The organism is Mesorhizobium sp. BR1-1-13, assembly GCF_020165515.1.
Classification (GTDB): Bacteria; Pseudomonadota; Alphaproteobacteria; order Rhizobiales; family Rhizobiaceae; genus Mesorhizobium.
In genome coordinates this window covers 57672-113485 of record NZ_JAIUIH010000014.1, presented here as the reverse complement: position 1 = coordinate 113485, position 55814 = coordinate 57672, and the positions used below count along the sequence as shown (strand labels likewise).

The window sequence follows — 55814 nt, the reverse complement described above, 5'->3', positions numbered from 1 at the left end:
TGGGCGGTTCGCTCGGCATGGCCGCGGGCGACGCCATCGTTCATGCCTTCGAGGTGGCCGTGCAGCGCAAGCGGCCGCTGATCCTGTTTGCCGCTTCCGGCGGCGCGCGCATGCAGGAAGGCATCCTGTCGCTCATGCAATTGCCCCGCACCACGGTCGGCGTCGACCGGCTGAAGGAAGCCGGCCTTCCCTACATCGTCGTGCTGACCAATCCGACCACCGGCGGCGTCACTGCCTCCTACGCCATGCTGGGCGACGTGCACATCGCCGAACCAGGCGCGCTGATCGGCTTCGCCGGACCGCGCGTCATCGAGCAGACCATCCGGGAAAAACTGCCGGACGGCTTCCAGCGCTCCGAATATCTGATGGAGCACGGCATGGTCGACATGGTGGTGTCGCGACTGGAGATGCGCCAGACCATCGCGCGGCTCTTGAAGATGCTGCTCAAGATGCCGGAAGAGCACAAGCCCCTGGAACCGGAAATCCTGCCGCCGGCGGTGGTCGCGACGGAAACACGGCCGCAGGCCTGACGCGACACTCTTTGCCGCGAACCGCGATTGCGCGCGATCTACCGCGCGCTTAGGACTCTTACATGACCACGCTTGCCGCCGACCGTGAAATCGAAGCGCTGATGGCGCTTCACCCGAAAGGCTTCGACCTTTCGCTCGACCGCATTTCACGGCTGCTGGAGCGGCTGGGCAATCCTCAGGCCTTGCTGCCGCCGGTGATCCATATCGCCGGCACCAACGGCAAGGGCTCCTGCGCCGCCTTTTCGCGGGCGCTTCTGGAAGCGTCCGGCCGGCTCGTGCACGTGCACACCTCGCCGCATCTGGTCAGTTGGCACGAGCGCTACCGGCTGGCGGCTGATGGCGGCGGCAGGCTGGTCGAGGACGATATCTTCGCCGAGGCCATCGCCCGCGTCGCCAAGGCCAATGGCGGCGAGAAGATCACCGTTTTCGAGATCCTCACCGCCGTCACCTTCATCCTGTTTTCGGAGCATCCGGCCGATGCCGCCATCATCGAGGTCGGTCTCGGCGGCCGCTTCGACGCCACCAATGTCATCGCCAGGCCGGCTGTCTCGGTGATCATGCCGGTGTCGATGGACCACGAAGCCTATCTCGGCGACCGCGTCGAACTGATCGCCGCCGAGAAGGCCGGCATCATCAAGCGCGGCTGCCCGGTGGTCATCGGGGCGCAGGAAACCGAGGCGGCGCAGCAGGTGCTGATCGAAACCGCCGAGCGGCTCGGCTGTCCGACCCTGGTCTATGGACAGGATTTCCTAGCCTTCGAGGAGAACGGCCGCATGGTCTATCAGGACGATGACGGCTTGATGGATCTGCCGCCGCCGCGGCTGCCCGGGCGCCACCAGTTCGCCAATGCGGCCGCCGCGATCGCCGCCGTCAAGGCAGCCGGCTTCGAGATCAGCCACCGTGCCGCCGAGAAGGCGATGACCACTGTCGCCTGGCCGGGGCGGATGCAGAAGCTGTCGCAAGGCAGGCTGACGGAACTGGCGCCCAAGGGCGCCGACATCTGGCTCGACGGCGGCCACAATCCGGGCGCCGGCGTGGTCGTCGCCGAGGCGCTCGCCGAACAGGAAGAGAAGAACCCCAGGCCGCTTTTTCTCATCTCCGGTATGATCAACACCAAGGACCAGAGCGGCTATTTCCGCGCCTTCAATGGCCTCGCCCGGCACGTCTATACGGTGCCGGTGAGCCTGAGTGACGCCAGCGTGCCGAACGACGAACTGGCGGCCCGCGCCACGGAGGCCGGGCTGACGGCCGAGCCGGTGAGTTCCGTCGCCAGCGCGCTGATGTTGCTGCGCGACACCTGGGACGGCCCGCCGCCGCGCATCCTGATCGGCGGCTCGCTCTATCTGGCCGGCGCGGTATTGGCGGAGAACGGCACACCCCCGACGTGACGCATCCAGTACCTGCGCCCGGAAAGACCGATCATTTCAGCTCGATCTCGATGAAGGCATATTCGCCCTCATTGGCGCTGATGACGTCGTGCTCGACGCCTTCCCTGCGGAAATAGGGCGCGCCTTTCTTCATTTCGGCGAAGGATTCGCCGTCCTTGGTCAGAAGCTTCACCTTGCCGTCCATCAACGGCACGACCACACAGTCGTGGCCATGGCGATGCCAGCCGGTATTGTCGCCCGGCTGGAAGCGGTATTCCGTGACGATGACGCGCTCGTTGTCGATGAAGACGGTGGCCTTGGCGGATCCGGTCATTTTTTCTCTCCCTGCTTCTGCTGTCAGCAGAAAACATCGAGGCTCCGCATGTCAGGGCCAGAGCGGGCGACCGATGACGCCAACAAAAAGCCCGGCGCGATTGGCCGGGCTTGATGTCAGGAATTTTGAATGGATCAGGCGAGATTGCCGTTGATCCAGTGCGACAGCGCGGTCTTGGGCGCGGCGCCGACCTTAACATCGGCTCTTTCGCCGCCCTTGAAGATCATCAGCGTCGGGATCGAGCGCACGCCGAATTCCGCTGCGAGTTCGGGATTCTCGTCGATGTTGAGCTTGGCGATCTTCACCTTGCTGCCGAGTTCATTGGCGATGTCTTCCAGCGCCGGCGCGATCATCTTGCAGGGACCGCACCATTCCGCCCAGAAATCCACCACGACCGGCTCCTTGGCGTCGAGTACAGCGGTCTGGAAATTGTTCTTGTCGACCTTGACGGTAGCCATGCGGAAGTCCTTTCGAAATTTTTCGTCGCACCAAATGTGGTGGTTGCCGCGCCCTTCTTCAAGCAGTTCTTGTGTCACGCTCGCGTGAGTCGGGCAAGTGCGTCATCCATGGCCCGAGCCGGCAGCTCGATCAGCCGTGGCGCCTCCGTGAACAGCAAGGCCGCCGTGACTTCGCGGCCGGGATAGAGCGGCCGCAGCAAGGCGCGATAGAGCGCGAGCTGCAGCAGATAGGCGGGCGGAACCTCGCCCAGCGAGGCGGGTGCCGGACGGTTGGTCTTGTAGTCGACGATGAATACGCGGTCCGGCGTCACCGCCAACCTGTCGATCTTGCCGGAAATCGAGCGTTTCGTGCCCTTGACGTCGAGGCTGCCCATGACCGCCACTTCGGCGCGCGAAGAAGGTGCGAAAAGCGGCGCGAAGCGCTGGTCGGCAAGGATCGCCATCACCGAGGCGACGGCCTTTTCGCGCTCTCCACCCGGCCATTGCGCGCCGGCGCGGGCGAGATAAATTTCGGCCGCGCCCTGGCGTTCGTCTTGCGCCACGCCGGGCAGCATCTGCAGCAGCTTGTGCAGCGCCAGGCCTCGCATGACGGCGAAGCCGGGTTCGGCGTCGCCATCCAGCACCGGCGAGCCGGTGTCGATGACGCTTTCCTTGCCCTCGTCGATCAGGGCCGAGGCTCCGGATGGCGACAGCGGGCGCGGCAGGTCCTCGTATGGCGGCAGCGGCCTGAACAAGGTTTCGGGCGGCGGCCCGAAGTCCCGCGTCTGCCTGGCCTCGCTTTCGGCGACCGGCGCAAAGGGCGGCAGTCCGGTCACCTGGAAGCGATGCACTGAAACGCCGCCGGCCGGATGCAGGTACTCGGCGCTCTCCGGCGCCCCGACCAGAGCACGGCTGACAAGCGAATGCCAGGTGCCGGCGTTCGGCGCGCGCTTGCCGTGATAGCCGCAGACGATCAGCCTGTCCTCGGCCCGGGTCATGCCGACATAGAGCAGCCGCCGGTACTCGTCATCGGCGAGATCGCGCGCCCTGGCCGCGGCAGCCTTCGAAATGCCGTTGGCGACGTCGCTGGCCGAGCGCCAGAGAAAGCCCTTGCCGCTCCAGTTCAGCCCCGAACCCTCGAACGGCATCAGGCGCGGCAGGTGCTGATCGCTGAACGGAGCCGAACCGCCATCGACCAGGAAGACGACAGGCGCTTCGAGCCCCTTGGCTGCATGCACGGTCATGACGCGGACCTCGTCGCGGGTCTGGTCCATCTCGCGCTTGATTTCTGGGCCGGCGCTCTCCAGCGTCGACAGGAAGGCTTCCAGCCCGGGCAGGCCGGTCCGCTCCTCGGCAAGGCAGAAACTCAGGAATTCGTCGAGAATGTCGCCGGCTTCCGGCCCGAGCCGCGCAACCATCTTGCGGCGCACACCACCGCGTGCCAGCAAGCCGGCATAGAATTCGAACACCGGCTTGAAGACGGCCTCGTTGGCCCAGATGTCGAGTTGAGCGGCGACCGCCGCGAGCGCTTCGCTTTGGCTGGCATGCTGGCGCAGGGACGCGGCCAGCGACAGGCCGGACGGTCTTTGCGCGGCCAGTGTGAAAAGCGTCTCTTCCGACAGATCGAAGATCGGGCTCCGCAGCACGGCGGCGAGCGACAGATCGTCCTGCGGCTGGATCAGGAAATGGCCGAGCGCGATCAGGTCCTTGACCGCGATGTGGCCGGGCAGGCTCAAGCGGTCGGCGCCGGCGACCGGAATGTCGCGACGCTTCAAGGCACGCGTCAGCGCATGGACGAAGCGATCGCGCTTGCGCACCAGCACCAGCACGTCGCCAGGGCGCAGCCTCTTGCCGCGGCCTTCGATGACCTCGCCATTGCCGATCCAGCCGGCAATGGTGGCGGCGACGTTTTCGGCAACCCGAACCGCCGGCGCGCGGGCATGGTCGACTGCCTGCGTCCAGTCGTCCGGCTCGTCGACGACGTCGGCGCCGATGGATGGCCAGACCTCGACATAGCCCGGCGCATCGGTGCGTATCGCCTTGTGGCTCAGCGGGTCGGGGTCATGGCTGATGCCACGCCGCACGACCGGATCGGCGAAGACACGGTCGACGGCGGCCAGAACATCGTCGGTCGAGCGGAACGACCAGGTGAGCTTCAGATCGGCGAAGGGCGCATCGGCGTCGCGCACCTTGCTTGCAAACAGGAGCCTGCTGTCGGCGAAGGAATCCGGCGCCGCGCCCTGGAAGGAATAGATCGACTGTTTTTCGTCGCCGACAGCGAAGATCGTCCGATGCGCGGTGTCGCGGGCGCCGATGCCGGCGAAGAATTCCTCGGCCAGCCGCTTCACCACCTCCCATTGGTCGGGGCTGGTGTCCTGCGCCTCGTCGAGCAGGATGTGGTCGATGCCCTGGTCGAGCTTGTACTGCACCCACGGGCCGGCATCGGGCCTGGCCAGGAGACTGACGGTGCGGGTGATCAGGTCGTTGAAGTCGAGGAACCCGCGGCCACGCTTCAACTGCTCGTAGCGGGCGATCAGCCAGTCGGCCAGCGTCAGCGCGGCGCGCGTGCCCTCCAGCATCCGGAACAGGGCGAGCCGGTCGACCGTCTCGACGATTGCGGCGGTCGCCGAGAGATAGCGCTCCGCCAGGTCCGGCAGCCGGTCGAGCAGCGCCTTTTTGAAGGCCTTGGCTGGATCGTAGACGTCGCCGTCGGCCTTCAGGAAAGCCCGCGAAAGCAGTTGCAGGCGCCGCACGGGGTCGGTTTCCGCGAAAGCCAGGCGCGCATGAGGCAAGATGTTGTTGAGCACCGTCCTGGCGTCGGCGGCTTCCGCCGCCTGGGCGAAGCCGGCAAAATAATCCGGCAGGAAGCCGGGCAGCGGCCAGATGGCGGCCGCTATGCCTTCGGCGGTCTGGCCGGGGCGGAATTGGAATTCGTCGAACAGCGTCTGGAAGTTCGGGCCGCCTCGATCGATTTCACCGATGAAGGCGCCCAGTTCGTCGCGCTTGCGGACGATCTCGGCGAGCAGGGCGTCGAGCCCTGCCTCGCCACCGCGCTCGAGCACGGCGGCGAAGGCATCGGCGAGGTCCGGCCGATCCGCCGCGCTGCCCGAAATCATCTCACGGCGCGCGGCGGCGAACAACGAGGCCTCCATCTGCGGGTCGAGCATCTCGAAATGCGCGGGGATGTTGGCTTCCAGCGGGAACTGGTGCAGCACCGATTCGCAGAAGGCATGGATGGTCTGGATCTTCAGCCCGCCGGGCGTTTCCAGCGCCTCGGCAAACAGGCGGCGGGCGCGGCGCATGGTTTCGCGGTCGGGCCGGCGGCCATCGAGCGCCTCCACCCTCACCGCCAGCTCGGCATCGCCGAGCGCGGTCCATTCCGACAGGGTCGAGAACACCCGGTTCGACATATTGGCGGCGGCGGCACGCGTATAGGTCAGGCACAGTATCTTCGACGGGTCGGTGCCGCGCAGCAGGAGCCGGATGACGCGCTGGGCCAGCACATGGGTCTTGCCGGACCCGGCATTGGCCGACACCCAGGCGGAATTCCGCGGATCCGAGGCGCTGGCCTGCCTGGAGGCGGTTTCACCGGGGATGGGATAGGCCTTCTTCATGCCTCCCCTCCCTCCTCATCCGCATCGCCGCCCGCCGACCATTCGAGCACGCGGGCGAGATGGTCGTAGTCGCCGTCGGTCTCGCCTTCGCGGAACGGCAGTGCCCGCGACAGGTAGCCGGCCGCCGGATCGGCATAGTGGATGAGCAATTTCTCCAGCCGCGCCCAGGCCTCCTCGGCGAGGTCCGTGGCGGTGCGCGGCTGCCGGTTGTATTCGAGAATCGATTCCTCGAAGACCTCGCCATTCGGCTTCAGCCTGACGAAGGCCAATTGCGAGGGCTCGCGCGCGCCGAGTTCCTGGAAAGCGCCGCGCCTGAGCAACGCGCCCTCCAGCGCCAGTTGCGGCGACAGCAGCGTGTGCGCCTGCGCCTTGGAAGGCGAAGAGCCGGTCTTGTAGTCCAATATGTCGGCCATGCCGCCCTGGAGAAGATCGACCCGGTCGGCATAGCCCGACAGGGTGATCCCGGATTGGCCGACCATGGTCTTGCCCGCTCGCGCCTCGGCGTGGCGCCGGGCCACGGCCCCAGCGCGGCCGCGTTCCCATTCGATGATGCTCGCGGCGAGCTTTTCGAAACGCGGCCACCAGACCGCCTCTACATCGGCGGGAAGTGCTGCCTCGGCAAAGCAGGTCCGGCCGGCGGCGAGCAGGCCGGCCAGCGCATCGGGAGCACGCGGATCGGCCACGCTGCCCGAGAACAGATGCAGGATGGCATGGAACAGCGTGCCGCGCTCGGCCGCACCCGGGTCGCGGATCACCGGGTCGAGCGGCAGCAGGCCGAGGATGCGCCTGGCATAGATGGCGTAGGGATCGCGACGCAGCGTCTCGATCTCGGTGACAGAGAAATGGGTTGGACGCAGCGCGACCGGCGGCTTCGGCTGCGGGCGCGGCGCGAAGTCCCGCCGCGGGCTGGTATCGAGCGCGCGCGCCCAGGCGATGAGTTCCTCGCCACGTTCGGCAAGCCTGGCTGCCTGGTCCTTCCCGATATAAGTGAGCATGCGCTGCAGCCAGCGCGAGGGCACGGCGGGCGCGTCGCCGGCGCGTGCGGAGCGCGACAGCACCACCTTCGCCGCCCCCATGGCCATCTGGAAATCATGTGCGGCAAGCCCAATGCGCCGTTCGGGCGGCTCCAGGTCGATGCCGGTCTTCATCAGCCGCGACATGAAACGGTCGCTTTCGGGTTTGCGCGGCCACACGCCTTCGTTCATGCCGCCGATGACCAGCGTGTCGACATTCTGCAACCGGGCTTCCAGCGCCCCCCAGATGGCAATGTTCCTGTCTGTGCCTTGCGCCGGCTTGACCGTCTCGGGCGCGATCAGCGCCGCCATGACGTCTGGCCATTCGTCGGCAGCAAACGACAGCGGCACCGACGCCGCGACCAGTCTACGCAACAGGTCGGCCAGTTTCTCGCCGGCATCGCCAGCATAGAGTGCGCCGAGCCCGCCATAGGTCGCACGGCCGAGATTTTCCAGCACCACGACGCTGGCCCCGACGAGCGCCACAAGACCGGCGTCGGCCCGACCGCGAAAGGCGGCAAGCGGCGCCACGGCTTCCACCAGCCGCCGCAGCAGATCGCGCGCGTCCTCGATAGCGCGCACGGTCAGCCGGGCAAACCAGAAAGGCCGCCTGCTGTCGCCGCCGAGGTCAACCAGGCGGGCTTCGAACAGGTCCGGCAGCGACGCGATGTCGGGGCGGCCGGTGCCGCCGCGCAGCGCCACCAGCTCGATCAGTTCCGCCGCATGGCGAACGCTCGTCCGGTCCAGGCCAAGGGCAAGCAGGGGATGCTTGAGCAGCGACAACAGGCCGACCGGGTCACCGGGACGGAACACCGCCTGCAACGCCAGCCCGAGCAGGCCGGCGGCGGGCGTGTTGGAAAGCGGCACACCGCCTGAATCGTCGGCGACGACGCCGAAGCGCCCGAGTTCGACCGAGACGCGGCGCGCCAGCGCACGGTCACCGGTAACGAGGGCCGCTCTTTGGCCGGGCTGCTCGACCGCGCGCTTGAGCGCGACGGCGATCGCCACGGCCTCATCGCGTTCGCTGGCCGCTTCCAGCAGGCTCACGCCGGCGAAGGCCTGCTCGATGTCGAAGACGGAAAAGCCGCTGCGCGTCTCGGCCCACAATTCGGTGGTCTCGGCCGGCCGCAGCGCTTCGCCGACGAGGGCGGCGCGAAGCGCGAGTTCATGTCCGGCCGCGCCGATCTCCTCGACATCGCCCCGCAGCACACCCATGGTGCCGATCAGCTTGGCGAGGCCGTATTGCGGATGGCCGAGCACGGCCGGACGTGCGCCCGGCGCCGTGATGGCCTGGAAGGACGGCTCATCCATCGTCCGGTCGAGGCCTGGCAGCACGATGGCGCCGCCCGCCAAACGGGCGATGGCGGCCAGCAGCTCTGCCGTGGCGGGGATGGAGCCGGTGGAACCGGCGGCGATAACCGGCCCGGCGGGCGGATTGCGCCGCAACCGCGCCGCTTCCAGCCGGATCAGGGCGCTGCGATGCGCGGCCGGGTTGGAGAGGTTCCGTTCCCCAAGGAATTTCGGCCAAGCGTCGGTGACGATGCCAAGGAAATCGAGCGTGACCTGCCACCATCCCGCGAGATTGCCGCTCACCAGATCGGCGAGCCGCGTCCAGTCCGTGCCTTCCGTCTCGATCTCATCCATAAGCCGGGCGAGGTCGCGCGCCAGCCAGATCGCATCGGCGGCGGAGGCCGGAATGACGATCTCCTCGTCGAAAAGCGCCGCCACATGCGCCGGCAGCCGGCGTTTCCAGGCACGCACCAGCGGCGCCAGCAGCAACAGGCGTTCGGTTGCCGCGATCGGCGGCGCGAGGTCGATGGCGGCCGACGCTTCCGTCTCGAACGCGGCCTCGTCCTCATCGAACTCGCCGAGCGGTCGGATGACCGGCAGAATCGCCGAACCGCCGCCGCCTCTCGCCGCAAGACTGTCGACGAAGACGCCACGCAAGGCGCGCGCGGCGCGGCGCGTCGGCACATAGATGATGACATCGGCCAAGGCGAGCGGGTCGCCATCGAAGCGGAAGCCCGGAACAAGACGCCCGGCCAGCAGCGCCTCGGCAAGCGTCGGCAGAAACGGCGCACCGGGGGGAATGGAGAAAACGCGGCCCGGGCCGCTCATTGCGACTCGGCTAGCGCGTCGGCGACCGCCGCTTCCGCGCTCGCAATGGCGTCGGGGGTGCCGACGGTGATCCAATGGCCGTGCATTGGCATGCCGAACAGCCGGCCGGCGGCGATCGCCTTGTCGAAGTAGGCGTTAAGCGAATGCGGTTCCGGCAAGGCACCCTTGAAGATGCGCGGATGGGCGATCGCCGCGCCGGCATAGATCAGGCCCGCCGGATCGCCCTTGGAACGCCGCAGGGTGCCGTCCGGCGCGACCAGGAAATCGGTGCTGCCGCAGTGTCCGGTCGCCTGATGGAGATCCGCCAGCATCAGCAGAATATCCATTTTCGCGGCATCCCATGCAAGGGCGAGGCGATTGAGATTGAGCGTCCCGTGGTCGATCCAGAAAGTGTCGGCGTTGAGGATGTAGAAGGGCTGTTGGCCGAGCTCCGGCAGCGCCTTGACGATACCGCCGGCGGAATCGAGCAACCGCTCGCTCTCGTCCGAAATGACGATCCGTGGCGCATGGCGCGCGCCGAGATGGGCGACGATCTGTTCGGGAAGATAGTGCACGTTGACGACCGCCCTATCGATGCCGGCCGCGACAAGGCTGTCGAGACCCCAGTCGAGCAGCGTCTTGCCGGCGATCCTGACCAGCGGCTTGGGGATCGTGTCGGTGATCGGCCGCATGCGCTTGCCGAGCCCTGCGGCGAGCACGATCGCAGTTTTGGGCACGCTCGCTGTGTCCGGTATCGTTGTCACGGCGTTTGCTCCTCCAGCAGACCGTGAGCGGTATAGAACTCGCGAAGGCCGGCCAAGGCAGGATGAGACAGCGCCCGGCGCAGATAGTCGCGGATACGCGGCAGGTGTTTCAGATAATAGGGCTTGCCGTCGCGTTTTTCGAGCCGGACGAAGATGCCGAGGATCTTGGAATTGCGCTGCGCCGCCATGATCGCATAGGCCTCGAGGAACGCCGCCTCGTCAAATGGGCCGGCCGCGTGGCGGGCGGCGACATAGGCATCGAGCGTGCGTTTCTCGATGCCTGGCGGGATGGTGACGCGCGCGTCCATGGCCAGAGAGGCGACGTCGTAAGCGGCGGGGCCGATCAGCGCGTCCTGGATATCGACGATGCCGAGCCGGTCATGGCCGGAGCGCTCAGCGCGCCAGATGATGTTCGGCGAATGAAAGTCACGCAGCATCAGCGTGTATTGGCTGTCCGCGAGCCGGTCGAGAACCCCGTTCCACTCCTTGTGGTAGCCGACGCGCAAGGCATCGCCCGCCGGCGCGCCCGTCAGCATCGGCACGTACCAATCGACCAGCAGGTCCGCCTCGATCAGCATGGCGTCGCGATCGAAGGGCGGCACATCGTGAAACACGCCGGGCGCGGCCTCCATCCGGTGGGGCCAGGTCTTGTCATGCATCATGGCGAGCAGTTCGGCCGCCGCTTCATAACGCCCAGCGACCGGCCTGCCATGCCCGTCCAGGAACCCTTCGGAGCCCAGATGTTCGAGCAGCAGGAATCCCTGGTCGAGATCCTGCGCATGGATTTTGGGGACGCTGACCCCGGCGGCGAGCAGCGCGCGGTCGATGGCGGCGAAGGCGGACACCGACTGGGCGGTGTGAGCGATGACGCCATAGGGCTTGCCGTCGCGCACCGGGGGACCCAGCACCAGCCGCGGCGAGTTCATCAGCACCCTCGCGGCATGGCCTGGAAGCGAGACAATTTCGTAGGAGCGCGCAGAGGCATCGCCGATGAAATGGCGGCGGCTGGCCTCGCCCCATCCAGCGCTTTCGAGGAAATCGCGCATGGCGAGCGAGCGCGCCACGCGATCGTAGGCAGCGCCCTGCCCGGACAGTCTCGCCAATCGGCCATCGCCATGCTGGACCAATTCGATCAGCACGGCGGTCCCAGGCAAATAACCCTCGGCCCGTTCCGGCCACTCGACAAGGGCCGCGCCTTGCGCCAACGCCTCGTCGAAGCCCAGTTCATCGAGCTCGGCTGCCGAGGACAGGCGGTAGAGGTCGAAATGATGGACCGGGATGCGCGTGTCGTAGCTTTGCACCAGGGTAAAGGTCGGGCTCGGCACGTCGAGGCCGGCATCGTCGGCCAAGGCCCTGATCAGCGCCCGCGCCAGCGTCGATTTGCCGGCGCCGAGATCGCCCTTCAGCGCCAGGACATCGCCAGCGCGCAACGCCAGCGCCAGATCCTCACCCAGCCGCGCCGTCTGTGTTTCGTCGGCGAGTAAACGCTCGAGCATCAATGCGGCCATCGAGTGCGCTACTCGGCCGCGGCGCGGATGCCCGGCATGTCGGGAAAGGTGCAGATGACGGTCGTGCCCTTGTCCTTGCCGGTTTCGATGCGGACGCTGCCGCCATGCAGCTCGACGAAGCTCTTGACGATCGAGAGGCCGAGCCCGGCGCCGCGCCGACGGCCGCCATTGGCGCGCGGCTCGAAGCGGCGGAACACTGAATCAAGCACGTCGGGCGGCATGCCGGGTCCATCGTCGTGGACCGAGAATTCCACACCGTCCGCCAACTGACGGCAGGCGAGCCGGATGGCGCTGGCCTCCGGCGCGTAGTTGGCGGCGTTGCTGAGCAGGTTATAGAGGATCTGGCGGATGCGGATTTCGTCGCCGTGGAAGGTCTTCGGCGCCGCCGCGGCATCAACCTCAAGCCTGATTGAATGCTCTTCCAGCCGGTCGGCAACCAGCTCGGCGGCGGCGGCGATGGTGCGGTCGACATGGACCTCGGAAATGTCGAGCTGCATGATGCCGGCATCGACCGTGGCTAAGTCGAGTATGTCGTTGACGATGGTCAAAAGCACCGAGGACGACGAGCCGACATGCTCGACATATTCGCGCTGCTTCTGCGTCAGCGGACCGGTGGCCGGCAGCGACAGCAGTTCGGTGAATCCGATGATGTTGGTCAGCGGCGAGCGCAGTTCGTAGGACACGTGCTGGACGAATTCGTTCTTGAGCTGGTCGGATTTCTCCAGCGCCTCGTTCTTGTCCTTGAGCGCGCGTTCGACACGGACGCTGTCGGTGACGTCGACGAAGGTCATCATCACCTGCCCGTTGGGCAGGGGGATCACGGCGTAGCGCAGCACGGTGCCGCTGTTGAGCTCGGTCTGCCCGTGGCGGTCGCGGCGCTCGTCGTCGAAGCCGGTGATGGCGGCGACGAAGCCGCCCCACGGGCTGTCGATCGCTTGCCGGTCGCAAAGCTCACGGATTGCGGAAACATGGACATTGGGCCTGGCGGTTTCGGCGTCCAGGCCCCACAAAGTAGCAAATGCCGGGTTCGACAGGCGCAGCCTGCCGTCGGGGCCGAACACCGCCACGCCTTCGGCGAGGTTGTCGAGTGTCTCGCCCTGGACCCGCACCGCGGTGCGGTAGCGGCTTTCGAGGTCCATCTTCTCGGTCAGGTTCTCGAACACCCAGGTGACGCCGCCCTTGGGCTGCGGGTTGGCGACGACGCGGATGGTCTTGCCGTCGGGCAGGTGCCACCAATGCTCCTGCGATTCCACCGCGCGGTAGGCGCCGAGCAGGCCTTCCTTCCAGCGGCGCCACTCGGGCTGCTCGGCGATCTTGCCCTCGCTGCGCAGCCGATCCAGCAGCAAAGCGTTATCGGGCGCGCTGTGCAGGAAGCCTGCATCGAGGCCCCAGAGCTTCTGGAAAGCCTGGTTGAAGAAGCGCAGCTTCTCGTCGGTGTCGAAGATCGCGACCGCCGTGTTGAGCTGGTCGAGGGTGTCGGCGTGGCTGCGCACGGTGCGCTCATATTCGCTGCGGATGGTTTCGATTGCGCTGGTGTCGCAGGCAAGTCCCGCCGAACCGTCGACGCCGGCGAAATCGGTCACCGCGAAAACGCGGCGGTCGCCTTCGATCACCGTGGAAAGCGTCTGTTCGAAGACAGGATGGGACTTGTGCTGGGCAGCGATCGCTTCGCGCGCCTGGCCGCCGAGGAATTCCTTGGCGTCGCGGACAGCCATCTCCGCGCTTTCGGCCTCGACCGCTTCGGCATAGGCCCGGTTCACCCATCTCAGGCGGCCGTCCTCGCCGCGCAGCCATGCCGGCATCTTCAGCGCCTCGAGCAGGCCGATCATCGTATCGTGGTCGGCGGCCAGCCGCTGGTTCTCGATCTTCAGCCGGGCCTGACTGCGTTGCGTCTCGGAAAGGGAAACGAACCGCACAAGCACATGCGCCGCACTCTTGCGGCCATGCACTTCCAGCGGAGCGCCGGTCTGCGTTTCGATGACGAGGTCGAAGGACACGGCCTTTTCGCGCAGCCCCGCGACGGCATGCTCGAGTGCCGCCGCCGAGCGCGGCATCAGCCAACGGCCGAAGGCAAGGAAGGCGGCCCGCTCCTCGGGCGCGCCGCTTTCGACCGGCAGCGTGCCGATGATCTCGGGTTTCTTGTTCTCCGAGGCCCAGACGACGACACGCTGGTCGCGCAGGTTGAGCAGTGCCTCCGAACGGCGCAGCGCCGCGTTGATGTCCGCGATGCGGCTCCTGAGCTCGACATTTTCGGCTGAGGTACGCGCTCTCTCCCGGATCAGAACGATGGCCGACAGGAATGCCGCTCCCATCACTCCGACAAAGACGGCAAGCTGCACGACCTCGACCGTGCTCACCGATAGGCTGGCGGCCTCCGCACCAGCAGCCCGGGCGTGGGCCACCGTGCCTGCCAAAGGCCAGCCAAGTGCGGAGCCGGCAAGGAACAGCCCGGCGCGCGCGCGCAATGAAAGGCGCTCGCCTCGCGTGGCGGTGCCGGTAATCCTCGAATCGTCATGGCCGCCGGAAACGGCCCGTCCCGCGTGAAGCGGGTTATCCCCCGGCATGTCTTGGTCCTCTTCGCCGCCTGAATGCAAGACCGCCCTGATGCGTACGCCGGTCCTCGTCCCCGGACCGCGAATCACAACAATAGCGCCTGCTGGAATCGGCGTGAAGAATCATTCGTCGCAAAAATAAAGCCGGGCGAAAAGTCAATCGCCCGGCGTCAATATCTGGTAGTAAATTCAGCTTTGGTTAATAGCGGTAGTGTTCCGGCTTGAACGGACCTTGCGGGGTCACGCCGATATAGGCTGCCTGTTCGCCCGACAGTTCGGTCAGGCGGGCGCCGAGCTTGTCGAGATGCAGGCGCGCGACCTTCTCGTCGAGATGCTTGGGCAGCACGTAGACCTGGTTCTGGTACTGCTCGCCCTTGGTGAACAGCTCGATCTGCGCCAGCACCTGGTTGGTGAAGGACGCCGACATGACGAAGCTCGGATGGCCTGTGGCGTTGCCGAGGTTGAGCAGGCGGCCTTCCGACAGCAAGATCATGCGCTTGCCATCGGGGAAGGTGATCATGTCGACCTGAGGCTTGACGTTGGTCCATTTCAGGTTGCGCAGCGATGCCACCTGGATCTCGTTGTCGAAGTGACCGATGTTGCCGACGATCACCATGTCCTTCATCGAACGCATGTGGTCGAGGGTGACGACATCCTTGTTGCCGGTGGTGGTGATGACGATGTCGGCGGTGGGTGCGGCATCTTCGAGCGTGACGACCTCGAAGCCGTCCATCGCCGCCTGCAGGGCGCAGATCGGATCGACCTCGGTTACCTTGACGCGGGCGCCAGCGCCCTTCAGCGAGGCGGACGAGCCCTTGCCAACGTCGCCATAGCCGCAGACGACGGCGACCTTGCCGGCCATCATGGTGTCGGTGCCGCGGCGGATGCCGTCGACCAGCGATTCCTTGCAGCCATATTTATTGTCGAATTTCGACTTTGTGACCGAGTCGTTGACGTTGATGGCCGGGAAAGGCAGCAAGCCCTTCTTCTGTAGCTGGTAGAGCCTGTTGACGCCGGTGGTCGTCTCTTCGGTGACGCCCCGGATCGCTTCCTTCTGCTTGGTGAAGAAGCCGGGCGAAGCCTTCATGCGCTTCTTGACCTGGGCATAGAAATATTCCTCCTCCTCGCTGTGCGGATTGGACAGCACGTCCTCGCCGGCCTCGGCGCGCGCGCCGATCAGGATGTACATGGTGGCGTCGCCGCCATCATCGAGGATCATGTTGGAGGTGCCGCCATCGGCCCACTGGAAAATCCTGTCGGTGTAGTCCCAGTACTGCTCCAGAGTCTCGCCTTTGACGGCGAAGACCGGGATGCCGGCCTCGGCGATGGCCGCGGCCGCATGGTCCTGGGTCGAGAAGATGTTGCAGGAAGCCCAACGTATATCGGCCCCGAGCGCCTTCAGCGTCTCGATCAGCACCGCGGTCTGGATGGTCATGTGCAGCGAGCCGGTGATGCGCGCGCCCTTGAGCGGCTTCTTGGAGCCGAATTCCTCGCGGCAGGCCATCAGGCCCGGCATTTCGGTTTCGGCGATCTCGATTTCCTTGCGGCCCCAGCCGGCAAGCGAGATGTCGGCGACCACATAGTCCTTGCTACCCGTCATGGCAGTGCTCCGATGCGAATTGTTACGCTGTTGAATTGGTTGCGGATGCGCCCGCGCCGGCAGGCGCGTCGAAGGGCGCGAATTGCCCGCCTGACTAGCAGATCGGCGTCAACACGACAATGGGATATAAAGAAATCTTTATCCCTGCATGTCTTTCGCATGGAGGTAAGGGATCAGCATTCCTCGCCGAAGCGGGACGCCACCAGCTGTTCCAGCGCATTCATGACCTCAAGCGCTTCGGGACCGCTGGCGGTCACGCGAATCGAATAGCCCGGACTTGCCGCCAGCATCATCAGGCCCATGATCGAGGTGCCGCCGACCTTGACGCCGTCCTTCTCGACATGGACCGACGCGTTGTAGCCGCTGGCGAGCTGCACGAACTTGGCCGAGGCGCGCGCGTGCAGGCCGCGCTGGTTGACGATCGGAAATTCCCTAGTGATCGGATCTTCGGCGATCTGGTCCTTTTCCGACGACATCGTGCTCATTTGCTGCTCAGGAGCTGGCTGGCGACATTGATGTATTTGCGCCCCGCCGCCTGCGCCTCGTCGAGGGCCGCCGCCATGTTGTCGCCCTTGCGGATCGAGGAGAGTTTGATCAGCATCGGCAAGTTCATGCCGGCGATGACTTCGGTGCGGCCGGACTCCATCACGGAAATGGCAAGGTTCGAAGGCGTGCCGCCGAACATGTCGGTCAGCACGATGACGCCCGCCCCGGTGTCGACACGGGCAACGGCGTCGACGATGTCGCGCCGGCGTTGCTCCATATCGTCGTCGGCACCGATCGCCACGGTTTCGAAATTGTCTTGTGGCCCGACGACATGTTCCACGGCATGTCGGAACTCGGTGGCCAGTTGACCGTGCGTTACAAGCACGAGTCCGATCATTCTTTGGTGGCTCCCGTCATCGCCGCTTCACAGGCGCATTTTATGCTCGCCAGCCATTCCAGGCGGCGGGAGCGCTATCTTGTCGACGCGCGGCTCGTTGACAAGCCCAAAATTGCGCCGGCCCATGCCATTTTGACGCATTGCAGCAAAAAACCGCGGGCACATCATAGAAAAGGCGCGATCGACAGCCGCGCCATCACGGCGGGCAAGGCAGCGGCAATGTTGCGCTCCGCAAGGTCGACGCGCGGCACTGGGCAGCCCGCGACCGGCTCGCTGATTTCCTCTTGAAAGCGAGCCATTTCTGTCTTCGCCACCAGCCGCACATGCAGGTCGATCACGCCGCCCGACTCGAATGGCAGCGGGCGCGGCATGAACCCTGGCACCTCGGCGAGACCGGCGATGGTCGCTGGCACGCGGCAGACCAGCCGCCCGGCGTGGGCCGAGGCAAGCAGCCTGTCGTCGCCGATCAGCCGCGAGAACAGGCCGCGCGCCTGGCAATGGTCCAGGAGTGTCAGCGCAAGCGTCGTCTTGCCGGCGCCGGACGGCCCGGTGATAAGGACGCCGCGATCGCCGATCAGGATCGCGGTTCCGTGGATGTTTTCAGGCTGCATGACCGGACCGGGCCATGCCCCCGTTAGCCCCGGGCTTGTCCCGAGGATCTGCCGGCCTTTCGATTGTTTTCACACCACGGTCTCGTTGCGCGGCAGATCCTCGGGACAAGCCCGAGGATGACGACCGTAAAGCTGCGATATCCGGCATCATGCTTTTTAGCACGATTTGATCCGAAAATCGGTTCCCACTTTCGGGATCATGCTTCGGCCGGCAGCGTAACGACGAAGCGGGCGCCCTTGATCTCGCCTGGCTTGGTGCCGGGGATGTTCTCGGCGGTCAGCGTGCCGCCATGGGCCTCGACGATCTGCCTGGATATCGACAGGCCAAGGCCCGAATTTTGGCCGAACGCCTCGCCGGCGGGCCGGTCGGTGTAGAAGCGCTCGAAGATGCGGTCGATGTTGTCGGCGCGGATGCCGGGACCATTGTCGTCGATGGTGAGGATGTTGAACTTGCCGGTGCGCGCCAGCGACAGGATGATGTGGCCGCGCTCCTCTGGCACGAAGGAGCGGGCGTTCTCGATCAGGTTGGTGATGACCTGGCCGATGCGCAGGTCGTGGCCGACGACGAAATAGCCCTTGACGCCCTGCGGCAGCTTGGCGACCCTGAGCTCGATCTCGACCGCCTTCTTGTTGCGCGTCGTTTCACGCGAGACGGCGACGAGATCGGTTATGAACTTCTTCAGGTCCACGGTCCCCGCGTCATCCCGCGCCAGCTCGGCGTCGAGACGGGAGGCGTCCGAAATGTCGGTGATGAGGCGGTCCAGCCGCCTGACGTCGTGCTGGATGATCTCCATCAAACGGCTGCGCGAATTGTCGTTCTTGGCGAGCGGCAAGGTTTCCACCGCGCTGCGCAGCGAGGTCAGCGGGTTCTTCAATTCATGGGAAACATCGGCGGCGAAGCTCTCGATCGCCTCGATGCGGGCATAGAGCGCGTTGGTCATGTCGCGCACGGCGATCGACAGATTGCCGATCTCGTCCTGCCGGTCGGAGAAATCAGGGATTTCCTCGCGGCTCTTGACGCCGCGCCGTACCCGCACGGCCGCCGCAGACAGCCGGCGCAGCGGATTGGCGATGGTGGAGGCCAGAAGCATCGACAGGATGGCGGTGACGAGCGCCGCGATGCCAAAGACGCGCAGGATCGCCTTGCGTTCGGCGGCGACGATCTTGTCGATGTCGCCGCCTTCGGTCGACAGCATCAACACGCCGAGAACGGCGCGGAAGCGCTGGATCGGCACCGCGACGGAAACGATCTGCTCGCCCTGTTCGCTGATCCGGACGATGGTCGACGGGCTGCCGGTCAAGGCCTTGACCACTTCCGGGAAGGCGGCGCCATTGCCGCCCGGCTGCTCGTGATAGACCGGCAGATCGGTGTTGCGGAAGAAGTCGAAGATGAACTTCTGGATGCGTTCGACAAGGTCGGGCTCTTCCTCGTCGACCGGCGGCAGATCGTAGCGAAGGATCTGGCCGCGCGAATAGAGATGGCGCGAATCGAGCAGCAAATTGGCGTCGCGGTCGTAGATGCGGGCGCGGGTGCGGGTCGGCGAGATCAGCCGGCGCAGCACCGGGGCGACGCGTTCAGGATTGATCGGGAAATCCAGATTGTCGAGCTGGTCCGAGCCCGGGCCCAGGCTTTCGCCGGCCTGCAGCTCAAGCAGCTTTTCCGGATCGATGCTGATCGAATCGGTCTCGACCGTCGCCGAGGCGGCGATCGCGCCAGCGATGATCTCGCCCTGGGTCATCAGGCTTTCGACGCGGGCGTCGATCAGCCCGTCGCGGAAGGTGTTGAGATAGAGGATGCCGGTGACCAGGACTGCGAGGCCGGCGAGATTGAGGAAGAGGATACGCCGCGTCAGGCTGGAAAAGATGTGATGGCCGAGGAAGCGGCGCATGGGCACGGTGAGCTTCGACAGGAACGCGGGCATGATCCGCGCCGGCCGCCTTGCAACGCCCGCCGATCTGCTCCGCTGTGCTTCCACTGCCATCGAACAGCAGTTCCCTGCTTAGTAATTAGTGAGTAGCGGGTAGCGAATAGAGAAATGGTTGGCTGAGATCGCGGCGATGCACGGGTGGCCGCTCGCACCATTCAAAACTGACTACCGACTATTCTCTATTGTCTACTGCCTATTCACGCCTCGCGGAACCGGTATCCGACTCCGTAAAGGGTTTCGATCATCTCGAAGTCGTCGTCGACGGCCTTGAACTTCTTGCGCAGCCGCTTGATGTGGCTGTCGATGGTACGGTCGTCAACATAGACCTGCTCATCATAAGCCGAATCCATCAGCGCATCACGACTTTTTACGACGCCAGGGCGCTGTGCCAGCGAATGCAGGATCAGGAATTCGGTGACGGTGAGCGTCACCGGTTCGCCCTTCCAGGTGCAGGTGTGGCGTTCCTGGTCCATAACGAGCTGGCCGCGCTCGAGCGAGCGCGCCTGCTGGCTGGGCGCTTTTGCCGCGGCCTCACGGGCGCTGGCACGGCGCAACACCGCGCGCACACGCTCGACCAGCAGACGCTGCGAGAAGGGTTTGCGGATGAAGTCGTCGGCGCCCATCTTGAGGCCGAACAACTCATCGATCTCGTCGTCCTTGGAGGTCAGGAAGATGACCGGCAGGTCGGACTTCTGGCGCATCCGGCGCAAGAGTTCCATGCCGTCCATGCGCGGCATCTTGATGTCGAGGATGGCGAGATTCGGCGGGCGCGCCGCCAGGCCTTCCAGCGCCGACGCACCATCCGTGTAGGTTTCGACGCGATAGCCTTCCGATTCGAGGGCGATCGACACCGAGGTCAGAATGTTGCGGTCGTCATCGACAAGCGCGATTGTTGCCATTTCAAGCGGCTCCCTCATGAGCTGTCCCTTCTTTCGTAGAGAAGGGGCTTTTGCAGGACAAATTAGGTACAAAATGTGGCATAGGCCTTCACCGCTGTCACGCGCGGCATGCCGGCGGCCACGATCGCACCTCGACATGGATTGGACGAACGAGCATCGCCAATCCTTTGGGCAACCACGAAACTTTTTGCATATATAAACGATTTAAACAACTTTCAAAATATTTAAATCGATTAATGATTTGATATCATTCGGCTTTTCTGGTTCTGACCATCTAAGCTCGCGGAGTGGGCGTGCCGGAAACGCGCCGGCAAAGATGCGGCAAATCGGAGAAGGGTCACCCATGTCGGAAGTCGGCAAACGCAATCCTGCCTGCGCGATCGATCGTATCGGTCTCAGAACCTCTGGCCTGGTGCGCTACAATTTCGGTGCGGCCGCCCTCTACGAGGAATCGATCAGGCGGGGCGAAGCCCGGCTGACCGCGCACGGCGCGCTGGTCGCCGAAACAGGCCAGCACACCGGCCGTTCGCCCAAGGACAAGTTCGTCGTCCGCGACGGCGCAACCGAGCCTGAAGTCTGGTGGGACAACAACAAGGCGATCTCGCCGGAGCAGTTCGAGACGCTGCTCGAAGAGTTCCGGGCGCACGCCGCGGACAAGGATCTTTACGTGCAGGACCTGATCGGCGGCGCAGACCATGAGCTGAAGCTGCCCACCAGGGTCATCACCGAGTTTGCCTGGCATTCGCTGTTCATCCGCAACCTGCTGATCCGTCCGGAAGCCGCGGAGCTCGACCATTTCGTGCCCGAGATGACGATCATCGACCTGCCGTCCTTTCGCGCCGACCCCGCCCGCCACGGCACCCGCACCGAAACCGTGATCGCCGTCGACCTCACCCGCAAGATCGTGCTGATCGGCGGCACCTCCTATGCCGGCGAGATGAAGAAATCGGTGTTCACGATGCTGAACTACCTGCTGCCCGCCAAGGGCGTGATGCCGATGCACTGCTCGGCCAATGAGGGCCCTGGCGGCGACGCCGCGATTTTCTTCGGCCTGTCGGGCACCGGCAAGACGACGCTGTCGGCCGATCCGTCGCGCACGCTGATCGGCGACGACGAGCACGGCTGGGGGCCGCACGGCATCTTCAATTTCGAAGGCGGCTGCTATGCCAAGACCATCAAGCTGTCGGCGGAAGCGGAGCCCGAGATCTTCGCCACCACGCAGCGCTTCGGCACGGTGCTGGAGAACGTCGTTCTCGACGCCCATGGCGTGCCGGATTTCGACGACGGCCGGCTCACCGAGAACACGCGTTGTGCCTACCCGCTCGACTTCATACCGAATGCCAGCAAGACGGGGCGCGCCGGCCACCCTCGGAACATCATCATGCTGACTGCCGACGCTTTCGGCGTGATGCCGCCGATCGCGCGGCTGACCCCGGCGCAGGCGATGTATCATTTCCTGTCCGGCTACACGGCCAAGGTGGCCGGAACCGAGAAGGGCGTGACCGAGCCCGAAGCGACGTTCTCGACCTGCTTCGGCGCGCCGTTCATGCCGCGCCATCCCTCGGAATACGGCAATCTGCTGCGCGAGCTGATCGCGCAGCACGGTGCCGATTGCTGGCTGGTCAACACCGGCTGGACCGGCGGCGCCTACGGCACAGGCAGGCGGATGCCGATCAAGGCGACGCGCGCGCTGCTTGCCGCGGCCCTCGACGGCTCTCTGAAGACAACCGGTTTTCGCACCGACGCCAATTTCGGCTTCGAGGTGCCGGTGGCGGTCCCGGGCGTCGACGGCGCCATCCTCGACCCGCGATCGACCTGGGCCGACAAATCGGCCTATGACCGGCAAGCGGCAAGGCTGGTCGGCATGTTCGCCGTCAACTTCGAGAAGTTCGAAAGCCATGTCGACGCCTCCGTCCTCGGCGCGGCGCCGCACATGCAGGAAGCGGCGGAATAATCGCCCGCCACGCTCAGCCATCCTCGCAAGGCCCGGTCCCGATCGGGCCTTTTCTTTTTTCGTCCGCCGCGCCATGACTGCGGCATGACGAGCGACGATACAATCATCATTGCCGGCGATGCCGTGATCCATCCGGGCGACCTGCACGAGGATTTCATCCGCTCGTCCGGCCCCGGCGGGCAGAACGTCAACAAGGTGGCGACGGCGGTGCAGCTGCGCTTCGATGCACGCAACGCGCCCGGCCTGTCTGAACGCGTGCGCGAACGCACGATCAGGCTTGCCGGCCAGCGCGCCACCAAGGACGGCGTTATCATTATCGAGGCCGGACGCTTCCGCACGCAGGAACAGAACCGGGCAGACGCACGGGCGCGGCTGGCGGCGCTGGTCGCCAAGGCGGCCGAGCCACCACCGCCGCCGCGCAAGAAGACGAGGCCGTCGAAAGGCGCGGTCGAACGGCGGCTGAAGAGCAAGGCCGGACGCGGCACCATCAAGAAACTGCGCGGCCGGGTAGAGAACGATTAAGCAACACACCAGGCGCGTGTATAAAACGGCTTCCCATTTCGGATCGTAGATGCAAGGGTCCGCCATTGCCACAGCAAGGGAGACCAAAGATGGGCATGTTCGATTTCGTCAAGAGCGTCGGCAAAAAGCTCGGCATAGGCGGTGACGAGGAAGCGGCGCCCAACGCCGATACGCTGAAGAAAGAGCTCGATTCGCACAAGCTCGGCACCGACGACGTACAGGTCGTCGTCCAGGGCGACACGGCGGTGCTGAAGGGCGTGGTCAAGGACCAGTCGGTTTTCGAAAAGGCGGTCATCGCCGTCGGCAACACGCTCGGCGTCTCCAAGGTGCAGGCGGACGAGTTGCAGGTGGCACCGGCTTCCGGTTCGGCGGCGGCCGCGGCCAAGGAACCGACCTTCTACACCGTCCAGAAGGGCGACAATCTCTGGAAGATCGCCGAAAAGAGCTATGGCAAGGGCAAGGGTGCCAAGAACACGGTCATCTTCGAGGCCAACAAGCCGATGCTGACCCATCCCGACAAGATCTATCCGGGACAGGTCCTTCGCATCCCAGACCTCACCTGATCAAGGGAAACGCGAATCTGTCGGGGACCGGCGGCTTTCGGGTCGCCGTTTTCGTTTTCAGATGGCATGCTCGAACCGACGAAACGGAGCTAGCGACCGACCTCATGCTCGTTCTGCCCAAGGGCGTCCGCCACATGCCGGCCTATCTGTCCCGCGACGTGCAGGAGGCGCTGGTGGAGGATGTGAGAGGCATCGTCCAGCAGGCGCCGCTATTCGTGCCGGCCATGCCGCGCACCGGCAAGGAAATGAGCGTGCGCATGACCAATTGCGGTCCGCTCGGCTGGGTCACCGACAAGGAACGCGGCTACCGCTACCAGCCGACGCACCCGGTGACAGGGACGCCGTGGCCGCCGATCCCGGATGTGCTGATGCGGCTGTGGCGAGAGGTCTCGGCCTACCCGCATCCGCCGCAGGCATGCCTGGTCAATTTCTACGCGCCGGATGCGAAGATGGGCCTGCATCAGGACCGCGACGAGGAGGATTTCTCAGCACCCGTCGTGTCGGTCTCGCTGGGCGACGACTGTCTGTTCAGGATCGGCCAGACGACGCGCGAGGGGGCGACCCGGTCGTTCAAGCTGAAGAGCGGCGACGTCGTCGTGCTCGGCGGCGAAGGACGCCTCTGCTTCCACGGCGTCGACCGCATCTATCCCTCGACCTCGGCGCTGCTGAAAAATGGCGGCAGGATCAATCTGACGCTGCGGCGGGTGACGAAGGCCGGAGAGCCAAGCATAAGCCGATCTTAACGCCCGGGCGCTATCAAGGCCGGCAAGATCGTGGGTCCGCAGAAATGATCGCAATGGCACCGGCCAATGAGACTGCCCACAGCCGATCCGATCTGCGTTTCGCCGCGCTTGTGGTGTGCACCGGAATCCTGATCGGGCTGCGCTACCATCTTGCCTTGTGGACGTTCGACGCCCACGGCTTTTCCGAGCTTAGCGATAGACTGCCCTATTGGGACTTTACCAATCTGTGGGCCGGCAGCCGCATGGCGCTCGACGGTCATGTGGCATTCCTGTTCGATGTCGATAGCTATCGCGCGGCCCTGCGGCGGATGTTCTCGCCCGATCTTCCCAACCAGGAATGGAGTTATCCGCCAAGCATCCTGGTATTCGGCGCACCGCTCGCCCTGCTGCCCATTTTCCCGGCGTATTTCGTCTGGACGTTCGGCACAATTGTTTGCCTGTGGTTGGCGGTGCGGCCATTGAAGCTGGGGGCGGCTGCCGAGTTGGCCATCCTTGTGTGCCCGGCCGTCTTCATCAACGCGATCTTCGGCCAGAACGGTGCCCTGACAACCGCCTTGCTCATCGGCGGACTGGTCGCGACGCCGAAACGGCCGATCCTGGCCGGATTTTTGTTCGGCCTGCTCACAGTCAAGCCGCATCTCGGCATACTGGTCCCGTTCTGCCTGCTGGCGAGCGGCAACTGGCGCGCCATTGCCGCTGCCGCCGTATCATCGGCCGCGCTGTTCGTTGTGACCGGCGCTTGGCTCGGCTTCGACATCTGGCGGTTGTTCTGGACCGAAACCCGCCCGCTGATGGCAGCGATCCTGGAGGCGCCCTATCCTCAGCCCTACCAGTCCAACGCTGCGACGATGTTCTTCCTGGCGCGCGCATGCGGTTCGGGACTCGCGGCGGCTTACGCAATGCAGGCCGTCGCGACAATCGCCGCCGTCGCCGCCGCCATCTGGATTTGGCTGCCCTGGCGCCGGATCGAGCATCGCGAACGGGTCGTGCTGACCCCCGTACTGGCGACGCTGGCGACGCCCTACGGCTACAGCTACGACACGATCGGCCTGGCGGTTGCCGTTGCCTATCTGTTCTCAACGCGCAGCACCATGCCGCGGATTTTTCTGGCTCTGGTCTGGCTCTACCCGGCCGTCGCCCATCTGATAAACAATGCGGGGCTGGGCATCGGCGTACTAGTGCCGCTGTGCTTGTCGGCATGGATGCTAGCCGACATAAGGCGCCACGAGCGCTATGCCCTTGGTTCGGGCGCGCCGGACAGTGACATACTGTAAAGCCGCGGCTTGCCTAATCGCGCGCGGCCATATCGGCGAGGATGAGGACGGTCACAGATCGGTTCCGATGCAGGAAGCGCGTTGGCCGTTGCCAGCCGCAGCCCTGCCCTGATGTCAAACACGGCCACTGCACACATATTGCGCTCCCAGCGGCAGCTGGGAAAGCCAGCCTTCAACCTTGCGCGCGACGGAATTCGCGAAAGGAAACATCAGAAAATGGCCGCCTTCGATATCTATGAGGCCGGCTGCCTGCAGCAGGCGCCCGGCCTTGCGCTGGCTGATCAGGACGGCGTCTTCGTCGAACGGACAGCGAAGCACGGCCAGTCGCGTTAGCGGATTATAGGGATTGTGCTCGATCACGCAGACGACGCCACCGCGCCGGACGACGCGTCGCATCTCGGCAAAGAAGCCCGGCCACTGTTCGGGAGGCACATGATGGGCAACGCAAACCGCGAAGGCGAGATCGAACGCGCCGTCCGCGTAAGGCAGGCTGGGGCCGGGGTAGGCTGCGTATGTGACCGAGGGGTTTTCCTCACGTGCCCGCGCAATGGATTCGGTCGAGATATCGCAGCCATGGAGCTCGGGAAAGAGCGGCTTCACATAGGGATGTAAAGCTCCGACGCCGCAGCCGACGTCGAGCGCCCGAACGGGGCCTTTGCCGATGCCACGCTCGGCGATCAGTCGGGCAAGCGGCGCCACTTTGGCCTGCAGGAAGAAATCGTGTTTCAGCCCTGAGAAGCTGATCGAGTCGTCGACCGTCCTGTTGTATGTGGCGCGATATTGGTCGAACAGTTCGGCCATCAGCCAAACCTTCGATCGCGCGTCATCTGCAAGGTCGCCTTGGTGTTTCGGCTCTCGGCTTCCGCTTTCAAGGCATCCTCGAAGCCGGTCAGGCGATCGACGACGTAGAGCGGCCTCCGCTTGATCTCCGAGTGGATGCCCCCAACGATGCGCGGGGCAAGCAGCGGAAGGACCGCTTCCTCATTGAAGATCGGAATAACAAGGGAATAAACCAGGGCCTCTCGACCCGCGGTAGTGCTCGCGTTGATCACCGGTTGCTCCCGACACCCGCTGGAATCGCCACGAAAGCTAGCTCGGATAGCCTAAAGCGCCGTTAACCGCGTCGTCACAGCTTCCTGAGCGCCACTTCCTCGACAAGGTGGTCGGCGCCTTTGCGCAGGATCAAGTCGGCGCGGGCGCGTGTCGGCAGGATGTTCTCGCGCAGGTTCTTCAGGTTGATGTTGGTCCACAACCCTTGCGCGATTGCGCGGGCAGAATCCTCTGAAAGCTGCGAATAGCGGTGGAAGAAGGAGTCCGGATTGCGGAAGGCGGTCTCGCGCAGCCGCATGAAGCGGGAAATGTACCAGTCGTGGATCAGCTTCTCGTCGGCATCGATATAGATGGCGAAGTCGAAGAAGTCGGACAGGAAGGGTACGATCTTGCCGTCCTGCGGCAGCTTGCCGGGCTGGAGCACATTGATGCCCTCGAAGATCAGGATGTCGGGCCGGTCGATGGTGACGAACTCGCCGGGGATGACGTCATAGGTCAGGTGCGAATAGACCGGAGCGCGGACATCGGGCAGCGCCGACTTGATGCCCGACAGGAAGCGCAGCAGCGCGCCGACGTCGTAGCTGTCGGGAAAGCCCTTGCGCTCCATCAGGTTTTCGCGGCGCAGCACCTCGTTGGGCAGCAAAAAGCCGTCGGTGGTGATAAGATCGACCTTGGGGCTCGACGGCCAGCGCGCGAGCAGCTCCTTCAGCACGCGCGCCGTGGTCGATTTGCCGACCGCGACCGAACCGGCGATGCCGATGATGAATGGCGTCTTGACCACATCCGAGGCGTTGAAGAAAGCCTGGCGCTGGCGGAACAGCAACTGGCTGGCCTCGACATGCGCCGACAGAAGCCGCGACAGCGACAGATAGATGCGCTTGACCTCTTCGAGATCGATTGGATCGTTCAGCGACCGCAGACGGCGGAATTCATCCTCGCTCAGCGTCAGTGGCGTGTCGGCGCGGAATTGCGACCATTGCTCGGCCGAGAAAAAGCGAAAGGGGGAATATTTCTCGGTCGGTGCGAGCTGATCCATCGAGATTCCTGCCCTCCTCGCGGTCAGCGCTTGGACCGTGACGCCTTCTCGGCGATGCCCGAACGCCCGGTGCGGCTTTCGAGCTCCCTAAGCACGTCGTTCAACGGCACACCCGAAATGCCGAGAACGACGAGCCAATGATATATAAGATCGGCACTTTCCGAAACGAGGGCCCGCTTGTCGCCCTTGACCGCGGCAATCACCGTCTCGACCGCCTCTTCGCCGAGCTTTTGCGCCGCCTTGTCGATGCCGCGCGCGTAAAGCTTGGCGGTCCACGAGTCCGGATCGCCGGAATGGGCGCGTTCGCTGATGATTGTCTCCAGGTCGGAGAGTGAAAACCCAGTCATGGCGCCTTGGCCCTATTTCTTAGCCGCAAGCCTCTAGGGCCGATCACCCGAGGAGTCCAGCCGCATCGGCAGGCCGGCTTGCGCCATATGGGCCTTGGCCTCGGCGATCGTATAGGTGCCGAAATGGAAGATGGAAGCCGCCAGCACCGCGCCCGCATGGCCGTCGCGAATGCCTTCCACCATGTGATCGAGCGTGCCGACGCCGCCCGAAGCGATCACCGGCGCGCGCACCGCGTCCGACACCGCGCGGGTCAGCGCGATGTCGTAACCGGCCTTGGTGCCGTCGCGGTCCATCGAGGTCAGCAGGATCTCCCCGGCACCGCGATCGACCATTTTGCGGGCGAATTCGACCGCATCCATGCCGGTCTTCTCCCGTCCGCCGTGGGTGAAGATCTCCCAGCGGTCGTCCTCGCCGGTGCCCGACACTTTCTTGGCGTCGATGGCGACGACGATGCACTGGTTGCCGAATTTGTCGGCGGCTTCCGCAACGAAATCCGGGTTCTTGACCGCTGCCGTGTTGATCGACACCTTGTCGGCGCCGGCCAGGAGCAACTTCCTGATGTCGGCGACCTGGCGCACGCCGCCGCCGACGGTGAGCGGCATGAAGCATTGCTCGGCGGTGCGGGCGATGACATCGAAGATGGTCTCGCGATTGTCCGATGACGCGGTGATGTCGAGGAAGCAAAGCTCGTCGGCGCCAGCCGCGTCATAGGCCTTGGCAGCCTCCACCGGATCGCCGGCATCGACGAGATCGACGAAGTTGACCCCCTTGACGACGCGGCCGCCCTTGACGTCGAGACAGGGGATGACGCGAGCCTTCAGCATGTCAACGGCCCTCGATCGTGGTCAGGAGATCGTTCAGCAATTCGCCGACGAGCGGCGGCACATTGGCCTGCGCATCGAAGGCCGGATCGTAAGCGGAAATGGTGATGCCCGATATGGGAACGGAAAGCGCCATCGCGCAGACCGCCTGGCGCAACTGTTCCGGGCCAGGGCCGCCCGGCGTGACATAGCGGTTGGCTTGCAGCGCCTCGGGATCGTGCACATCAAGATCAAGATGCATGTGCACCCGTTGAGCGCCCGCAGCCTTCAGTTTCTCGGTCGCCTCTGCCGCTCCGGGACATTCCGTGCGGATCACCGGCAATGTGTCGAGCAGCTGTTTTTCGGCCGGATCGAGATCGCGCGCGTTAATCAGCACGCAGCGCGACGGATCGATCGGCTGGAAACCGGGGACGGCCGCCGCCATCGGGCGCCAGCACAGGCCGAGGACAGTGGCCAGCGCCATGCCGTCGAGAAACCCGTATATGGATGTGTCGGGTGTGTTGAGATCGCCGTGCTGGTCGGCCCAGATGATCGCGTCGGCGCCTTCGCCGGCGACCGCGCCGGCTGATGTCAGGCAGTTTCCGGCCAGCACGATAGGAAAGCGTCCCCTGTCGCGGGCAATGCGGACCTCGCCCGAAACGGCATTGCAGACCGCGAAACCGGTGGCGATCTCACGCTCCTGGACATCGCCGACCTTGCCGATGTCCTCGACCGCGACATCGTGGCCGGCCATGGTCAGGGCTTCGACCAGTCCGCCCGCAATCAGCGCGTCCGGCCCCTGGCCCATGCCGCCATGATAATGGCCGCTGTCATAGGAGGCCAGAATTATCGAGACTTTCAAGATCGCATCTCCACCGGGGGCGCGCCTTTCAGGATCGCCAATGCCTCGGCCGGATCGATACGGCCGTCGTAAAGCGCACGGCCGGAGATCGCGCCTTCGAGCTTTTGTGCATCGGGCATGGTCATGCGCACGATGTCGGCGATCGAAGCCAGCCCGCCCGAGGCGATGACCGGGATCGAGACGGCATCCGCGAGGTTTATGGTGGCGTCCCAGTTGATACCGGTCAGCACGCCGTCGCGGTCGATGTCAGTGTAGATGATGGCGGCGACGCCGGCGCCCTCGAACTTTCTCGCCAGTTCGATGACGCCGAGGCTGGACGCCTCGGCCCAGCCCTCGACCGCCACCTTGCCGCCCTTGGCATCGATGCCGACCGCGATCTTTCCCGGAAAGGTCTTGCAGGCCTGCCTGACCAGGTCGGGGTCGCGCACGGCCACGGTGCCCAGGATGACACGGGCAAGCCCGCGGTCGAGCCAATCCTCGATCTGTTCGAGCGTGCGGATGCCGCCGCCGAGCTGCACCGGGTTCTTCGTCGCCTTGAGGATGGCGCCGACCGCGGCGCTGTTGACGCTCTGACCCTGGAAGGCGCCGTTGAGGTCGACGACATGCAGCCATTCGAAGCCCTGTTCTTCAAATGCCTTTGCCTGGGCGGCCGGGTCGTCGTTGTAGATGGTCGCGGTCGCCATGTCGCCGTGCTTGAGGCGCACGCACTGGCCGTCCTTGAGGTCGATTGCAGGAAACAGGATCATGTTTCTCAAGCGCCTTCGACAATGACGAAATGGCCTGATGAGGCGGCAAGCCGGAATTTCGAGGCCTGCTGATATTCCGGCGAATGATAGCATTCCACCGCCTTGGCGTAGGATTCGAACTCGACCAGGACGTGGCGGTTGCCGGTCGGCCCTTCAGGGCTCTCGTGGCGCCCGGCCCGCACGACGAATTTCGCGCCGTACTTGGCGAAGGCAACGGCATTCGCCTCGATATACCGCTTGTACAGATCGGGATCGCGAACATCGATCATCGCCATCCAATAGCCCTTCTTGCTCATGGCTCCTCAAGGCCTCCAGCGCAGGAAATTGGTGATCAGGGCGAGGCCCAGCGCCTGGCTCTTCTCTGGGTGGAACTGCGTGCCGACGAGATTGTCGCGGGCGACGGTCGCCGTCACCCGGCCGCCATAGTCGGCGACCGCCAGCACCTCGTCGGGCTTGCGCGCATCAAGATGATAGGAATGGACGAAATAGGCGTGCAGGCCGGTTGGCCCGGTTGGAACGCCGGAGAACAGCGGATGCTTGCGCATCAGCTCGATCGTGTTCCAGCCGATCTGCGGGATCTTCAGTGCCGGATCGGCCGGCGTGATCTCCTTTACGTCACCTGATATCCAGCCAAAGCCATCGGTGATTGTCTTTTCGAGGCCGCGCTGCGACATCAGCTGCATGCCGACGCAGATGCCGAGGAATGGACGTCCCTTACGAATAGCGACTTCCTCGACAGCTTCCCACATGCCGGGGACGGCACGCAGGCCGGCCGCGCAGTCGGCATAGGCGCCGACGCCAGGCAGCACGATACGGTCGGCCGTGCGCACCCGCTCGGCGTCGGCTGTCAGGTCGATGCCGGCGGCGATGCCCGCCTCGCGCGCCGCGCGCTCGAAGGCCTTGGTGGCCGAGCGCAGATTGCCCGAGCCATAGTCGATGATCGCAACGCGCATGTCAGGGCCTTCCCGGAATGTGGGTCAGCCCAAGCGCCATGCCGGGCTGCGACGGCCGCGCCAGGGCGGCGTCCGGCACCATGCGCGGCACGGGCTCGGCTTCATCCGCATGCCGCTCGGCCTCCAGGGCAAAGCGCGCATCGGCATCATCGAGCGAACCGGCTTCGACCACCCCCCATTCGCGCCAGCCGCGGCGGCGGAGCGCCGCGATGCGCAGCGCCTGCCCTTCCAGGCCGACATAGAACGAGACCAGCAGGGACAGCAGCGAGCCGGCCCACCCAAGACCGAGCCTTTCGCCAAGCACCGAAAGCACCGCCATGACAATGAAGGTGAGTGCCGCTTCGATCCACAGCCGATGCCAGGCGAACCACAGCGGCGGCACCAGCAGGCCGAGCCAGGTGAAGCCGTCGCGGACAAGGGCCGTCGCATCGGCCTTTTCGCCAAGGCCGGGCGGTTCCATCACGACATAGCTGGCCATGACGCTATCCCTTCAAAGATCCCTTGGTGGAGGGAACAGCGTCCGGCTGGCGCGGATCGCGTTCCAGCGCCGCCCGCAGCGCACGCGCCACCGCCTTGAAACAGGTTTCGGCGATGTGGTGGTTGTTGGCGCCATAGTGATTGGTGACATGCAGCGTGATGCCGGCGTTTTGCGCCAGCGCCTGGAAGAACTCGCGCACGAGTTCGGTGTCGAAGGTGCCGATCTTGGGCGAGGAAAACGAAACGTTCCACACCAGGAAGGGACGGCCGGAGACATCGATCGCCGCGCGCGTCAGCGTCTCGTCCATGGCAAGATCGATCGAGGCATAGCGCATGATGCCGCGCCGCTCGCCCAGCGCCTTGGCCAGCGCCTGGCCGAGCGCGATGCCGGTGTCCTCGACCGTGTGGTGGTCGTCTATGTGCAGGTCGCCCTTGGCCCGAACGGTCATGTCGATCAGCGAATGGCGCGAAAGCTGGTCGAGCATATGGTCGAAGAAGCCGACGCCGGTCACGATGTCCGATTTGCCGGAGCCGTCGACACGGACCGACACGGCAATGTCGGTTTCCCTGGTCTTGCGGCTGATTTCGGCGGAACGGGGCGGCATGACCTTGTCCTTGTCCGTGAGTTTAAGCGCTTCAGGCGTTCGCCTGCTTGAAGACGACAGCCTTCTAGCAGCATGATCCGGCGATTGCCAGTTGCCATCCAGGCCGGTATCGAGCGTTTGCAATCACCGCCCCCATGCATACATATGGGCCGATCAAAGTCACTCGTACCGCGCCAATCGCCTTTTTAGGGATGACGCGAATCGGAGCAGCAAATGTCCAATGAACTGACCATGCACGCCACGACCATCGTGACGGTGCGCAAGGGCAACAAGGTGGTGATCGCCGGCGACGGCCAGGTCAGCCTTGGCCAGACCATCATGAAGGGCAACGCCAGGAAAGTGCGCCGCATCGGCAAGGGCGGCAACGTGATCGCCGGTTTCGCCGGCGCGACCGCCGACGCCTTCACGCTTCTGGAGCGGCTCGAAGCCAAGCTCGAACAATATCCCGACCAGTTGACGCGCGCCTGCGTGGAACTCGCCAAGGACTGGCGCACCGACCGCTATCTGCGCCGGCTGGAAGCGATGATGCTGGTGGCCGACAAGTCGGTCTCGCTGGCGCTGACCGGCACCGGCGACGTGCTCGAGCCCGAGCATGGCGTCATGGCCATCGGTTCAGGCGGCAACTATGCGCTGGCTGCGGCCCGCGCCCTGATGGACACAGACAAGGACGCCGAGGAGATCGCGCGAAAGGCGATGCAGATCGCCTCCGACATCTGCGTCTACACCAACAACAATTTCGTCGTCGAAACGCTCGATGCCGGCTGACCGGCCGGCCATGATCCCGAACCGAAGGGCCGCACAAGCGAAAAGTGGGAACCGGTCTTCGGAAGAGATCATGACCAAACAAGACGATAGCTATGATTTTCGGCCGGTGACCACGAAAGACCTGCCGATGATCGCCGGCTGGCTCGCCGAACCTCATGTCGCTGAGTGGTGGGACGATCCAGAGACGGAAATCGCCGAGATTCGCGATCACATCGATTCGATTTCGGTCGAACCGCTGATCGTGGAACTCGACGGCAAGCCGATCGCCTATCTGCAGAGTTACGATCCGCATCTGGAGGACGACCATCCCTATGCCGACCAGCCGTTCGGGACGCTCGGCATCGACCTGTCGATCGGCCGACCGGAGTTGGTCGGCATCGGCCATGGCTCGGCGATCGTGCGCCAGTTCGTCGAGCAGTTGTTCGAGGAGGGCGTGCCGCGTGTCATCATCGATCCCGACCCATCCAATGGCCGCGCCATCCGCGCCTATGAAAAGGCGGGATTTCGGGCACTCGATCGCCGGCAATCCAGATATGGCGATGTCGTGCTGATGGCTGTCGACGCAACCGACACGCAACATGGCGACGCGCAAGAGAGGTAATGGGGCATGGACGCATCGGGGCACGACAGGCTGGTCTCGGCCTATGAAGACAGCTGGCGCATGGGACTGCTGCTCGTCCTTGGCCTGCTCATCTTCCAGGCCGGAGCCCTCTACGGCATGGGGCACCCGCCGATCTGTACTTGTGGCTATGTGAAGCTCTGGCACGGCGTGGTGAACAGTTCCGAGAATTCCCAGCATATATCGGACTGGTACACGTTCTCGCACATCATCCACGGCTTCCTGTTCTATGCGCTGGCCAGGTTCCTGTTTCCGCGTTCGCCGGTCGGCTTGCGGCTGGCTTTCGCCGTCTTCATCGAGGGCGGCTGGGAGCTGATCGAGAACAGCCCGTTCATCATAGAGCGCTACCGCGCCGGCACCATCTCGCTCGACTATTACGGCGACAGCATCATCAATTCGGTGTCGGACACACTGGCCATGGTGCTGGGATTTGTGATGGCGCGAAGGCTACCTATATGGGTGATCGTCAGCCTCGCCATCCTCTTCGAACTGGGCACCGGCTACCTTATCCGGGACAATCTGACACTCAACGTGATCATGCTGCTGCATCCGTTCGAGGCCATCAAGCAGTGGCAAAGTGGAATTTAGTGATATGAGCACATTTTCTCCCCGCGAAATCGTTTCGGAACTCGACCGTTTCATAATCGGCCAGAAGGACGCCAAGCGCGCCGTGGCCATCGCCTTGCGCAACCGCTGGCGCCGCCAGCAGCTGGAAGGGCAGATGCGCGAAGAAGTGATGCCGAAGAACATCCTGATGATCGGGCCGACCGGCGTCGGCAAGACCGAAATCTCGCGCCGCCTGGCGCGGCTGGCCGGCGCGCCCTTCGTCAAGGTCGAGGCAACCAAATTTACCGAGGTCGGCTATGTCGGCCGCGATGTCGAGCAGATCGTGCGCGACCTCGTCGAGGTCGCCATCGGCCTTGTGCGCGAGAAGATGCGTGAGGACGTCAAGGCGCGCGCCCATGTCAACGCCGAGGAACGCGTGCTGGAGGCGCTGGTCGGCAAGACTGCCAGCCCTGCCACGCGCGATTCCTTCCGCAAGAAGCTGCGCGAGGGCGAACTCGACGACAGGGAGATCGAGATCGAAGTAGCCGATACCGGCAATGGCGGCATGCCCGGCTTCGAGATTCCCGGCATGCCGGGCGCCAATATCGGCGTGCTCAACATCAACGACATGCTGTCGAAGGCGATGGGCGGCAAGAAGACCAAATTGCGCAAGACGACGGTGAAGGAATCCTACGACCTGCTGGTCAACGACGAGTCCGACAAGCTGCTCGACCAGGACGAGGTGGTGCGCCGGGCGCTGGACGCTGCGGAAAATGACGGCATCGTCTTCCTCGACGAGATCGACAAGATCGCGGCCCGGTCGGATATTTCGGGCGGGCCTTCGCGTGAGGGCGTGCAGCGCGACCTGCTGCCGCTGGTCGAAGGCACGACGGTGGCGACCAAATATGGGCCGTTGAAGACGGATCACATCCTGTTCATCGCATCGGGTGCGTTCCACGTCTCGAAGCCGTCCGACCTCTTGCCAGAGCTGCAGGGCCGCCTGCCGATCCGGGTCGAATTGCGCGCCCTGGAAAAGGAGGACTTCGTCCGCATCCTGACCGAGACGGAAGCGAGCCTCATCAAGCAGTATATCGCGCTGATGAAGACCGAGGGCGTGGACCTGACCTTCACCGACGACGCCATCGATTCGCTCGCCGGCATCGCCGTCGATCTCAACGCCAGCGTCGAGAACATCGGCGCAAGGCGGCTGCAGACGGTAATGGAGCGCGTGCTGGACGATATCTCCTACGACGCGCCGGACCGCAACGGCACTGCGGTGACCATCGACGCCGCCTATGTGGAGAAACATGTCGGCGACCTGTCGAGGAACACCGATCTGTCGCGCTTCATTCTTTGAGCGGGCGCGCGCCGGATCGTTCCGGCGCCTGTCGGGCGAATGGATCATGTGTGGCCGGATGGTATCATTCGGCCACCTTTCGTTCTGCCGAGCGCAGGGCCGCTCTCGACTCGACCAAGAGCTTTACCTAGTTTGCGCGGCAATTCTCTAGGCGGCGGGCGCATGAAAAAACTGATCCTGGTCATTCTCGGCTTGACGGTGGCGGCAACGATGTTCGGCGCCGACGCGGCGACCATCGTGCCGCCGGGAAACCGCAATGCCGAGCAACCCGGGATTCCGGGAGCCTCGAGCCGACGCACGCAGGCCACCAACACCACGTTCCAGGCGAAGTACCGCAAGGTCTATGCGCTGCTGCAGAACGACGCCGACCTGCGCGGCAAGATCAAGAAGGCGGCAAGCGTCTACGGCATCGATCCAATGCACATTGTCGGAGCCATCGTCGGCGAGCACACCTACAATGTCGACGCCTACGACCGGCTGCAGACCTACTACGTCAAGGCGATCTCCTATCTCTCCAGCAAGCTGTCCTTCGCCTATGACGGCGAGGACATCACCGATTTCGTGCAGCGGCCGGAATTCAGGAAATGCACTGGGCTGTCCGACAGTTACGATTTGTGGGAATGCCGCGAGCAGGTGTGGAACCGTTCATTTCGCGGCAAGACCGTCGGCAGCGAGGATTTCCCCAACGACCGCTTCGGCGCCACTTTCTTCCAGCCCTACTATGCCGGCCAGACCTTTGGTCTCGGCCAGCTCAATCCGCTGACCGCGCTCCAGATGAGCGACCTCGTGCACAAGGTTTCCGGCCTGCCGAAGCTCGACGTCGGCGATCCCAATGCGGTCTACAAGACCATCATGGATCCCGACCTCACGCTGCCCTACGTTGCCGCGACGATCCGGAAATCGATCGACGCCTACAAGAGCATCGCCGGCTTCGACATTTCGGGCAATCCGGGCCTGACCGCCACGCTCTACAATGTCGGCAATCCCGAGCAACGCGCCTATGCGCTGAAGGCGGAGAACGACAAGCGCAGCGCCGCCGGCGAGCCTGTGAAGCTGCCGGAGGAGAATTATTACGGCTGGCTGGTCAATGACAAACTGCCGGAGCTGAAGGCGCTTTTCTAAGGGCGGACCCGGCGCGCTGACGTTAATTTGCCAAAGCCGCGCCCCCGATAAAAGCGGAGCTCAGGCCGCCAGAAGCGACTTCAATTTGACGGCCTGCGAACCGAGCGCTTCCGGTGCCGGCCTCGTCCGTTTGCCGATCAGCATCTCCGCCAGCCTGATGTCGCGGGCGACCGCATTGCCCGGCCCGATGCCGCTGGCGGCCACCAGCCTGCCGTCCTCGGCAAGGTGAAAGAGGATGAAGGCGTCCTCGCCGAGATCGCGGCGCACCGTGCTGCGGCCCTCATCGGGAAGCCCCGCGATCTGCAGGGACAAGCCATATTGATCCGACCAGAACCACGGCACCGCCCCATGTGCCTCTGCGGCGCCCAGCATGTTCTTTGCCGCCAGCGCGCCCTGCTCCTGCGCATTGCGCCAGGCCTCCAGCCGCACGCGACGGCCGCCATAGACGGCAAGCGGGAACGAACAGCAGTCGCCGGCAGCGAAGATGTCGGGGTCGGTGCTGCGCAGCTCGGCGTCGACTGATATGCCGTTGTCGATGGCCAGTCCCGCTTCGGCGGCCAGTCCGGTCACCGGCACGGCACCGATGCCGATGATGGCGAGATCGGCGACGATTTCGCGCCCTCCGGCAAGCGCGATGCGCACTTGCCTGCCGTCGTCGGCGATCGAGGCAATGCCTTCGCCGCACGTTATGTCGACGCCTTCGACGACGTGGGCATCATGGACGACCTTGGCGATCTCGGCCGGTACGCCGCGCATCAGGATACGCGGCTGCGCCTCGATGACGGTGACCGCAGCACCGAGCTTGCGGGCCGCCGCGGCGAGTTCGAGGCCGATGAAGCCGCCGCCGATGACGGCAATGCGGTTACCCGCGTTTAGGTGGGCGCGGATGGCCAGCGCATCGGCGAAGGTGCGGAGGTAGACGCAGCGCCCGCCAAGGCCAGGCATCGACAGTTTGCGGGGCGTCGAGCCGGTCGCCAGCAGCAGCTTGTCGTAGGGCAGGACCGAACCGTCCGACAGGCGTACGGTATGCGCGGCGCGATCGATCGCTGAAGCCTGAATGGAATGGATATGCCGGATCGACTTTTCGGCCAGGATCTCTTCGGTTGCGATCGCCCTGATCTCGGGCGCGCCGCCGGCCATTGCGTCCTTGGACAGAGGAGGCCGTTCATAGGGCAGATGCGGCTCGTCGCCGACCAGAGTCACCGCTCCCTCATAGCCGAGATCGCGCAATGCAAGCGCCGCGCGGCCGCCGCATTCGCCAGCGCCGATGATGACCATTCCGCGCGTCATGCCGGTTATCCGATCTGAACGAGGATGCTGCCAGCGTCGACCTTGACCGGATAGGTCCTGAGGTTGACGCAGGCCGGCGCGCCTTTGGCCTGGCCTGTCTTGTAGTTGAAGCGGCCATTGTGCTTGGGGCATTCGATGATGTCGTCCATGACAAGCCCGTCGGCGAGATGCACCTTTTCGTGCGTACACAGGCCGTCGGTGGCGAAATACTCGTCATCGGGGCTGCGATAGATGGCGTAGCTGCGGCCGCCGTGATCGAACCGCACCACATCTTCTTCGTCGATGTCTCCCACGGCACAGGCCTCGACCCAGTCGCTCATTCATTTCTCCCGCAAAATTTCCGATGGCGCCTCACGGGCGGGTGTCACTCCGCCGCGGCGTTGAAGGCAGCATTGTCGTTGTACAGATCCTCGCGATACGGCCTGGCCGTCGGCGGCAGCTCGCGCTTGAGGAAATAATCCTCGTTGCGCAACTGGCGCCAGAAGACAGGCAGCATCTCGCGATAGCCGGCCAGGATCGACGGCGTCGGCGCCGGCAAATCGTGCTTGATCAGTTCATGCAGCTTCGGCAGCGCATGGTAGGGCACCATCGGGAACATATGATGCTCGACGTGGTAGTTCATGTTCCAGTAGATGAAACGGCTGATCGGGTTCATGTAGACGGTGCGGCTGTTCAGCCGATGGTCGGTGACGTTGTCGGCAAGACCGCCATGCTGCAGCAGGCCGACCATGACGTGGTGCCAGGCGCCATAGAGCCTGGGCAGGCCGACCAGCATCAAGGGCAGGAACGAGCCGGTATAGAGCGCCAGCGCGATGGTTGCGGCATAGATCGCAGTCCAGATGCGGGCGATGCGGATCGCCTTCGGCTGTTCCTGCTCGGGAATAAAGGTCTTTTCGGCCGCGCTGATGTTGCCGGCGGCGTTGCGCAGCATGTCTGACATCGCATGCCAGGCGTCGAGCACGCCGACAAAGCCGAGGATGGCGCGCACCAGGTCCGGCGGCCGCATCACCGAGATTTCCGGATCGCGGCCGACGATGATGGTGTCGGTGTGATGGCGCGTGTGGCTCCAGCGCCAGGTCACCGGGTTGCGCATGATCATGAAGCAGGCGATCTGATAGACCCAATCATTCATCCACTGCGTGCGGAAGGCCGTACCATGGCCGCATTCGTGCCAGCGGGAATCGGTGGACGAGCCGTAGAGCACGCCATAGGCGAAGAAGAACGGCACGCACCACCAGGTGCCCCAGAACCAGGCACCGCCGGCGCCGCTGACGATGAGCGCGGCGATCCAGATCGCCGTGTCGCGGATCGCGGGCGCGTCGGAGCGCTGCATCAGCTCCTTCATCTGCTTGCGGGGAATGTCGGTGTGATACCATTCGGCCGCCGACAGGCCGGTCTCGACGGCCAGCCTGGCGTCGCGGCCGATCAGGCTGTAGTCACGCCGGGACGGCGCAGCATGCATGGTTGCCTCCGTCGGCAAGGGCATCCGCCACGCGAATGCCCGACATTTCCTAGCTTGGAGGCTGAAAATAACGCTAGCTCGTGATAGACTCAACATCATAAAGATAGTTTCTATCATTTCCTATCATAATGATGTAGGAAAGATGCGCAGTCGAACGAGGGCATAGATGGCGAAACGGCCGACCATATCAGATCTGGCGCGCATCTCCGGCGTCAGCGTCGCCACGGTGGACCGGGTGCTCAACAGCCGCCTGCCTGTGCGCGAGGAAACGGCGCGCCGCGTATATAACGCCGCGACCGAGATCGGCTATCACGCCGCAGGCCTGATCAAGCAGCGCATGCGCCAGGAATTGCCCGAGTATCGGCTGGGTTTCCTGCTGCTCCGGGGCAATGACGTTTTCTATGGCGATTTCGCGCGGGAACTCGAACTCGCGGTCGCACAATCGCAGCGCTTCCGTGGCGTCGCAGCCATCGATTTCGCCACTTCCCTGGCCCCCGATGAGATCGCCGCCCAGATGCGCAGGCTGGCGGCGAAATCGCGGGCGATCGCCGTGGTCGGCCCTGACCATCCGACGCTGACGGCGGTCGTGGAGGCGCTAAAGGCCAGGGGGCAGCCGGTCTTCTCCCTGCTGTCCGACTTCGCCGCCGGCATCCGCGAGGGCTATGTCGGCCTCGACAACCGCAAGGTCGGCCGCACCGCCGCCTGGATGATCTCGAAGGCTGCGAGGAAGCCCGGCAAGGTCGCCCTTTTTGTCGGCAGCCATCGCTTCCATGGCCATGAGCTGCGTGAGATCGGTTTCCGCTCCTTCTTTCGCGAGCATGCGCCGGACTTCAACGTGCTGGAGACGCTGGTCAACCTGGAGGCCAACCAGGTGACCCATGACGCGATGATCGATCTTCTGGCGCGATATCCGGATCTTGTCGGCTGCTACGTCGCCGGCGGCGGCATGGAAGGCGCCGTCTCGGCGCTGCGGACAGCGAAGCCCGCAAGCATGCCGGTGGTCGTCTGCAACGAGATATCAGCCGAATCGCGCGCCGCGCTTGCCGACAACATCCTGACGATGGTGATCTCGACGCCCCTTGCCGCGCTCTGTCGCGAGCTCGTCGATCGGATGGCGCATGCCATCGAAACCGGTGCGGCCGATGCGCCGGGCCAGACATTCCTCCCCTTCGACATCTATTTGCCGGAAAACATCTGAAGCCATTTCAGGAATGCGCGCAGCGGTTTTCCGTCCAGGTCGCGTCAGGACGGAAGGTAGGGCGTTTCCATGAAACGATAAAACCCTCGGCCAGCCCGGTCTGCCGCAAACCGGCCGCCTGAAATGATAGAATCCATCAAAGACAGCCGAAAATCACACGCCCGAATTCGGAATTTCCCTTGACGCCCCGATTCGAAATGGAATAAATATTTCACTGGCTGTACATTTTGGTTCTTTCGTTCCGACAACGGCTGGTTCGAGCAGGCAGTTCGGCGTTCCAGCCGGTGGTGAACCGCGTTGGAACGAAATGATATCAGGGAGAGATTCCCCGGGGAGATCGGGGATTCCGGATAGATCGGTGCAACCGGACACCCAAAGTGGAGGAGAGATACAATGAAGAAAATGATTTTGGGCGTCGCCTTCGCGGCGCTAATGAGTTCGTCCGCCATGGCCGCCAAGATCGGCGTGTCGATGGCCAAGTTCGACGACAATTTCCTGACCGTGCTGCGCAACGGCATGATCGAGCAGGCCAAGGGCATGAGCGGCGTGGAGCTGCAGGTCGAGGACGCACAGAACGACGTCGCCAAACAGCTCGACCAGATCAAGAACTTCGCCGCATCGGGCGTCGACGCCATCATCGTCAACCCGGTCGACACCTCGGCCACGCAGGCGATGTCGGATGCCGCGGCCGCCGCCAAGATCCCGCTGGTCTATGTCAACCGCGAACCGGTCAATGTCGACACGTTGCCTGACAACCAGGCCTTCGTCGCTTCGAACGAGGCCGATTCCGGCACGCTCGAAACCAAGGAGGTCTGCCGCCTGTTCAAGGAAGCCGGCAAGAAGGAAGCCAATGTCTATGTGATCATGGGCGAGCTTTCCAACCAGGCAGCCGTGCAGCGCACCAAGGACATCGAGGAGGTGATCGCGACGCCGGATTGCAGCTTCATCAAGATCATCGACAAGCAGACGTCGAACTGGAACCGCGACGAGGCCCAGAACCTGATGACCAACTGGCTGTCGACCGGCAAGCCGTTCGACGGGGTCATCGCCAACAACGACGAAAGCGCCATCGGCGCCATCCAGGCGATGAAGGCCGCCAACGTCGACATGAAGACGGTTGTCGTCGGCGGCGTCGACGCCACGCAGGACGCGCTTGCCGCCATGCAGGCAGGCGACCTCGACGCCACCGTGTTCCAGGACGCGGCCGGCCAGGGCGCCGGCGCGCTCGACGCGGCATTGAAACTGTCCAAGGGCGAGAAGGTCGAACACAAGGTCTACGTGCCCTTCCAACTGGTGACGCCGGCCAACATCGAGAAGTTCCTGAAGAAGAACTGAGCGGCGGAACGGTTCACCCCGGGCGGCGCTCAAAAGACCGGGCGCCGCTCGACCTCTCAGCGCTTTCAGGCGCCAGGAGCGACCGCGGCTGACGGAGGATAGACGATTGGCACAGACATCTCATGGCGTCGGCGGAGTCGGCTATGATGCGAAGAAGCGCACATGGCCGGCGGAATTCAACGTCTTCCTGGCGCTCGTCATCCTCGTCGTCATCTTCGAACTGATCGGCCGCATCTTTCTCGACGACAGCTTCCTGTTCAACACACGCAGCAATGTCGGCGGCCTCTTCAACGAGGCGCGGCTGCAGATCATCATCCTGCAAGTGTCGATCGTCGGCATCATCGCCATCGGGGTGACGCAGGTGATCATATCGGGCGGTATCGACCTGTCCTCGGGTTCGATCGTCGGCGCCACCGCGATGATCGCCATGAGCTTCGCCCAGGTGGCGACCGTCAACGGTAATCCCAATCCCAAGGCGATGTTCCTGACGCAGGGCTGGACCGATCTGCCCGTCATCGTGCCGCTGCTGGTCGCCATCGGCTGCGGCCTGCTCGCCGGCCTGGTCAACGGCGCCCTGATCGCCTACACGCGCATTCCGCCCTTCATCGCCACGCTCGGCATGATGGTGACCGCGCGCGGCATCGCCAAATGGTGGTCCAAGGGCCAGCCGATCTCGTTTCCCACCGACAGTTTCGCCGCGATCGGCAAGGGCCTCATGCCCGTCATCATCTTTCTGTCGCTGGCCGTGCTGTTCCAGCTGATCATGACCTACACACGATATGGCAAGCATTGCTACGCGATCGGCTCCAACGAGGACGCCGCACGCATGTCCGGCATCAAGATCGCCAACCACAAGATCCTGGTCTATGTCATCGCCGGCATACTCGCATCGCTCGCCGCAGTGGTGCTCTCTTCCAAGAACCTCACCGCCCAGGCCGGCATGGGCGTGATGTACGAACTCGACGCCATCGCCATGGCGGTCATCGGCGGCGTATCGCTGTCGGGCGGCCGCGGCTCGATCATCGGCACGGTGATCGGCGCGCTGATCTTCGGCGTCATCATCTCCGGCTTCACCTTCCTGCGCCTCGACGCCTACTACCAGGAGATGGTCAAGGGCGTGATCATCGTCGGCGCCGTCGTTCTCGACCAGTGGCGCCAGCGCCTGCGGGCATTGAGGGCTTGACCATGTCAGACATCGTCCTGAAGACCGAAAACCTGACCAAGCGCTATGGCGGCGTGCATGCGCTGGACGGCGCGAACTTCGAGCTGCGCAAGGGCGAACACGTCGCCATCATGGGCGACAACGGTGCGGGCAAGTCGACTTTCGTGCGCCAGATCACCGCCGTCGAGCAACCGACCAGCGGCCAGATCTGGTTCGATGGCAAGCAAGTCAATTTTTCGGGCCCTATCGAGGCGCGCGAGGCCGGCATCGAGACCGTGTTCCAGAACCTGGCGCTGGCCGACGACCTCGACGTGCCGTCGAACCTGTTCCTTGGCCGCGAAAAAGTGCTGGTCAATCTGGGACCGTTTTCGATCCTGGACCGCCGGGGGATGCGCAAGGCGACTGAAGCCGCGCTGGTGCGCACGGCGGTGAAAATCCCCAACCTGTCGAACACCATCCGCCACATGTCGGGCGGCCAGCGGCAGTGCGTGGCGATCGCCAGGACCGCGACCTTCGCCTCCAAGCTGATCATCATGGACGAGCCGACGGCAGCACTCGGCGTGCAGGAGACCGCGCAGGTCGAGAACATCATCCGCACGCTGAAGGACAATGGCGAGCCGCTGATCCTGATCAGCCACAATATGCGCCAGGTGTTCGACCTTTGCGACCGCATCGTCGTGTTCCGGCGCGGCCGCATCGTCGCCAATCTGCGCAAGGAGAACACCGACGGAAACGATATTGTTTCCTACATCACCGGCGCCAAGACCGGAGAGGCCGAACTCGCGGCCTAGGCCGGGCGCGGAGGCGGCGGTCATCGCCTCCTGTCGATCTTGTCTTGACCGGAAAAACACCTGCGCGCATGACCGGCGCCCCGCCAACCTTCGAACCATTCCCCAGAGGAAACTTCCATGACTCTCCGCTTCGCCCTCCTCGGTGCCGGCCGCATCGGCAAGGTCCACGCCCGCGCCGTCGGCTCCAATCCGCAGGCCAAACTGGTGGCCGTTGCCGACGCATTCGAGAAGGCGGCGAGCGAGCTCGCCACGGCCTACGGTGCCGAGGTGCGGACAATCGATGCCATCGAGAAATCCGGGGATATCGACGCGGTCGTCATCTGCACGCCGACCGATACCCATGCCGACCTGATCGAGCGCTTCGCCAGGGCCGGCAAGGCGATCTTCTGCGAGAAACCGATCGACCTCGACGTCAAGCGCGTCGAGCAGTGCCTGGCCGTGGTCGAGAAGAACAAGGCGACGCTGATGGTCGGTTTCAACAGGCGCTTCGACCCGCATTTCGCCGCGGTGCGCAAGGCAATCGATGACGGCGCCATCGGCGCGGTCGAGATGGTGACCATCACGTCCCGCGATCCGGGCGCACCGCCGATCGACTACATCGCGCGCTCCGGCGGCATTTTTCGCGACATGACCATCCACGACTTCGACATGGCGCGCTTCCTGCTCGGCGAAGAGCCGGTGGCGGTCAGCGCGCATGCCTCGGTGCTGGTCGACAAGAAGATCGGCGAGGCCGGCGATTTCGACTCGGTCAGCGTCATCCTCGAAACCGCGTCGGGCAAGCAGGCCGTCATCTCCAATTCCCGCCGCGCCACCTATGGCTACGACCAGCGCATCGAGGTGCATGGCTCGAAAGGCATGGTGGCGGCCGAGAACCAGCGGCCGGTGTCGATCGAACTCGCCAATGAGAAGGGCTATACGCGCCCGCCGCTGCACGACTTCTTCATGACCCGCTATCTCGATGCCTATGCCATCGAGATAGCTTCCTTCATCGCCGCCGCGACGTCGGGCAAGAAGGCAGCACCGAGCGGGACGGACGGGCTCATCGCACTTCGGCTGGCGGATGCGGCGCTGAAATCGGCGACATCAGGCCAGACCGTTCGCCTCGACAAGTAACGACTTAAAGCACAGGAGCATAGCGATGAGCGCATCAGCCGGTCGCAATTCACAAACGCGCGCCATCGTCACCGGCGGCGCACAAGGCATAGGCTTCGCGGTCGCCGAGGCATTGGCGGACGAAGGCTGCCGGGCACTGGCGCTGATCGGCCGCTCGCAGGAAAAGGGCGACAAGGCAGTCGCCACCCTCAAGAAGTCGGGCGTAGACGCGATCTTCATCAGCGCCGACGTCTCCAAGGTGGCCGACTGCAAGCGCGCCGTCGCCACCGCGCTTTCGCATTTCGGCACCATCAATGCGCTGGTCAACGCCGCCGCCACGTCGGCGCGCGGCTCGCTGGTGGAGACCAGCGAGGAGCTTTTCGACACCATCTTCGACACCAATGTGCGAGGACCCTTCTTCCTGATGCAGGGCGTGGTGGCGCATCTGCTCGAGAAAAAGGTCCCCGGATCGATCGTCAACGTGCTGTCGATGTCGGCGCATACCGGTCAGTCGTTTCTGACCCCCTATTCGACCAGCAAGGGCGCGCTGATGACGCTGACCAAGAATGTCGCCAACGCCTACCGCTTCAACCGCATCCGCTGCAACGCCGTGCTGCCCGGCTGGATGGACACCGAGGGCGAGGACATCGTGCAGAAGAAATGGCATGACGCACCCGACGACTGGCTTGAGAAGGCCGAGGCCGCGCAGCCCATGGGCCAGTTGGTAAAACCGGATCAGTTGGCTCGGCTGATCAGCTACATGGTCAGCCCGCAGTCCGGCGTCATGACCGGCTCGCTGGTCGACTACGACCAGAGCGTCGCCGGGGCGTCGCCGGAATAGCGGCATAACATCGCCGAAAGGCCCACCGCGTCGCGGGGGTTCGGCATTTCCTGAAATGGCTCTCATCAGGATACGTGACAAACGCCGCCGCTTCGACTATATGAGCCGCATGATCCACCTGACCGCCACCTATTGGTACTTTAGCAGCTCGCTGGCGGCGGGAGGATTGCGCTCGATCTGAAGATTGCAGCAAACAGTCCGACAAGCCGCCAGACCTGGCGGCTTTTTTGTTTTCAGCCGGCAGGTCTCCCAACCAGGAGCAGAAGCCGTGTTGACCACCACAGACGACCTTCGGGTCAAGGAACTGAGACTGCTGAGCACGCCGGAAGAGGTGATGCGCGAGATACCGCGCTCACTCACGGCGACGCGCACCGTTGCCGCCTCGCGCAACGCCATCCACTCCATCCTGACCGGGGCCGACGACCGACTCGTTGTCATCGTCGGCCCTTGTTCCATCCACGATCCGGTCGCGGCCGTTGACTATGCCAGCCGTCTGGCGGCGCTGCGCGAGGCTCTGTCCGACCGGCTCGAGATCGTGATGCGGGTCTATTTCGAAAAGCCGCGCACGACGGTCGGCTGGAAAGGCCTGATCAACGACCCCGACCTCGACGGCAGCTTCAACATCGACAAGGGGCTGCGGATGGCCCGCAACGTGCTTTCCGCCGTCAACAATCTCGGCCTGCCGGCGGCGACCGAATTCCTCGACATGACGACGCCGCAATACATCGCCGACCTCGTCGCCTGGGGCGCCATCGGCGCGCGGACCACCGAAAGCCAGATCCATCGCGAGTTGGCCTCGGGCCTGTCCTGCCCGGTCGGCTTCAAGAACGGCACCGACGGCAATCTCAGGATCGCTGCCGAGGCGGTGAAGTCGGCCGCGCAGCCGCATCATTTCATGGCGGTGACCAAGGGCGGACGCAGTGCGATCGCGGCAACGACCGGAAACGAGGATTGCCATGTCATCCTGCGCGGCGGCGTCCAGCCCAATTACGATGCGGCAAGCGTCGAAGCCGCATCGGTCGAACTCGCCCGCATCGGTATCGCGCCCCGCCTGATGATCGATGTCAGCCATGCCAACTCAGCCAAGAAGCCGGAGAACCAGCCCAAGGTCGCGGCTGACGTGGCAGGACAGGTCGCGGCGGGCGACGAGCGCATCATCGGCGTCATGATCGAGAGCAACCTCGTCGCCGGCCGGCAGGACGTCGTGTCGGGCAAGCCGCTCGTCTACGGCCAGAGCATCACCGACGGCTGCATCGACTGGGCGGCCACGGAGACGGTGCTGCACGGCCTTGCCGGCGCCGTGGAATGGCGCCGGTCGGCGCGCCGCGCCTCGATGGAGAGCCGTCAGGGCGCCGCCTGATCTGGTAGGACCAATAGGGGCGGCGTTTCCGGTTTCAGCCCGGGATCACGCCGCCCTAGGACCGCAGCGCTCCACCTCACTTGCACGCCTCCGATCCGCGTGTTACATACTGAACCAAATGGTTCAGTATTCCGCGACCCGCCTGGATGCCTCATTCGCCGCGCTTTCGGACGCCACCCGACGCGGGGTTCTGGAGCAGCTCGGCCGTGCGGATGCTTCGATCACGGACCTGGCCCAGAAATTCCACATGACCCTCACGGGCATGAAGAAGCATGTCGGCGTCCTGGAGGAGGCGGGACTCGTCACGACGCGGAAGGTCGGGCGCGTGCGGACCTGCAAGCTCGGCCTGCGCCGCCTGGAGGAGGAGACGGCATGGATCGAGAGATACCGCCAGCTCTGGGCCGCACGCTTCGACGAGTTGGACAAGGTTGTCGAGGAAATGAAACGAAAGGAGGAAGCCGATGGACGAAACAAGAGCGAATGAGCCCACCCCCATGCAGAACCGCACGACGGTGGAACGGACGTCGGACCGGGAGCTGGTCGTTACGCGAAGCTTCGACGCGCCGGCGCGCATCGTGTTCGAGGCGTGGACCAAGCCCGAGCTGTTCAAGCAGTGGTGGGTGCCGAAGTCGATGGGCATGTTCCTGCGTTCGTGCGAGATGGATGTTCGTGTGGGAGGCGGGTACCGTTTGGTGTTCGGGCATGATGACTCGCAGCCCGCCGAGTTCTTCGGCAGGTATCTCGAAGTGACACCGCCCTCGCGCCTCGTCTGGACCAATGACGAAGGTGGTGACGGCGGACCCGTCACCACGGTGACCTTCGAGGAAAAAGGCGGCAAGACGCTGCTGGTCATGCGCGAGCTCTATCCCTCGAAGGAAGCCCTCGACGCCGGCGCCGGGGCGGCGGATGCGATGTCCGAGCAATTCGAGCAGCTGGACGAGCTTCTCGCCACGCTGAAGGGCGCCGCCTGATTCGGTCGGCGCCAGAAGGGCGGCGGTTCGGTCTAGCCGGACATTACGCCGCCCTCAGTCCTTCCCATGCGGTGAACACGGAAACCGCGAAGAGCAGCAGCCCGGCCGCCCGGCCGGCAAGAATGGTCGCCCGTGGATTGGCGATCAGAAGCTTGCGGCTGCGACCGGCCGATATTGCGAGCCCACCATAGATCGCGGCCTGCGTCAGCACGGTCAGCAGGCCCATCACCGTCGCCTGCATCCAGATCGGGCCGTAGTCCGGTTTCAGGAACTGCGGATAGACGGCGAGCACGAAGAGATAGGCCTTCGGGTTGATCAGGCAGGTCACAAGACCTTGGCGAAACGCCTTCCATGCCGAGCGGCTGCCGGCGGGCCCGTCGCGACCGACAGTGATGGAGCTGCGCATAAGCGTGATGCCGATGAAGGCCATGTAGGCGGCGCCTGCAATCAGCAGCGGCTTGAACAGGATTGGCAAGAAATGCATCAGCAGGCCGACGCCGATCGCGCCATTCAGCGTGTGCACCATGCCGCCAACCATGATGCCGCCGGTCGCGGCAAGGCCCCTGTCGCGCCCGCCGGTTAGCGCATTGGCCAGCACGAACAGCATGTCCATGCCTGGAACGGCGATGATGCCGAACAGCAGGATAAAGAACAGCCAGAGATTTTCAGCATAGCCCATGTCAGTTGCCTGTTGCCCCACTCGGCCCAGCCGCAGCGGAACCTGTTGATTTTCAATCCGATAGACGGTCCTATAGGTCGACCCAACTGACGATGATGTGTCAGTTGTGATCGGCACCGGGGTGAGAAAAATGCGCAAGGCGTCGCGCCTGTTCGAGATCATCCAGATCCTGCGGCTGGCGCGGCAGCCGGTGACGGCGGCAATGATTGCCGCGCAGCTGGAGGTGACGATACGCTCGATCTATCGCGACATCGCAGCGCTTCAGGCCATGCGCGTGCCGATCGAGGGCGGGAGGGGCATCGGCTATATCCTGCGCCCCGGCTTCGACTTGCCACCGCTGATGTTTTCGATCGAGGAGATGGAGGCGATCGTGCTGTCGTTGGCGCTGCTGGAGCGCACGGGCGACGATGAGCTCAAGCAGGCGGCCAAGCGCGTCGGCGCCAAGATCGCCGGCGCCGTACCGCCGCCTTTGCGCCAGACGCTCGACGCCAATGCGCTGCATGCGTGGGGATTCGCCGCGCCCTCTGCAGGTGCGATCGACCTGGCGCTGGTGCGCCGCGCCATACGCGACGAGGAGAAGCTCGACCTCTCCTATCGCGACGAGCTTGGCCGCGCTTCCGAGCGCCTCATCCGCCCGATCGCGCTGATCTATTATGCCGAGACCGCCAACATCGTCGCCTGGTGCGAACTGCGCCAGGCGATCCGCAATTTCCGCAGCGACCGCATCGAGGATTGCCAGCCGACAGGACTGCGCTTCAAGGGCGAAGGCGACCGGTTGCGGCAGATCTGGGTGAACGGGTGGGAGGTCAATGCAGCGGCCGCAGGCTAAACCGACCAGCGCAGCGAACTCTACCTTACCTCCACCCAGCGCTTTTCCTCGAACGATCGCGCCATCGCATGAACGGTGCGCTCGATCTCCAGACCTTCGTCGAATTCAATGAGCCGCGCCGGTCTGCCGGCGAGCCGGGTCAGCAGTTCATGGCATTCGATGATCTTGAGATCGTTGAAGCCGAGGCTATGCCCGGGCGCGGGCACGAACAGGTCGTAGGGCTTGTGCTGCGGCGCCACCAGGATGGTGCGATACCCCTGTTCGGTGGAGCGATCCGATGTGAGGTAGAGTTGGAACTCGTTCATCCGCTCCTGGTCGAACAGGATCGAGCCCTTCGAGCCGAAGATCTGGACGGCGATGCGGCCCTTGCGGCCCCAGGCCGAACGGTTGACCTGCAAAGTGCCGGCAACGCCGTTCTCCAGATGCATCAACACGCTCGCGATATCATAGGTCTCGACCGCGCGGCGGCCGCCGGCGGCCAGCTTGCGATCCGCATAGGGCTTGGCCATGTCGCAGATGACGCTGGCGACGCGGCCGAACAGGGCCGACACCAGCGACAGCGGATGCACGGCGAAATCATCGAGCGCGCCATAGCCGGAAGATGCCTCGTGCTTCCAGAAGAACAGCGCCTCGGGATCGGCCATGAAATCCTCGTCCATCTCGATGCGCAGATGGTTGACCTCGCCGATGATCTTCTCGTCGAGCAGCGCGCCGATATGGCGGATGGCCGGGCTCTGGATGTAATTGTAGCCGAGCGCCGCGACCTTGCCGGATCTCATCGCCGCGGCCGCCATTGCCTCGGCTTCGGCGAAGCTCGGCGCCATCGGCTTTTCGCACCACAAATGCTTGCCGGCCTCGAGGATGGCGATCGCCATTTCCGGATGGAACTGGTTGGGCGTGGTCAGCGAGACGACGTCCACTTCGGGGTCGTTGACTACGGCGCGCCAGTCGCCGGACGCCCTGGCGAAACCGAACTCACCGGCCTTGCGCCTGGCGAGATCCTCATTGACCTCGCCGAGATGGACAAGCCGTGGCTTGGTGACGTCCGGAAAGACGGCGCCGACGGCGCTCCACGCGATGGCGTGGCACTTGCCCATGAACCCCGTGCCGATGAGACCGACGCCGACCATTTCCGTTCCTCCACTGCCACAAGCGTTGCGTGGATGAATTAGTCCATTTTTGTTCGGAATGGAATGTCTGCCTCATTTTTTATGGTGTTCTTGCGCAGCCTCGCTATGATGGGGCAGAGAGGACGCTTCACCGATGAGCTTGGACGGGCCGACGATGGACGAACGGGTACCTCGCGACTTCGAGACGCTGCGCGCCACGATCCTCGATCGGCGCGATAGCCTGCCCAAGCGCATCGCCCAGATCGCCGCCTATGCGCTCGACAATCCCGACGACATCGCCTTCGGCACCGCCGCCAGCATCGCCGCCTCGGCCGGCGTGCAGCCTTCGACGCTGATCCGCTTTGCCCAGCAGCTCGGTTTCGACGGCTTCACCAGCCTGCAGCAAGTGTTTCGCGAACGGCTGCGCGAGCGCAACTCCTCCTATGACGAACGATTGCAGGCGCTGCGCGCCAAGGCCGAGGGCGGCGCCGGCCACCGGGCGATCTTCGACGGCTTCGTCGCCGCCGCCAGCACCTCGCTCAACGACATTTCGCGCACGCTCGACGACGCCCATCTGGAACAAGCGATTTCCCTGCTGGCCAAGGCGCAGACTATCTATGTGCTGGCCAAGCGGCGCTCCTATCCGGTGGCGTCCTACATCGCCTATGCGCTGGGCAAGCTGAAGATCCGCAACCAGCTGATCGAATCGGCCGCCGGCCTGAACGCCGAGATGGTCAGCTTTGCGACGCCCGCGGATGCCGTCGTCGCCATTTCCTTCTCGCCTTATGCGCCGGCCACGATCGAGGAGGCGCGCACGATTTCGGAACAGGGCGTGCCGATCATCGCCATCACCGACAGCTCGTTCTCACCGCTTGCGCAGTTCGCCAGCGTCTGGTTCGAGGTTGCCGAGGCGGATTTCGCCGGCTTCCGCTCGCTGTCGGCGACGATGGCGCTGGCCATGGCGCTGACGGTCGGCGTCGGCGAGAAGCGGCGCAACACCGGCAAAGTGCGCAAGGCCTGAGTGGAAGACAAAAAGGCAATTTTAGATCAGGGAATACTCATTCCATATTGACTATGGATTGGAATTATTATTTCATATTTTTGGCGCCACGCTGCCGCTCGCGCGTGTAACCCAACACAACAAGCCCGACGGGAGGTTCCAATGAGCGAAGCCGTGGACGCGAAATACGCTGCGCTCGACGTCATCACCATCGGTCGCGCTTCCGTCGATCTTTACGGCCAGCAAATCGGTTCGCGGCTGGAGGACATCACCTCCTTCGCCAAGTCGGTCGGCGGCTGCCCGGCCAATATCTCGGTCGGCACGGCGCGGCTCGGCCTGCGTTCGGCGCTGCTGACGCGGGTCGGTGACGAGCAGATGGGCCGCTTCATCCGTGAACAATTGAAGCGCGAAGGCGTCAACACCGACGGGCTGAAGACCGACAAGGAGCGGTTGACCGCGCTGGTGCTGCTTTCGGTCGAGAGCGAAGGCGTTTCGCCAATGATCTTCTACCGCTCGGATTGCGCCGACATGGCGCTGGCCGAGGAGGACATCGACGAGGCGTTTATTTCCTCGGCTCGCGCGGTCGTCGTCACCGGCACGCATTTTTCCCGCCCCAACAGCGATGCCGCCCAGCGCAAAGCGATCCGCATCATGAAGGCCAAGGGCGGCAAGGTCGTGTTCGACATCGACTACCGGCCGAACCTCTGGGGCCTGGCCGGCCACGCCGAGGGTTTTGAGCGCTACGTCAAGTCCGACCGCGTCTCGGCGCAGTTGAAGACGGTGCTGCCCGATTGCGACCTCGTCGTGGGTACCGAGGAAGAGATCATGATCGCCTCGGGCGCCGACGATTGCCTGAGCGCGCTGAAGACGATCCGTTCGCTCTCCCCGGCCACCATCGTCTTGAAGCGCGGCGCCATGGGCTGCATCGTCTATGACGGGCCTGTCAGCGACGATCTCGAGGACGGCGTCGTCGGCAAGGGTTTTCCGATCGAGATCTACAACGTGCTTGGCGCCGGCGATGCCTTCATGTCGGGCTTCCTGCGCGGCTGGCTCGGCGGCGAAAGCCTTGCCACGGCGGCGACCTGGGCCAATGCCTGCGGCGCCTTCGCCGTGTCGCGGCTCTTATGCGCTCCGGAATATCCGACCTTCGAGGAATTGCAGTTCTTCCTCAAACACGGCAGCAGGCATCTGGCCTTGCGCAAGGACGAGGCGATCAATCACATCCATTGGGCGACGACGCGCCGGCGCGACATCCCCTCCCTGATGGCGTTCGCCTGCGACCACCGGGTGCAGCTCGAGGATGTCGCGGCCAAGGCCGGCGCCGATGTCTCGCGCATCGAGGATTTCAAGGTGCTGGCGGTCAGGGCGGCGGCGAAGGTCGCCGCCGGCCGCGACGGCTACGGCATGCTGATCGATGAAAAGCATGGCCGCGAGGCGATGTTCGAATTCGCCAGGCATTCCTTTGTCTGGCTCGGGCGGCCGGTGGAGCTGCCGGGCTCGCGGCCGCTGCGTTTCGAGTTCTCGCAGGACATCGGCTCGCAGCTCACCGAATGGCCTGTCGACCACTGCATCAAATGCCTGTGCTTCTATCATCCCGACGATCCGCCGGACCTGAAGGAGGAACAACAGCAGGAATTACGCGCACTGTTCGAGGCCGCGCGGAAAGTTGGGAGGGAGCTTCTCATCGAGATCATCGCCGGCAAGCACGGCAAACTCGACGACACGACCATCCCGCGTGCGCTGGAAGAACTCTATGCGCTCGGCATCAAGCCGGATTGGTGGAAGCTCGAACCGCAGGCATCCGCAGGCGCGTGGACGAAGATCGAGGCCGTGATCCTGAAGAACGACCCCTGGTGCCGCGGCGTCGTGCTGCTCGGCCTGGAGGCCCCGCAGGACGAATTGGAGGCCGCCTTCGCAGCGACGGCCAAGGCGCCTATCGTCAAGGGTTTCGCGGTCGGCCGCACCATCTTCATCAACGCCGCCGAACAATGGCTTTCCGGCAGGATGTCGGACGACGAAGCGATTGCCGACATGGCATTGCGCTTCGAGCAGCTGACCGAGGCATGGCTTGCCGCGCGCGGCCGTAAAGCAGCATAAGAAGGCACGGGCACAGGGACTGCGGAGGAAACCAATGACCAAGACAATCCGCCTGACGATGGCGCAGGCGCTGACCCGTTTCCTGAGCAAACAGATGACCGAAATCGATGGCGCAAAGGTACCGATCTTCGGCGGCGTCTGGGCGATCTTCGGCCATGGCAATGTCGCCGGCATCGGCGAGGCGCTCTACCAGGTGCGCGACGAACTGCCGACTTTCCGCGCACACAACGAACAGGCGATGGCGCATGCGGCGATCGCCTATGGCAAGGCCAATTTCCGCCGCCGCTTCATGGCCGCCACCTCCTCGATCGGGCCTGGCGCGCTCAATATGGTGACGGCGGCGGCACTTGCGCATGTAAACAGGTTGCCTGTCCTGTTTCTGCCGGGTGACGTCTTCGCCAACCGCGTTCCCGATCCGGTGCTGCAGCAGGCCGAGGATTTTTCCGACGGCACGGCGACGGTCAATGACTGCTTCCGTCCGGTGTCGCGCTATTTCGACCGCATCACGCGGCCGGAGCAGATCATCCCGGCGCTCAACCGCGCCTTGGCCGTGCTGACCGACCCGGCCGAATGCGGGCCTGTGACCTTGTCGCTCTGCCAGGACGTGCAGGCCGAGGCCTATGACTATCCCGAGAGCTTCTTTGCCGAACGGGTCTGGCGCCAGCGCCGGCCGCGCCCGGATCGGGCTGAATTGGCGGCCGCAGTCGCGGCGCTCAAGGGCGCCAGCAAGCCGCTGGTGATCGCCGGCGGCGGCGTGCTCTATTCGCAGGCCTCGGACGAACTGGCGAAATTCGTCGAAGGCGCCGGCATTCCGGTCTGCGAGACGCAAGGCGGCAAATCCTCGCTGCCGGACGATCATCCGCTCAACATGGCGGCGGTCGGCGTCACCGGCACATCGGCCGCCAACCGGCTGGCGGAAGAGGCCGATGTCGTGCTCGCCGTCGGCACGCGCCTGCAGGACTTCACCACCGGCTCCTGGGCGCTGTTCAAGAATTCGGGCAAGACCATCATCGGCTTGAATGTGCAGCCTTTCGATGCCGGCAAGCACCGGGCGCTGCCGCTGGTGGTCGACGCCGCCGAAGGCTTGGCTGAACTCGGTGCCGCGCTGAAGGGCTGGAAGGCGCCATCCGGCTGGACCGACAATGCGGCAGCCGGCAAGAAAGAATGGCAGGCCGAAGCCGCCAAGGTGACGGCGTCGACCAATGCCGCCTACCCTTCCGACGCGCAGGTGATCGGCGCCGTGCAACGCGCCATGGGCTCCGGCGTGACGCTGCTCAATGCCGCCGGCGGGCTGCCGGGCGAATTGCACAAGCTCTGGCAGGCCGGCGCGCCCGGCTCGTATCATGCCGAATACGGCTTCTCGACCATGGGCTACGAGATCGCCGGCGGGCTCGGCACCAAGATGGCCAAGCCCGGGGAAGAGGTCGTCGTCATGATCGGCGACGGCTCCTACCTGATGCTCAATTCCGAGATCGCTACCTCGGTGATGCTCGGCCTGAAGCTGACCATCGTGCTGCTCGACAACAGGGGTTTTGGCTGCATCAACCGGCTGCAGATGGCGACCGGCGGCGCCAACTTCAACAATCTCCTGAAGGATGCGCGCCACGAGGTGCTGCCCGACGTCGATTTTGCCGCGCACGCCGCGAGCATGGGGGCCATCGCCGAGAAAGTGCCGTCCATCGCGGGATTGGAGAATGCGCTGGAACGATCGAAAAAGAACGACCGCACCACCGTTCTGGTCATCGACACCGATCCGCTGGTTTCCACCGATGCCGGCGGCCATTGGTGGGACGTGGCGGTGCCGGAAGTCTCCGAGCGCAGCCAAGTGAACGCGGCGCGCAAGGTCTATGATGAAAAACGGCGGATGCAGAGCGTCGGCGATTGACCTCGGCGCTGCCCCTCACCCCAACCCTCTCCCCGTGAAGAACGGGGAGAGGGGTCGCCAACGTCGCAGCTTCTCCCTTCTCCCCGTCCTTACGGGGAGAAGGGAGCGGCACACGGATGAGGGGCGGCGCTGACGAACAAAATGAACCGTTCTAACCGGAGTGACGACATGAAAGCCAAACTGGGCATGTCCCCTATCGCGTGGTGGAACGACGATCTTGCGGAACTTAGCGAC

General features: G+C 64.3%; 56 protein-coding genes (2 of these 56 cut by a window edge). 27 read left to right on the top strand and 29 right to left on the bottom strand.

Features of this window, described 5'->3' with window-relative positions; all coding sequences use genetic code 11:
- Together accD and LB533_RS26170 are read left to right on the top strand one after the other, a co-directional pair.
- Nucleotides 1–530 carry the 3' portion of an acetyl-CoA carboxylase, carboxyltransferase subunit beta gene (gene accD / locus LB533_RS26175; RefSeq protein ID WP_224678540.1) on the top strand. 397 nt of this gene lie to the left of the window's left edge, so 530 of the gene's 927 nt are visible here — the last part of the coding sequence; the start codon falls outside the window, past its left edge; its stop codon occupies nt 528–530.
- A 62-nt stretch (nt 531–592) separates the two neighbouring features.
- Nucleotides 593–1918, top strand: coding sequence for a bifunctional folylpolyglutamate synthase/dihydrofolate synthase (locus LB533_RS26170; RefSeq protein WP_224678539.1), 1326 nt, complete (start codon nt 593–595; stop codon nt 1916–1918).
- Between the two features lie 31 nt (nt 1919–1949).
- Here LB533_RS26170 and LB533_RS26165 read toward each other — a convergent pair whose 3' ends face one another.
- The 13 genes from LB533_RS26165 to LB533_RS26105 form a co-directional block, all read right to left on the bottom strand.
- A complete protein-coding gene (locus tag LB533_RS26165; RefSeq protein WP_224678538.1) occupies nt 1950–2231 on the bottom strand; it encodes a cupin in 282 nt (93 codons plus the stop codon).
- Between the two features lie 134 nt (nt 2232–2365).
- Nucleotides 2366–2725, bottom strand: coding sequence for a thioredoxin (gene trxA, locus LB533_RS26160; protein ID WP_404928036.1), 360 nt, complete (start codon nt 2723–2725; stop codon nt 2366–2368).
- 38 nt (nt 2726–2763) lie between these two features.
- Complete coding sequence (addA, locus tag LB533_RS26155; RefSeq protein ID WP_224678537.1) at nt 2764–6282, bottom strand: double-strand break repair helicase AddA; 3519 nt, start codon at nt 6280–6282, stop codon at nt 2764–2766.
- Nucleotides 6279–9413: a double-strand break repair protein AddB gene (gene addB / locus LB533_RS26150; protein WP_224678536.1), complete on the bottom strand. Its 3135-nt coding sequence runs from the start codon at nt 9411–9413 to the stop codon at nt 6279–6281. Before addB ends, addA begins: the two co-directional genes overlap by 4 nt.
- Complete coding sequence (locus LB533_RS26145) at nt 9410–10156, bottom strand: nucleotidyltransferase family protein (RefSeq protein WP_318012508.1); 747 nt, start codon at nt 10154–10156, stop codon at nt 9410–9412. Before LB533_RS26145 ends, addB begins: the two co-directional genes overlap by 4 nt.
- Nucleotides 10153–11664 carry a tRNA (adenosine(37)-N6)-threonylcarbamoyltransferase complex ATPase subunit type 1 TsaE gene (gene tsaE / locus LB533_RS26140; protein WP_224678535.1) on the bottom strand — a complete coding sequence of 504 codons (1512 nt, stop codon included), beginning with the start codon at nt 11662–11664 and terminating at the stop codon, nt 10153–10155. The genes LB533_RS26145 and tsaE overlap by 4 nt, the downstream gene beginning before the upstream one ends.
- 8 nt (nt 11665–11672) lie before the next feature.
- Nucleotides 11673–14228 (bottom strand): sensor histidine kinase, encoded by a 2556-nt coding sequence (locus tag LB533_RS26135; protein WP_140643815.1) that lies wholly within the window; start codon nt 14226–14228, stop codon nt 11673–11675.
- Nucleotides 14229–14415: 187 nt separating this feature from the next.
- Nucleotides 14416–15816 (bottom strand): adenosylhomocysteinase, encoded by a 1401-nt coding sequence (gene ahcY / locus LB533_RS26130; RefSeq protein WP_140517752.1) that lies wholly within the window; start codon nt 15814–15816, stop codon nt 14416–14418.
- 173 nt (nt 15817–15989) lie between these two features.
- Nucleotides 15990–16301, bottom strand: a complete 312-nt coding sequence (locus tag LB533_RS26125; protein ID WP_224678534.1) for an HPr family phosphocarrier protein — start codon at nt 16299–16301, stop codon at nt 15990–15992.
- A complete protein-coding gene (locus LB533_RS26120) occupies nt 16298–16699 on the bottom strand; it encodes a PTS sugar transporter subunit IIA (RefSeq protein ID WP_010912939.1) in 402 nt (133 codons plus the stop codon). Before LB533_RS26120 ends, LB533_RS26125 begins: the two co-directional genes overlap by 4 nt.
- A gap of 164 nt (nt 16700–16863) precedes the next feature.
- On the bottom strand, nt 16864–17310 hold the full coding sequence (locus LB533_RS26115) for an HPr kinase/phosphorylase (protein ID WP_224678533.1): 447 nt from the start codon (nt 17308–17310) through the stop codon (nt 16864–16866).
- Between the two features lie 197 nt (nt 17311–17507).
- On the bottom strand, nt 17508–19292 hold the full coding sequence (locus LB533_RS26110) for a sensor histidine kinase (RefSeq protein WP_318012507.1): 1785 nt from the start codon (nt 19290–19292) through the stop codon (nt 17508–17510).
- Nucleotides 19293–19435: 143 nt separating this feature from the next.
- Entirely contained in the window at nt 19436–20137 is a 702-nt protein-coding gene (locus tag LB533_RS26105; protein ID WP_010912942.1) for a response regulator transcription factor, read from the bottom strand.
- A 343-nt stretch (nt 20138–20480) separates the two neighbouring features.
- Between LB533_RS26105 and LB533_RS26100 the strand changes: the two genes are divergently transcribed.
- The 5 genes from LB533_RS26100 (at nt 20481) to LB533_RS26080 (ending at nt 25193) form a co-directional block, all read left to right on the top strand.
- Nucleotides 20481–22091, top strand: a complete 1611-nt coding sequence (locus tag LB533_RS26100; protein WP_224678532.1) for a phosphoenolpyruvate carboxykinase — start codon at nt 20481–20483, stop codon at nt 22089–22091.
- An 84-nt stretch (nt 22092–22175) separates the two neighbouring features.
- Nucleotides 22176–22613: an alternative ribosome rescue aminoacyl-tRNA hydrolase ArfB gene (gene arfB / locus LB533_RS26095; protein ID WP_224678531.1), complete on the top strand. Its 438-nt coding sequence runs from the start codon at nt 22176–22178 to the stop codon at nt 22611–22613.
- An 89-nt stretch (nt 22614–22702) separates the two neighbouring features.
- Nucleotides 22703–23176, top strand: a complete 474-nt coding sequence (gene lysM, locus LB533_RS26090) for a peptidoglycan-binding protein LysM (protein ID WP_224678530.1) — start codon at nt 22703–22705, stop codon at nt 23174–23176.
- A 104-nt stretch (nt 23177–23280) separates the two neighbouring features.
- Nucleotides 23281–23919: an alpha-ketoglutarate-dependent dioxygenase AlkB family protein gene (locus tag LB533_RS26085; protein WP_140643829.1), complete on the top strand. Its 639-nt coding sequence runs from the start codon at nt 23281–23283 to the stop codon at nt 23917–23919.
- 53 nt (nt 23920–23972) lie between these two features.
- Nucleotides 23973–25193: a glycosyltransferase family 87 protein gene (locus tag LB533_RS26080; RefSeq protein ID WP_181169579.1), complete on the top strand. Its 1221-nt coding sequence runs from the start codon at nt 23973–23975 to the stop codon at nt 25191–25193.
- A gap of 114 nt (nt 25194–25307) precedes the next feature.
- Here the strand turns inward: LB533_RS26080 and LB533_RS26075 are convergent, their stop codons facing one another.
- The 11 genes from LB533_RS26075 to hisB all read right to left on the bottom strand — a co-directional run bounded on the left by LB533_RS26075 (nt 25308) and on the right by hisB (nt 32070).
- Nucleotides 25308–25994 (bottom strand): class I SAM-dependent methyltransferase, encoded by a 687-nt coding sequence (locus LB533_RS26075; RefSeq protein WP_224678529.1) that lies wholly within the window; start codon nt 25992–25994, stop codon nt 25308–25310.
- Nucleotides 25994–26245, bottom strand: a complete 252-nt coding sequence (locus tag LB533_RS26070; RefSeq protein ID WP_140643834.1) for a hypothetical protein — start codon at nt 26243–26245, stop codon at nt 25994–25996. The genes LB533_RS26075 and LB533_RS26070 overlap by 1 nt, the downstream gene beginning before the upstream one ends.
- Before the next feature lie 74 nt (nt 26246–26319).
- Entirely contained in the window at nt 26320–27279 is a 960-nt protein-coding gene (gene coaA, locus LB533_RS26065; RefSeq protein WP_140643836.1) for a type I pantothenate kinase, read from the bottom strand.
- 23 nt (nt 27280–27302) lie between these two features.
- Entirely contained in the window at nt 27303–27626 is a 324-nt protein-coding gene (locus LB533_RS26060) for a phosphoribosyl-ATP diphosphatase (RefSeq protein WP_140643838.1), read from the bottom strand.
- 33 nt (nt 27627–27659) lie between these two features.
- Nucleotides 27660–28451: an imidazole glycerol phosphate synthase subunit HisF gene (gene hisF, locus LB533_RS26055; protein ID WP_140643840.1), complete on the bottom strand. Its 792-nt coding sequence runs from the start codon at nt 28449–28451 to the stop codon at nt 27660–27662.
- Nucleotide 28452: 1 nt separating this feature from the next.
- The gene (locus LB533_RS26050) at nt 28453–29289 is read right to left on the bottom strand and encodes an arginase family protein (protein WP_140643842.1); all 837 of its coding nucleotides are present in this window, start codon (nt 29287–29289) and stop codon (nt 28453–28455) included.
- A complete protein-coding gene (gene hisA, locus LB533_RS26045) occupies nt 29286–30035 on the bottom strand; it encodes a 1-(5-phosphoribosyl)-5-[(5-phosphoribosylamino)methylideneamino]imidazole-4-carboxamide isomerase (protein WP_140643844.1) in 750 nt (249 codons plus the stop codon). Before hisA ends, LB533_RS26050 begins: the two co-directional genes overlap by 4 nt.
- Before the next feature lie 5 nt (nt 30036–30040).
- Nucleotides 30041–30331, bottom strand: a complete 291-nt coding sequence (locus LB533_RS26040; RefSeq protein WP_140643845.1) for a DUF1330 domain-containing protein — start codon at nt 30329–30331, stop codon at nt 30041–30043.
- 6 nt (nt 30332–30337) lie between these two features.
- Nucleotides 30338–30988 (bottom strand): imidazole glycerol phosphate synthase subunit HisH, encoded by a 651-nt coding sequence (gene hisH, locus LB533_RS26035; protein WP_140643846.1) that lies wholly within the window; start codon nt 30986–30988, stop codon nt 30338–30340.
- A gap of 1 nt (nt 30989) precedes the next feature.
- A complete protein-coding gene (locus tag LB533_RS26030) occupies nt 30990–31466 on the bottom strand; it encodes a DUF2628 domain-containing protein (RefSeq protein ID WP_224678528.1) in 477 nt (158 codons plus the stop codon).
- A gap of 4 nt (nt 31467–31470) precedes the next feature.
- Nucleotides 31471–32070, bottom strand: coding sequence for an imidazoleglycerol-phosphate dehydratase HisB (gene hisB / locus LB533_RS26025; RefSeq protein ID WP_224678527.1), 600 nt, complete (start codon nt 32068–32070; stop codon nt 31471–31473).
- A gap of 213 nt (nt 32071–32283) precedes the next feature.
- Here hisB and hslV point away from each other — a divergent pair, with 213 nt between their 5' ends.
- The 5 genes from hslV to LB533_RS26000 all read left to right on the top strand — a co-directional run bounded on the left by hslV (nt 32284) and on the right by LB533_RS26000 (nt 36479).
- Complete coding sequence (hslV, locus tag LB533_RS26020; RefSeq protein WP_140531019.1) at nt 32284–32835, top strand: ATP-dependent protease subunit HslV; 552 nt, start codon at nt 32284–32286, stop codon at nt 32833–32835.
- Between the two features lie 70 nt (nt 32836–32905).
- Entirely contained in the window at nt 32906–33436 is a 531-nt protein-coding gene (locus LB533_RS26015; RefSeq protein ID WP_224678526.1) for a GNAT family N-acetyltransferase, read from the top strand.
- Between the two features lie 6 nt (nt 33437–33442).
- On the top strand, nt 33443–34042 hold the full coding sequence (locus LB533_RS26010) for a DUF2585 domain-containing protein (RefSeq protein WP_224556403.1): 600 nt from the start codon (nt 33443–33445) through the stop codon (nt 34040–34042).
- 4 nt (nt 34043–34046) lie between these two features.
- Entirely contained in the window at nt 34047–35357 is a 1311-nt protein-coding gene (hslU, locus tag LB533_RS26005; RefSeq protein ID WP_224678525.1) for an ATP-dependent protease ATPase subunit HslU, read from the top strand.
- Nucleotides 35358–35519: 162 nt separating this feature from the next.
- Nucleotides 35520–36479, top strand: coding sequence for a DUF1402 family protein (locus tag LB533_RS26000; RefSeq protein WP_224678524.1), 960 nt, complete (start codon nt 35520–35522; stop codon nt 36477–36479).
- A gap of 60 nt (nt 36480–36539) precedes the next feature.
- Here the strand turns inward: LB533_RS26000 and LB533_RS25995 are convergent, their stop codons facing one another.
- The 3 genes from LB533_RS25995 to LB533_RS25985 are packed head-to-tail and all read right to left on the bottom strand — an operon-like array spanning nt 36540 to nt 39231.
- Complete coding sequence (locus LB533_RS25995) at nt 36540–37769, bottom strand: NAD(P)/FAD-dependent oxidoreductase (RefSeq protein WP_224678523.1); 1230 nt, start codon at nt 37767–37769, stop codon at nt 36540–36542.
- A gap of 5 nt (nt 37770–37774) precedes the next feature.
- A complete protein-coding gene (locus LB533_RS25990) occupies nt 37775–38089 on the bottom strand; it encodes a MocE family 2Fe-2S type ferredoxin (protein ID WP_224678522.1) in 315 nt (104 codons plus the stop codon).
- Between the two features lie 44 nt (nt 38090–38133).
- Entirely contained in the window at nt 38134–39231 is a 1098-nt protein-coding gene (locus tag LB533_RS25985; protein ID WP_224678521.1) for a fatty acid desaturase family protein, read from the bottom strand.
- 166 nt (nt 39232–39397) lie between these two features.
- Here LB533_RS25985 and LB533_RS25980 point away from each other — a divergent pair, with 166 nt between their 5' ends.
- The 10 genes from LB533_RS25980 (at nt 39398) to LB533_RS25940 (ending at nt 47981) form a co-directional block, all read left to right on the top strand.
- On the top strand, nt 39398–40429 hold the full coding sequence (locus LB533_RS25980) for a LacI family DNA-binding transcriptional regulator (protein WP_140643861.1): 1032 nt from the start codon (nt 39398–39400) through the stop codon (nt 40427–40429).
- Between the two features lie 393 nt (nt 40430–40822).
- Entirely contained in the window at nt 40823–41764 is a 942-nt protein-coding gene (locus tag LB533_RS25975) for a sugar ABC transporter substrate-binding protein (RefSeq protein ID WP_224678520.1), read from the top strand.
- 106 nt (nt 41765–41870) lie between these two features.
- Nucleotides 41871–42947: an ABC transporter permease gene (locus LB533_RS25970; RefSeq protein ID WP_224678519.1), complete on the top strand. Its 1077-nt coding sequence runs from the start codon at nt 41871–41873 to the stop codon at nt 42945–42947.
- Between the two features lie 2 nt (nt 42948–42949).
- Nucleotides 42950–43717: an ATP-binding cassette domain-containing protein gene (locus LB533_RS25965; protein WP_140643865.1), complete on the top strand. Its 768-nt coding sequence runs from the start codon at nt 42950–42952 to the stop codon at nt 43715–43717.
- Between the two features lie 117 nt (nt 43718–43834).
- A complete protein-coding gene (gene iolG / locus LB533_RS25960; protein ID WP_224678518.1) occupies nt 43835–44830 on the top strand; it encodes an inositol 2-dehydrogenase in 996 nt (331 codons plus the stop codon).
- A gap of 25 nt (nt 44831–44855) precedes the next feature.
- A complete protein-coding gene (locus LB533_RS25955) occupies nt 44856–45650 on the top strand; it encodes an SDR family oxidoreductase (protein WP_224678517.1) in 795 nt (264 codons plus the stop codon).
- A 55-nt stretch (nt 45651–45705) separates the two neighbouring features.
- Entirely contained in the window at nt 45706–45831 is a 126-nt protein-coding gene (locus LB533_RS29940) for a hypothetical protein (RefSeq protein WP_263487693.1), read from the top strand.
- An 87-nt stretch (nt 45832–45918) separates the two neighbouring features.
- Complete coding sequence (locus LB533_RS25950; RefSeq protein WP_224678516.1) at nt 45919–47010, top strand: 3-deoxy-7-phosphoheptulonate synthase; 1092 nt, start codon at nt 45919–45921, stop codon at nt 47008–47010.
- 118 nt (nt 47011–47128) lie between these two features.
- Nucleotides 47129–47494, top strand: a complete 366-nt coding sequence (locus LB533_RS25945) for an ArsR/SmtB family transcription factor (protein WP_224678515.1) — start codon at nt 47129–47131, stop codon at nt 47492–47494.
- The gene (locus LB533_RS25940; RefSeq protein ID WP_224678514.1) at nt 47472–47981 is read left to right on the top strand and encodes an SRPBCC family protein; all 510 of its coding nucleotides are present in this window, start codon (nt 47472–47474) and stop codon (nt 47979–47981) included. Before LB533_RS25945 ends, LB533_RS25940 begins: the two co-directional genes overlap by 23 nt.
- A gap of 43 nt (nt 47982–48024) precedes the next feature.
- On the opposite strand, the gene LB533_RS25935 is transcribed toward LB533_RS25940, so the two are convergent.
- Complete coding sequence (locus LB533_RS25935; protein WP_224678513.1) at nt 48025–48660, bottom strand: LysE family translocator; 636 nt, start codon at nt 48658–48660, stop codon at nt 48025–48027.
- A gap of 130 nt (nt 48661–48790) precedes the next feature.
- On the opposite strand from LB533_RS25935, the gene LB533_RS25930 reads away from it, so the two are divergent.
- On the top strand, nt 48791–49489 hold the full coding sequence (locus LB533_RS25930; RefSeq protein ID WP_140491254.1) for a helix-turn-helix transcriptional regulator: 699 nt from the start codon (nt 48791–48793) through the stop codon (nt 49487–49489).
- Between the two features lie 20 nt (nt 49490–49509).
- On the opposite strand, the gene LB533_RS25925 is transcribed toward LB533_RS25930, so the two are convergent.
- Nucleotides 49510–50619 carry a Gfo/Idh/MocA family protein gene (locus tag LB533_RS25925; RefSeq protein ID WP_140643886.1) on the bottom strand — a complete coding sequence of 370 codons (1110 nt, stop codon included), beginning with the start codon at nt 50617–50619 and terminating at the stop codon, nt 49510–49512.
- Nucleotides 50620–50773: 154 nt separating this feature from the next.
- Here LB533_RS25925 and LB533_RS25920 point away from each other — a divergent pair, with 154 nt between their 5' ends.
- The 4 genes from LB533_RS25920 to iolE all read left to right on the top strand — a co-directional run.
- Nucleotides 50774–51619, top strand: a complete 846-nt coding sequence (locus LB533_RS25920; RefSeq protein ID WP_181169592.1) for a MurR/RpiR family transcriptional regulator — start codon at nt 50774–50776, stop codon at nt 51617–51619.
- Between the two features lie 141 nt (nt 51620–51760).
- Nucleotides 51761–53695 carry a bifunctional 5-dehydro-2-deoxygluconokinase/5-dehydro-2-deoxyphosphogluconate aldolase gene (locus LB533_RS25915; protein ID WP_224678512.1) on the top strand — a complete coding sequence of 645 codons (1935 nt, stop codon included), beginning with the start codon at nt 51761–51763 and terminating at the stop codon, nt 53693–53695.
- 34 nt (nt 53696–53729) lie between these two features.
- On the top strand, nt 53730–55580 hold the full coding sequence (gene iolD / locus LB533_RS25910; protein WP_224678511.1) for a 3D-(3,5/4)-trihydroxycyclohexane-1,2-dione acylhydrolase (decyclizing): 1851 nt from the start codon (nt 53730–53732) through the stop codon (nt 55578–55580).
- A gap of 168 nt (nt 55581–55748) precedes the next feature.
- A protein-coding gene (iolE, locus tag LB533_RS25905) for a myo-inosose-2 dehydratase (protein WP_224678510.1) crosses the window boundary here: on the top strand, nt 55749–55814 show its 5' end (the start). It continues 852 nt past the right edge of the window; the window shows 66 of its 918 coding nt (coding positions 1–66); its start codon is at nt 55749–55751; its stop codon lies off the right edge, out of view.

Excerpts from the sequence above, each read along its gene's own strand:
- LB533_RS26060 (WP_140643838.1), bottom strand. The coding sequence starts at position 27,626 with ATGACTGGGTTTTCACTCTCCGACCTGGAGACAATCATCAGCGAACGC.
- addA (WP_224678537.1), bottom strand. The coding sequence starts at position 6,282 with ATGAAGAAGGCCTATCCCATCCCCGGTGAAACCGCCTCCAGGCAGGCC.
- lysM (WP_224678530.1), top strand. The coding sequence starts at position 22,703 with ATGGGCATGTTCGATTTCGTCAAGAGCGTCGGCAAAAAGCTCGGCATA.
- LB533_RS26120 (WP_010912939.1), bottom strand. The coding sequence starts at position 16,699 with ATGATCGGACTCGTGCTTGTAACGCACGGTCAACTGGCCACCGAGTTC.
- iolD (WP_224678511.1), top strand. The coding sequence starts at position 53,730 with ATGACCAAGACAATCCGCCTGACGATGGCGCAGGCGCTGACCCGTTTC.
- ahcY (WP_140517752.1), bottom strand. The coding sequence starts at position 15,816 with ATGACGGGTAGCAAGGACTATGTGGTCGCCGACATCTCGCTTGCCGGC.
- arfB (WP_224678531.1), top strand. The coding sequence starts at position 22,176 with ATGACGAGCGACGATACAATCATCATTGCCGGCGATGCCGTGATCCAT.
- LB533_RS25935 (WP_224678513.1), bottom strand. The coding sequence starts at position 48,660 with ATGGGCTATGCTGAAAATCTCTGGCTGTTCTTTATCCTGCTGTTCGGC.
- tsaE (WP_224678535.1), bottom strand. The coding sequence starts at position 11,664 with ATGGCCGCATTGATGCTCGAGCGTTTACTCGCCGACGAAACACAGACG.
- LB533_RS26135 (WP_140643815.1), bottom strand. The coding sequence starts at position 14,228 with ATGCCGGGGGATAACCCGCTTCACGCGGGACGGGCCGTTTCCGGCGGC.
- LB533_RS25955 (WP_224678517.1), top strand. The coding sequence starts at position 44,856 with ATGAGCGCATCAGCCGGTCGCAATTCACAAACGCGCGCCATCGTCACC.
- hisB (WP_224678527.1), bottom strand. The coding sequence starts at position 32,070 with ATGCCGCCCCGTTCCGCCGAAATCAGCCGCAAGACCAGGGAAACCGAC.
- hisH (WP_140643846.1), bottom strand. The coding sequence starts at position 30,988 with ATGCGCGTTGCGATCATCGACTATGGCTCGGGCAATCTGCGCTCGGCC.
- coaA (WP_140643836.1), bottom strand. The coding sequence starts at position 27,279 with ATGGATCAGCTCGCACCGACCGAGAAATATTCCCCCTTTCGCTTTTTC.
- iolG (WP_224678518.1), top strand. The coding sequence starts at position 43,835 with ATGACTCTCCGCTTCGCCCTCCTCGGTGCCGGCCGCATCGGCAAGGTC.
- LB533_RS25915 (WP_224678512.1), top strand. The coding sequence starts at position 51,761 with ATGAGCGAAGCCGTGGACGCGAAATACGCTGCGCTCGACGTCATCACC.
- hisF (WP_140643840.1), bottom strand. The coding sequence starts at position 28,451 with ATGCTGAAGGCTCGCGTCATCCCCTGTCTCGACGTCAAGGGCGGCCGC.
- LB533_RS25995 (WP_224678523.1), bottom strand. The coding sequence starts at position 37,769 with ATGACGCGCGGAATGGTCATCATCGGCGCTGGCGAATGCGGCGGCCGC.
- LB533_RS25965 (WP_140643865.1), top strand. The coding sequence starts at position 42,950 with ATGTCAGACATCGTCCTGAAGACCGAAAACCTGACCAAGCGCTATGGC.
- LB533_RS26010 (WP_224556403.1), top strand. The coding sequence starts at position 33,443 with ATGGACGCATCGGGGCACGACAGGCTGGTCTCGGCCTATGAAGACAGC.
- LB533_RS26170 (WP_224678539.1), top strand. The coding sequence starts at position 593 with ATGACCACGCTTGCCGCCGACCGTGAAATCGAAGCGCTGATGGCGCTT.
- LB533_RS26080 (WP_181169579.1), top strand. The coding sequence starts at position 23,973 with ATGGCACCGGCCAATGAGACTGCCCACAGCCGATCCGATCTGCGTTTC.
- addB (WP_224678536.1), bottom strand. The coding sequence starts at position 9,413 with ATGAGCGGCCCGGGCCGCGTTTTCTCCATTCCCCCCGGTGCGCCGTTT.
- hslV (WP_140531019.1), top strand. The coding sequence starts at position 32,284 with ATGTCCAATGAACTGACCATGCACGCCACGACCATCGTGACGGTGCGC.
- LB533_RS26110 (WP_318012507.1), bottom strand. The coding sequence starts at position 19,292 with ATGGCAGTGGAAGCACAGCGGAGCAGATCGGCGGGCGTTGCAAGGCGG.
- LB533_RS25980 (WP_140643861.1), top strand. The coding sequence starts at position 39,398 with ATGGCGAAACGGCCGACCATATCAGATCTGGCGCGCATCTCCGGCGTC.
- hslU (WP_224678525.1), top strand. The coding sequence starts at position 34,047 with ATGAGCACATTTTCTCCCCGCGAAATCGTTTCGGAACTCGACCGTTTC.
- LB533_RS29940 (WP_263487693.1), top strand. The coding sequence starts at position 45,706 with ATGGCTCTCATCAGGATACGTGACAAACGCCGCCGCTTCGACTATATG.
- LB533_RS26105 (WP_010912942.1), bottom strand. The coding sequence starts at position 20,137 with ATGGCAACAATCGCGCTTGTCGATGACGACCGCAACATTCTGACCTCG.
- LB533_RS26015 (WP_224678526.1), top strand. The coding sequence starts at position 32,906 with ATGACCAAACAAGACGATAGCTATGATTTTCGGCCGGTGACCACGAAA.
- LB533_RS25975 (WP_224678520.1), top strand. The coding sequence starts at position 40,823 with ATGAAGAAAATGATTTTGGGCGTCGCCTTCGCGGCGCTAATGAGTTCG.
- LB533_RS26085 (WP_140643829.1), top strand. The coding sequence starts at position 23,281 with ATGCTCGTTCTGCCCAAGGGCGTCCGCCACATGCCGGCCTATCTGTCC.
- LB533_RS26075 (WP_224678529.1), bottom strand. The coding sequence starts at position 25,994 with ATGGCCGAACTGTTCGACCAATATCGCGCCACATACAACAGGACGGTC.
- LB533_RS25985 (WP_224678521.1), bottom strand. The coding sequence starts at position 39,231 with ATGCATGCTGCGCCGTCCCGGCGTGACTACAGCCTGATCGGCCGCGAC.
- LB533_RS26030 (WP_224678528.1), bottom strand. The coding sequence starts at position 31,466 with ATGGCCAGCTATGTCGTGATGGAACCGCCCGGCCTTGGCGAAAAGGCC.
- LB533_RS25990 (WP_224678522.1), bottom strand. The coding sequence starts at position 38,089 with ATGAGCGACTGGGTCGAGGCCTGTGCCGTGGGAGACATCGACGAAGAA.
- LB533_RS26040 (WP_140643845.1), bottom strand. The coding sequence starts at position 30,331 with ATGAGCAAGAAGGGCTATTGGATGGCGATGATCGATGTTCGCGATCCC.
- LB533_RS25945 (WP_224678515.1), top strand. The coding sequence starts at position 47,129 with ATGGTTCAGTATTCCGCGACCCGCCTGGATGCCTCATTCGCCGCGCTT.
- LB533_RS25940 (WP_224678514.1), top strand. The coding sequence starts at position 47,472 with ATGGACGAAACAAGAGCGAATGAGCCCACCCCCATGCAGAACCGCACG.
- LB533_RS26100 (WP_224678532.1), top strand. The coding sequence starts at position 20,481 with ATGTCGGAAGTCGGCAAACGCAATCCTGCCTGCGCGATCGATCGTATC.
- LB533_RS26165 (WP_224678538.1), bottom strand. The coding sequence starts at position 2,231 with ATGACCGGATCCGCCAAGGCCACCGTCTTCATCGACAACGAGCGCGTC.
- LB533_RS26115 (WP_224678533.1), bottom strand. The coding sequence starts at position 17,310 with ATGCAGCCTGAAAACATCCACGGAACCGCGATCCTGATCGGCGATCGC.
- LB533_RS25930 (WP_140491254.1), top strand. The coding sequence starts at position 48,791 with ATGCGCAAGGCGTCGCGCCTGTTCGAGATCATCCAGATCCTGCGGCTG.
- LB533_RS26000 (WP_224678524.1), top strand. The coding sequence starts at position 35,520 with ATGAAAAAACTGATCCTGGTCATTCTCGGCTTGACGGTGGCGGCAACG.
- LB533_RS26125 (WP_224678534.1), bottom strand. The coding sequence starts at position 16,301 with ATGAGCACGATGTCGTCGGAAAAGGACCAGATCGCCGAAGATCCGATC.
- LB533_RS25920 (WP_181169592.1), top strand. The coding sequence starts at position 50,774 with ATGGACGAACGGGTACCTCGCGACTTCGAGACGCTGCGCGCCACGATC.
- LB533_RS25925 (WP_140643886.1), bottom strand. The coding sequence starts at position 50,619 with ATGGTCGGCGTCGGTCTCATCGGCACGGGGTTCATGGGCAAGTGCCAC.
- hisA (WP_140643844.1), bottom strand. The coding sequence starts at position 30,035 with ATGATCCTGTTTCCTGCAATCGACCTCAAGGACGGCCAGTGCGTGCGC.